Source organism: Chelatococcus sp. HY11, assembly GCF_018398335.1.
Classification (GTDB): Bacteria; Pseudomonadota; Alphaproteobacteria; order Rhizobiales; family Beijerinckiaceae; genus Chelatococcus.
In genome coordinates, this window is sequence record NZ_JAHBRX010000001.1 from 453782 (window position 1) to 510119 (window position 56338).

57 protein-coding genes and 1 tRNA gene (2 of these 58 cut by a window edge) are annotated in these 56338 nt (G+C 62.7%); 36 read left to right on the plus strand and 22 right to left on the minus strand.

Annotated features, from left to right (window positions below):
- Positions 1-723, minus strand: the 5' portion of a protein-coding gene (locus KIO74_RS02215) for an ABC transporter permease subunit (protein ID WP_213330117.1). The gene continues 195 nt to the left of window position 1, outside the view; only the first 723 of its 918 coding nucleotides appear in the window; the start codon lies at positions 721-723; its stop codon lies beyond the left edge, outside the window.
- A gap of 1034 nt (positions 724-1757) precedes the next feature.
- Here KIO74_RS02215 and KIO74_RS02220 point away from each other — a divergent pair.
- Both KIO74_RS02220 and KIO74_RS02225 read left to right on the plus strand, forming a co-directional pair.
- A complete protein-coding gene (locus tag KIO74_RS02220) occupies positions 1758-2471 on the plus strand; it encodes a GntR family transcriptional regulator (RefSeq protein ID WP_213330119.1) in 714 nt (237 codons plus the stop codon).
- A 213-nt stretch (positions 2472-2684) separates the two neighbouring features.
- Positions 2685-3155, plus strand: a complete 471-nt coding sequence (locus tag KIO74_RS02225) for an SRPBCC family protein (protein ID WP_213330122.1) — start codon at positions 2685-2687, stop codon at positions 3153-3155.
- A gap of 26 nt (positions 3156-3181) precedes the next feature.
- Here KIO74_RS02225 and KIO74_RS02230 read toward each other — a convergent pair whose 3' ends face one another.
- Positions 3182-4477, minus strand: a complete 1296-nt coding sequence (locus KIO74_RS02230) for an O-antigen ligase family protein (protein WP_213330124.1) — start codon at positions 4475-4477, stop codon at positions 3182-3184.
- A gap of 276 nt (positions 4478-4753) precedes the next feature.
- Between KIO74_RS02230 and KIO74_RS02235 the strand changes: the two genes are divergently transcribed.
- From KIO74_RS02235 to KIO74_RS02325, 19 genes are all read left to right on the plus strand, one after another.
- Entirely contained in the window at positions 4754-5953 is a 1200-nt protein-coding gene (locus KIO74_RS02235; protein ID WP_213330126.1) for a glycosyltransferase family 61 protein, read from the plus strand.
- A 233-nt stretch (positions 5954-6186) separates the two neighbouring features.
- Positions 6187-6684 (plus strand): (2Fe-2S)-binding protein, encoded by a 498-nt coding sequence (locus KIO74_RS02240; protein ID WP_213330128.1) that lies wholly within the window; start codon positions 6187-6189, stop codon positions 6682-6684.
- Between the two features lie 91 nt (positions 6685-6775).
- On the plus strand, positions 6776-9136 hold the full coding sequence (locus KIO74_RS02245; protein ID WP_213330130.1) for a xanthine dehydrogenase family protein molybdopterin-binding subunit: 2361 nt from the start codon (positions 6776-6778) through the stop codon (positions 9134-9136).
- A gap of 63 nt (positions 9137-9199) precedes the next feature.
- Positions 9200-10009 (plus strand): FAD binding domain-containing protein, encoded by an 810-nt coding sequence (locus tag KIO74_RS02250; RefSeq protein WP_213330132.1) that lies wholly within the window; start codon positions 9200-9202, stop codon positions 10007-10009.
- 69 nt (positions 10010-10078) lie between these two features.
- Positions 10079-10990 carry an AAA family ATPase gene (locus KIO74_RS02255; RefSeq protein ID WP_213330134.1) on the plus strand — a complete coding sequence of 304 codons (912 nt, stop codon included), beginning with the start codon at positions 10079-10081 and terminating at the stop codon, positions 10988-10990.
- A 134-nt stretch (positions 10991-11124) separates the two neighbouring features.
- Complete coding sequence (locus KIO74_RS02260; RefSeq protein ID WP_213330136.1) at positions 11125-12393, plus strand: vWA domain-containing protein; 1269 nt, start codon at positions 11125-11127, stop codon at positions 12391-12393.
- A 55-nt stretch (positions 12394-12448) separates the two neighbouring features.
- On the plus strand, positions 12449-12772 hold the full coding sequence (locus KIO74_RS02265; RefSeq protein WP_213330138.1) for an XdhC family protein: 324 nt from the start codon (positions 12449-12451) through the stop codon (positions 12770-12772).
- A 19-nt stretch (positions 12773-12791) separates the two neighbouring features.
- Positions 12792-13490 carry an XdhC family protein gene (locus tag KIO74_RS02270; protein WP_213330140.1) on the plus strand — a complete coding sequence of 233 codons (699 nt, stop codon included), beginning with the start codon at positions 12792-12794 and terminating at the stop codon, positions 13488-13490.
- Entirely contained in the window at positions 13487-14542 is a 1056-nt protein-coding gene (locus tag KIO74_RS02275; RefSeq protein ID WP_213330142.1) for a molybdopterin-binding protein, read from the plus strand. The genes KIO74_RS02270 and KIO74_RS02275 overlap by 4 nt, the downstream gene beginning before the upstream one ends.
- A complete protein-coding gene (locus KIO74_RS02280) occupies positions 14539-15153 on the plus strand; it encodes a nucleotidyltransferase family protein (RefSeq protein ID WP_213330144.1) in 615 nt (204 codons plus the stop codon). The genes KIO74_RS02275 and KIO74_RS02280 overlap by 4 nt, the downstream gene beginning before the upstream one ends.
- 139 nt (positions 15154-15292) lie before the next feature.
- The gene (locus tag KIO74_RS02285; RefSeq protein WP_213330146.1) at positions 15293-16000 is read left to right on the plus strand and encodes an ATP-binding cassette domain-containing protein; all 708 of its coding nucleotides are present in this window, start codon (positions 15293-15295) and stop codon (positions 15998-16000) included.
- Positions 15997-17274 (plus strand): FtsX-like permease family protein, encoded by a 1278-nt coding sequence (locus KIO74_RS32395; protein WP_213330148.1) that lies wholly within the window; start codon positions 15997-15999, stop codon positions 17272-17274. The genes KIO74_RS02285 and KIO74_RS32395 overlap by 4 nt, the downstream gene beginning before the upstream one ends.
- A 200-nt stretch (positions 17275-17474) precedes the next feature.
- Entirely contained in the window at positions 17475-18116 is a 642-nt protein-coding gene (locus KIO74_RS02295; protein ID WP_213330150.1) for a TetR/AcrR family transcriptional regulator, read from the plus strand.
- Entirely contained in the window at positions 18101-19141 is a 1041-nt protein-coding gene (locus KIO74_RS02300) for an HlyD family secretion protein (protein WP_213330152.1), read from the plus strand. The genes KIO74_RS02295 and KIO74_RS02300 overlap by 16 nt, the downstream gene beginning before the upstream one ends.
- Entirely contained in the window at positions 19138-20136 is a 999-nt protein-coding gene (locus KIO74_RS02305; RefSeq protein ID WP_213330154.1) for an ABC transporter ATP-binding protein, read from the plus strand. Before KIO74_RS02300 ends, KIO74_RS02305 begins: the two co-directional genes overlap by 4 nt.
- Complete coding sequence (locus tag KIO74_RS02310; protein WP_213330156.1) at positions 20133-21308, plus strand: ABC transporter permease; 1176 nt, start codon at positions 20133-20135, stop codon at positions 21306-21308. The genes KIO74_RS02305 and KIO74_RS02310 overlap by 4 nt, the downstream gene beginning before the upstream one ends.
- Before the next feature lie 106 nt (positions 21309-21414).
- A complete protein-coding gene (locus KIO74_RS02315; protein WP_213330158.1) occupies positions 21415-23625 on the plus strand; it encodes an esterase-like activity of phytase family protein in 2211 nt (736 codons plus the stop codon).
- A gap of 306 nt (positions 23626-23931) precedes the next feature.
- Positions 23932-24216, plus strand: a complete 285-nt coding sequence (locus KIO74_RS02320; protein WP_249730830.1) for an usg protein — start codon at positions 23932-23934, stop codon at positions 24214-24216.
- Between the two features lie 253 nt (positions 24217-24469).
- Positions 24470-25066, plus strand: coding sequence for an exopolysaccharide biosynthesis protein (locus tag KIO74_RS02325; protein ID WP_213330160.1), 597 nt, complete (start codon positions 24470-24472; stop codon positions 25064-25066).
- On the opposite strand, the gene KIO74_RS02330 is transcribed toward KIO74_RS02325, so the two are convergent.
- The 3 genes from KIO74_RS02330 to map form a co-directional block, all read right to left on the minus strand.
- On the minus strand, positions 25050-27254 hold the full coding sequence (locus KIO74_RS02330; protein WP_213330162.1) for a putative bifunctional diguanylate cyclase/phosphodiesterase: 2205 nt from the start codon (positions 27252-27254) through the stop codon (positions 25050-25052). The genes KIO74_RS02325 and KIO74_RS02330 overlap by 17 nt on opposite strands.
- 162 nt (positions 27255-27416) lie before the next feature.
- The gene (radC, locus tag KIO74_RS02335; protein WP_213330164.1) at positions 27417-28163 is read right to left on the minus strand and encodes a RadC family protein; all 747 of its coding nucleotides are present in this window, start codon (positions 28161-28163) and stop codon (positions 27417-27419) included.
- Between the two features lie 11 nt (positions 28164-28174).
- Positions 28175-29002, minus strand: coding sequence for a type I methionyl aminopeptidase (gene map / locus KIO74_RS02340; RefSeq protein WP_213330166.1), 828 nt, complete (start codon positions 29000-29002; stop codon positions 28175-28177).
- A gap of 254 nt (positions 29003-29256) precedes the next feature.
- On the opposite strand from map, the gene KIO74_RS02345 reads away from it, so the two are divergent.
- A complete protein-coding gene (locus tag KIO74_RS02345) occupies positions 29257-30099 on the plus strand; it encodes an FkbM family methyltransferase (RefSeq protein ID WP_213330168.1) in 843 nt (280 codons plus the stop codon).
- A 78-nt stretch (positions 30100-30177) separates the two neighbouring features.
- Here the strand turns inward: KIO74_RS02345 and KIO74_RS02350 are convergent, their stop codons facing one another.
- Together KIO74_RS02350 and sfsA are read right to left on the minus strand one after the other, a co-directional pair.
- Positions 30178-30510 (minus strand): hypothetical protein, encoded by a 333-nt coding sequence (locus KIO74_RS02350; RefSeq protein WP_213330169.1) that lies wholly within the window; start codon positions 30508-30510, stop codon positions 30178-30180.
- Positions 30511-30655: 145 nt separating this feature from the next.
- Complete coding sequence (gene sfsA / locus KIO74_RS02355) at positions 30656-31366, minus strand: DNA/RNA nuclease SfsA (RefSeq protein WP_213330171.1); 711 nt, start codon at positions 31364-31366, stop codon at positions 30656-30658.
- A 184-nt stretch (positions 31367-31550) separates the two neighbouring features.
- On the opposite strand from sfsA, the gene KIO74_RS02360 reads away from it, so the two are divergent.
- Both KIO74_RS02360 and gpt read left to right on the plus strand, forming a co-directional pair.
- Positions 31551-32309, plus strand: a complete 759-nt coding sequence (locus KIO74_RS02360; RefSeq protein WP_213330173.1) for a competence/damage-inducible protein A — start codon at positions 31551-31553, stop codon at positions 32307-32309.
- Between the two features lie 123 nt (positions 32310-32432).
- Positions 32433-32939 carry a xanthine phosphoribosyltransferase gene (gene gpt / locus KIO74_RS02365; protein WP_213330175.1) on the plus strand — a complete coding sequence of 169 codons (507 nt, stop codon included), beginning with the start codon at positions 32433-32435 and terminating at the stop codon, positions 32937-32939.
- A gap of 6 nt (positions 32940-32945) precedes the next feature.
- Here gpt and cbiB read toward each other — a convergent pair whose 3' ends face one another.
- Positions 32946-33932, minus strand: coding sequence for an adenosylcobinamide-phosphate synthase CbiB (cbiB, locus tag KIO74_RS02370; protein WP_213330177.1), 987 nt, complete (start codon positions 33930-33932; stop codon positions 32946-32948).
- A gap of 19 nt (positions 33933-33951) precedes the next feature.
- Here cbiB and cobD point away from each other — a divergent pair, with 19 nt between their 5' ends.
- Together cobD and KIO74_RS02380 are read left to right on the plus strand one after the other, a co-directional pair.
- A complete protein-coding gene (gene cobD, locus KIO74_RS02375; protein WP_213330179.1) occupies positions 33952-34968 on the plus strand; it encodes a threonine-phosphate decarboxylase CobD in 1017 nt (338 codons plus the stop codon).
- A gap of 75 nt (positions 34969-35043) precedes the next feature.
- Positions 35044-35130, plus strand: a tRNA-Leu gene (locus KIO74_RS02380).
- Between the two features lie 74 nt (positions 35131-35204).
- Here the strand turns inward: KIO74_RS02380 and KIO74_RS02385 are convergent.
- From KIO74_RS02385 to KIO74_RS02395, 3 genes are all read right to left on the minus strand, one after another.
- Positions 35205-36191, minus strand: coding sequence for a hypothetical protein (locus KIO74_RS02385; RefSeq protein WP_213330181.1), 987 nt, complete (start codon positions 36189-36191; stop codon positions 35205-35207).
- A gap of 153 nt (positions 36192-36344) precedes the next feature.
- Positions 36345-37277: a 3-oxoadipate enol-lactonase gene (gene pcaD / locus KIO74_RS02390; RefSeq protein WP_213330182.1), complete on the minus strand. Its 933-nt coding sequence runs from the start codon at positions 37275-37277 to the stop codon at positions 36345-36347.
- Between the two features lie 332 nt (positions 37278-37609).
- Positions 37610-38164: a Ros/MucR family transcriptional regulator gene (locus tag KIO74_RS02395; RefSeq protein ID WP_213330184.1), complete on the minus strand. Its 555-nt coding sequence runs from the start codon at positions 38162-38164 to the stop codon at positions 37610-37612.
- Between the two features lie 1435 nt (positions 38165-39599).
- On the opposite strand from KIO74_RS02395, the gene ypfJ reads away from it, so the two are divergent.
- Positions 39600-40502, plus strand: a complete 903-nt coding sequence (gene ypfJ / locus KIO74_RS02400; RefSeq protein ID WP_213330186.1) for a KPN_02809 family neutral zinc metallopeptidase — start codon at positions 39600-39602, stop codon at positions 40500-40502.
- A 27-nt stretch (positions 40503-40529) separates the two neighbouring features.
- On the opposite strand, the gene KIO74_RS02405 is transcribed toward ypfJ, so the two are convergent.
- Together KIO74_RS02405 and KIO74_RS02410 are read right to left on the minus strand one after the other, a co-directional pair.
- Positions 40530-41720 carry an FAD-dependent monooxygenase gene (locus tag KIO74_RS02405; RefSeq protein ID WP_213330188.1) on the minus strand — a complete coding sequence of 397 codons (1191 nt, stop codon included), beginning with the start codon at positions 41718-41720 and terminating at the stop codon, positions 40530-40532.
- Between the two features lie 15 nt (positions 41721-41735).
- Entirely contained in the window at positions 41736-41996 is a 261-nt protein-coding gene (locus KIO74_RS02410; RefSeq protein ID WP_213333983.1) for a zinc-finger domain-containing protein, read from the minus strand.
- Positions 41997-42259: 263 nt separating this feature from the next.
- On the opposite strand from KIO74_RS02410, the gene KIO74_RS02415 reads away from it, so the two are divergent.
- The 3 genes from KIO74_RS02415 (at position 42260) to KIO74_RS02425 (ending at position 44483) form a co-directional block, all read left to right on the plus strand.
- The gene (locus KIO74_RS02415) at positions 42260-43027 is read left to right on the plus strand and encodes an alpha/beta fold hydrolase (RefSeq protein ID WP_213333985.1); all 768 of its coding nucleotides are present in this window, start codon (positions 42260-42262) and stop codon (positions 43025-43027) included.
- 325 nt (positions 43028-43352) lie between these two features.
- The gene (gene cysE / locus KIO74_RS02420) at positions 43353-44195 is read left to right on the plus strand and encodes a serine O-acetyltransferase (protein WP_213330190.1); all 843 of its coding nucleotides are present in this window, start codon (positions 43353-43355) and stop codon (positions 44193-44195) included.
- A gap of 75 nt (positions 44196-44270) precedes the next feature.
- Positions 44271-44483, plus strand: coding sequence for a DUF3126 family protein (locus tag KIO74_RS02425; protein ID WP_110375552.1), 213 nt, complete (start codon positions 44271-44273; stop codon positions 44481-44483).
- Positions 44484-44529: 46 nt separating this feature from the next.
- Here the strand turns inward: KIO74_RS02425 and KIO74_RS02430 are convergent, their stop codons facing one another.
- On the minus strand, positions 44530-45273 hold the full coding sequence (locus tag KIO74_RS02430; protein WP_213330192.1) for a hypothetical protein: 744 nt from the start codon (positions 45271-45273) through the stop codon (positions 44530-44532).
- Between the two features lie 401 nt (positions 45274-45674).
- Between KIO74_RS02430 and KIO74_RS02435 the strand changes: the two genes are divergently transcribed.
- Positions 45675-46205, plus strand: coding sequence for a gamma carbonic anhydrase family protein (locus KIO74_RS02435; RefSeq protein ID WP_213330194.1), 531 nt, complete (start codon positions 45675-45677; stop codon positions 46203-46205).
- A 24-nt stretch (positions 46206-46229) separates the two neighbouring features.
- On the opposite strand, the gene KIO74_RS02440 is transcribed toward KIO74_RS02435, so the two are convergent.
- The 3 genes from KIO74_RS02440 to KIO74_RS02450 all read right to left on the minus strand — a co-directional run bounded on the left by KIO74_RS02440 (position 46230) and on the right by KIO74_RS02450 (position 48512).
- Positions 46230-46865, minus strand: coding sequence for a transglutaminase-like cysteine peptidase (locus KIO74_RS02440; protein ID WP_213330196.1), 636 nt, complete (start codon positions 46863-46865; stop codon positions 46230-46232).
- A 102-nt stretch (positions 46866-46967) separates the two neighbouring features.
- Complete coding sequence (locus tag KIO74_RS02445; RefSeq protein WP_213330198.1) at positions 46968-47627, minus strand: transglutaminase-like cysteine peptidase; 660 nt, start codon at positions 47625-47627, stop codon at positions 46968-46970.
- A 258-nt stretch (positions 47628-47885) separates the two neighbouring features.
- Complete coding sequence (locus KIO74_RS02450) at positions 47886-48512, minus strand: PilZ domain-containing protein (RefSeq protein WP_213330200.1); 627 nt, start codon at positions 48510-48512, stop codon at positions 47886-47888.
- A gap of 388 nt (positions 48513-48900) precedes the next feature.
- Here KIO74_RS02450 and KIO74_RS02455 point away from each other — a divergent pair, with 388 nt between their 5' ends.
- Together KIO74_RS02455 and KIO74_RS02460 are read left to right on the plus strand one after the other, a co-directional pair.
- Positions 48901-49695, plus strand: coding sequence for a rhomboid family intramembrane serine protease (locus KIO74_RS02455; protein WP_249730831.1), 795 nt, complete (start codon positions 48901-48903; stop codon positions 49693-49695).
- Between the two features lie 180 nt (positions 49696-49875).
- Complete coding sequence (locus KIO74_RS02460; RefSeq protein WP_213330204.1) at positions 49876-50307, plus strand: CBS domain-containing protein; 432 nt, start codon at positions 49876-49878, stop codon at positions 50305-50307.
- A gap of 32 nt (positions 50308-50339) precedes the next feature.
- Here the strand turns inward: KIO74_RS02460 and KIO74_RS02465 are convergent, their stop codons facing one another.
- From KIO74_RS02465 to folE, 3 genes are all read right to left on the minus strand, one after another.
- Positions 50340-51413: a patatin-like phospholipase family protein gene (locus KIO74_RS02465; protein WP_213330206.1), complete on the minus strand. Its 1074-nt coding sequence runs from the start codon at positions 51411-51413 to the stop codon at positions 50340-50342.
- A gap of 97 nt (positions 51414-51510) precedes the next feature.
- Positions 51511-51939, minus strand: a complete 429-nt coding sequence (gene hisI, locus KIO74_RS02470) for a phosphoribosyl-AMP cyclohydrolase (RefSeq protein WP_213330208.1) — start codon at positions 51937-51939, stop codon at positions 51511-51513.
- A 55-nt stretch (positions 51940-51994) separates the two neighbouring features.
- Positions 51995-52636 (minus strand): GTP cyclohydrolase I FolE, encoded by a 642-nt coding sequence (gene folE, locus KIO74_RS02475; protein ID WP_213330210.1) that lies wholly within the window; start codon positions 52634-52636, stop codon positions 51995-51997.
- Positions 52637-52795: 159 nt separating this feature from the next.
- On the opposite strand from folE, the gene KIO74_RS02480 reads away from it, so the two are divergent.
- Positions 52796-53242 carry an iron-sulfur cluster assembly scaffold protein gene (locus tag KIO74_RS02480; protein ID WP_213330212.1) on the plus strand — a complete coding sequence of 149 codons (447 nt, stop codon included), beginning with the start codon at positions 52796-52798 and terminating at the stop codon, positions 53240-53242.
- A 62-nt stretch (positions 53243-53304) separates the two neighbouring features.
- Here KIO74_RS02480 and KIO74_RS02485 read toward each other — a convergent pair whose 3' ends face one another.
- Together KIO74_RS02485 and KIO74_RS02490 are read right to left on the minus strand one after the other, a co-directional pair.
- The gene (locus tag KIO74_RS02485; protein WP_213330214.1) at positions 53305-53994 is read right to left on the minus strand and encodes an acid phosphatase; all 690 of its coding nucleotides are present in this window, start codon (positions 53992-53994) and stop codon (positions 53305-53307) included.
- Between the two features lie 64 nt (positions 53995-54058).
- Entirely contained in the window at positions 54059-54883 is an 825-nt protein-coding gene (locus KIO74_RS02490) for a MipA/OmpV family protein (RefSeq protein ID WP_213330216.1), read from the minus strand.
- A gap of 182 nt (positions 54884-55065) precedes the next feature.
- Here KIO74_RS02490 and yidD point away from each other — a divergent pair, with 182 nt between their 5' ends.
- Together yidD and thrS are read left to right on the plus strand one after the other, a co-directional pair.
- A complete protein-coding gene (gene yidD / locus KIO74_RS02495; protein ID WP_213330219.1) occupies positions 55066-55416 on the plus strand; it encodes a membrane protein insertion efficiency factor YidD in 351 nt (116 codons plus the stop codon).
- Between the two features lie 93 nt (positions 55417-55509).
- Positions 55510-56338: the beginning of a threonine--tRNA ligase gene (gene thrS / locus KIO74_RS02500; RefSeq protein WP_213330221.1), read on the plus strand. Its footprint extends 1151 nt past the window's final position; the window shows 829 of its 1980 coding nt (coding positions 1-829); its start codon is at positions 55510-55512; its stop codon lies off the right edge, out of view.

Consider the following 56338-nt stretch of genomic DNA (forward strand, 5'->3'; position numbering starts at 1 on the left):
CGTGAACGCCTTGACGCCGGGGACGAAGCCATCCGAGAAGCTCACCACACCATAGTAGAGAAGATACATCGTTCCGGCGACGGCCGCGAGCGCCGCGCCCATCACGAAGGTGAGGGAAATCGTCCGGTCGACATTGATGCCGAGCAATGCCGCCATCTTGCGGTCCTGCTCGCAGGCGCGCTGCGCGCGGCCAAGGGGTGTCTTCTGCACGACATACCAGAATATCGTCAGCAGAACCGCCGTCGCCACCATGATGATGATCTGCTTGTACGCGAGGGTGACGGCATAGCCGTTGTCCTCGAACAAGGTGATGCCGCCATTGACCATGGGCGGGATCGACTTGTTGCGCGCGCCCTGCACGACCTGCACGAAGTTCGAGAGAAATATGGAGACACCGATCGCCGAAATCAGCGGCGCAAGCCGGAACGAGCCGCGCAAAGGACGATAGGCTATGCGCTCGACCGCCCATCCCCACAGCGAAGTCAGTATCATCGCCAGAACCAGCACGATCAGCAGTGCCAGCGCGATTGAGCCGATGCCGAGCCAGCTGGTCAGCAGGATGAAGAAGATCAACGCAATGAAAGCTGAAAGCATAAAGACATCGCCATGAGCAAAGTTGACCATGCCGATGATGCCGAAAACCATCGTGTAGCCGATGGCGATGAGCCCATAAATCGAGCCAAGCGTCAGCCCGTTGATGAGCTGCTGCACAAATACTTCCATATCGCGCCTTTGCCCCCCGTGGCGTCGGGATGCCTATGTCTGTCAGACGGCAATCATGCCGAAACGTATCTCAATACTTACATGACACCGGGCGAAAGACGGTTCCCATCACGCTGAAATGTTCGCATTTTGTATCCTCTGGTATCAATGACAATCGCTTACGTTGATCGTCTTGTCAAAACTATGCCGCGAAACGGCCGGCGCGGAAACTTCGACGTTGGTTGAACGCCAGAGATGCGGGAGGGGGCGCGTATGCCGCTCGGCTCGCTTCCGCCTGGCGAGATCGCCGTCTCCGAAGGATCTCATAGATGTTGCAGACGGCCCTTACGTCGGCGTCCGACGCATTTCGTGATGCAGGCGATGCCCCCGGTAGTCCACCGGAAATACACAGCTTCACCGCACGCTGATAGATCGCTGATGAATGATGGCTACGCCGGAGGAAGGTTCGATTACGGGCTCGATCCGGGGGTGTGGTGTGATTGGCCCGTCTCGGCAAGAATTTGAGATATCAGAGGAAATGGTAGCTCCGTGACACGTTGTCCTGTGCCGTAATTGCTATGAACAAAGTGGTAGCCGCCATTTCGGTCAGGAGCGCTGTCATGATATCCACAGCGGAACTGATCGATGGGCGATGTGCTCATCACCGGTGATCTGTTGAGGCGCGACAGCGGTAAGGACCGCTTTGGCGCGGGCGCGTGTCGCTGTCCGGCCTTCAGCATTTCGCGGCCCATGGTTTCGGCCCTGCATCGGTCATGACGCTTGTCCTGGAATGTGGCCCAGGAGCCTAGCCCGGAGGCCATCGACAGGAGATCTCGATGGGATAAGGCGAAAATTGAAGCGGCCCATGTCGCGCTTGGCTCAACCCCGATCCACGAGATGAGCTTGCGATATCGCATAACGGTCGTCGCTCTGCCTCCCGCGGCGGGCGCGATGCCGTTAGTTATTGATTTTATTTATGTATTTCGAGCGTCGGCCCCGGTTCTTCCTTGAGTGTCCGTTTGGCCGGCTGCCTTTGCAAACGCAGGTCGATTGTTATGTCAATAGTTCCTATGAATCCCGGCCAGGATGATAGATCCAACACCACGGCTGCGGAAGCAGGCACGTCCGCGCCAGACGAGACCCTGGCTGAACGCGCCTATCGCCTCATTGAAGATCAGATCATCAGTCTGGCGCTTCCTCCGGGCATGCGTCTGACCGAGCAGGAACTCGCATCGCGCCTTGAGATTGGCCGTACCCCTGTTCGCGAGGCGTTGCAGCGCCTTGTCAACGACGGTCTCGTCGTCGTTTTTCCGCGCAAGGGCATCGCGGTGTCCGTCGTCAATCCGCTCGATGTCCTGATGGCTCTGGAGGTCCGGACGGTGCTCGAGCGTCTTTTGGCGGGCGGAGCCGCCCGGCGCGTCGGCCCGCAGGCGCGGTCTGAGCTCGCCGCGCTCGCGGAGCAGTTGGCCGCTGCCGCGGAGGCGGGTGATCACGACAGGTTCGTCGAGCTCGATCGGTTCGTTTTCCGCCGCCTGGGCGAAATCGCCTCGAATCCCTTCCTCGTCAGGGCGCTCGCGCCGCTGGAAGCCATGGCGCGGCGCGCGCGTTATTACTTTCTGCGGAATGATGACCTGGCGGAGCCCGCGCGTCTCCATCGTGCCATGATCGAGCACGTGGTGGCCGGCGACAGCGCGGCAGCCGAGGGGGCGTCTGAGGCCCTGATGGATTATCTGCGTGGCGGCATCAAACGGACAGTCGTCGGCATGTAGGCGTCAGAAGGGACCCCTGATGGCCGGTCTCCCGTAGCGATCACCAGCCTTGGAGACGATCGCCGAATGGCGGTTTTCTCTCCCCCATCACCTGCTCTAGGATAGACGCGCTTTTCGCTGTGTTTCTTCACGAGGAACTTTCATAAAGAAATTTGGCGAAGCGTCGCGTTGGGATAGTGTCCGGTTCAAGTGAGTGATGGAGGAGACTGCGCCGTGGCAATGACGATGACGGGCGAGTTTATTCTCGCGGCTGAACCGCAGGCCGTATGGGAAAAACTCAACGATCCCGAAGTGCTGAAGTCCTGCATCGCCGGCTGCGAGGAGCTGGAGCGGACCGATGAAGGAGGCTTTCGCGCCGTCGTGAAGGTCAAGCTCGGCCCAGTCAAGGCCACGTTCAAGGGCAAGGTCACGCTGACCGATCTCGACCCACCTCACGGCTATACGATTGTCGGTGAGGGTGAGGGCGGCGTGGCCGGTTTCGCCAAGGGAAACGCCAAGGTCGGGCTGGCGCCCGTGCCGGAAGGCACCAAGCTCTCCTACGATGTCGAGGCGACCGTCGGTGGCAAGATCGCCCAGCTCGGCGGACGGCTCGTCAATGGTGTCGCCAAGAAATATGCCGATGATTTCTTTACCAGTTTCGCGGCGATCGTCTCGCCCGAGCAGGCTGAGAGCGTGACCGGCTAAAGTAAGCCCGTTTCTACGGGCCGGTTCTAGCGTGTTTCAGCCGCTAGGCCCTCACCGGTGCCCCGAAGGGTCGGCGAGAGCGTGAGGAAGGCCGGCAACCAAAAGAACAGGAAATGCGCGTTCACGAAGGTGAACGCGTCCGACAGGTCGGTGACCATATAGACCAGTGAGAAGACGAGCAGGAAAAGGCTGAGGCGTGCAAGGCGTCCGGCCGGTGACGATGCTTGGCCATTGCCGCGGGTCGCTCCGATGTCCGTCAGGGTTGCGGCCAGTGAATTGATGATCATGGCGAAGAACGCGAGCGCCGCCGGAATGCCGAAATAGAAGGCCGGCCCGAGATAGCCGTTGTGGGGATGTCGGCCGAAGGGGTTCTCGATCTCGGCAGTCGGCCCCGCGCCGAGCCACGGATGCTCCGCGATCGATTGGGCCGCGAGGCTCCAGATATCCATGCGGTAGGATTTCCGGCAGATGTCACCCCCCTGGCCGCAGGCGATATCTTGCAGCGCCGCCTCGTTGAGGACGAGGAGGGCTGGTGCCGCGACCGCCGCGAAGATGGCGAGCGCCGCCACGATTCGGCCCTTGCGGCCCGCTGGCAGGCGCACGGCGATGGCGAGGACGGCGGCCGCCAGAAACGCGGCGACGATGGGGCCACGGCTGAAGGTAAGGACAAAGCCGACCGCGCTGATGGCCGCCGCCGCGAACAGGGCGAGGCGCAGTCGTCCCCGCTCGGCGAGCGCCGCGGTGAGGGCCGTCGCGACGCCGAAGATGAGGGCGCCGGCGCTGAAGATGGCGCCATTCGCGCGGCCATAAAGATGCAGACGCACGAACGTCGGCCATTCGATCACCACCTGCCCGATGATGGCGAGGACGGTGGCTCCCGCCAGCACGAAGGCGGCGACGAGGAGCAGGCGCCTGGGAAAGTCCGGGTCACGGCGCAGGGCGGTCAGCACCACCACACCGAAGGTGAGAATGGCGAGCGCGTTGCCGGCCGCCTGCCAGGCTTTGCTGGACGACCCCGTGCCGCGAAACAGCACGCCCACCACCTCCCATGCAACGATGCCAAGAATCAGCAGCGCCGCGAGCCTTGGCCGCGGATCCCCCAGAAACATCCGCCGCATGGCGCTGTCCGTGGCGAGGATCACGATGCCGGCCGCGATCAGTCCGACGAAGACCGCGAGCCAGAAGATGTGAAGCGGCACGAGCGTGATGGCGACGATGGTCGCATAGACAAGGGTGGAGGCGAAGCGATCGCGACTGAGGGCATCGCTCCGGGTGAGCCACTGGGCCTTGGTGAGCCATTCGGCGGCCGATGGTGCGGACATGGATTCCTCGGGTTCGTCACAAAGCGACGGGACAACGGTCAACCCATCGTTCAACCGCAGGCAGCTATGGCAATGCCGAGGGCCGCGGTCAACGTGGCATCGAGCGCTGGCTGAGCCGCGCGCTCGCCATGCCTTGCCGCTCGCCATGTCCTGCCGCTCGCCATGTCCTGCCGCTCGCCACGCCTTGCTGGTTGCCGCGCGCTTTCCTATAAGGACGCCCGCGCGCGTCCGCAGCCGGCGATGTCGCATTGAGAATAACGACCAGGAGCCTGCTCGATGGGGCGTCGCCGTTCCCGCCTCGCCCTTGCGATGGATCTGAAGCCCAAGGCCTTCGCGCTGTTCGAGCGGCTGTCGCGGATCAATCGCCGCTCGCCGCTGCATCTCGGCTTCTTCCCGGATATCCGGCCCTATCCCGACCGCTTCGTCCAGGTGTTCCAGAATGACCGCTACCGGATGCGGCTGGCGTCCGCGCCCTACGTGGATGTCCTGCCTGAGCTGGCTATCGACAACTGGGACGTGAAACTCCCGAGCTTCTCGGAGGCCGATGAGACGATCATCCGTCGCTTCGTCGGTATCCTGCGGGATGCGATCGTGCCCGGCCACACCTTGACCCCGGTGGATGCCGAAAGCCTCGCGCAGCTCGCGCTGGACGAGAGCCGGCTCGCCAACTGGAATTTCGCCTATCCGGCGCCCATCCTGCTCAAACGCCGTGTTGTCGAGGGGCTGGGGATCGTGTTGCCGCCTTATCCGCACTACGGCCATCTGCTGCTCGACGTGCTGATGCCGATCGCTCACGCCCTGCGGCTCGGGGCGGGCGAGGGGCGAAAACTCACCATCATCACCAAAGTCCATCGCATTCCGCTCATCAATGCTTTCGTAAGCGGTCTCAGGAAGCTCGGCCATACCGTCGAGGTCATGGAACTGACAGCTTTCGAGCATGCGGTGGTTCCCGAGCTCCTGCTCACCCGTTCGTTATGTCGCAATGTCGAGCGCGCCTACGGGCTGCACGAATCGCTGCCTTATCTGCGTTCCATATTCGAGGCGGCGTACGGCCCAGTCTCGGTGCCGGCATCGCCTCTCGTCTATTTTTCGCGCGGTCAATCGCGATTACGACGCCTCATCAATGAAGACGAGCTTCGCCATGGGCTTGTCGCACGGGGCTTCTCGGTCTTCGAGGCGGGGTGGGGCAACCATCCCCAGCAGATAGCCACGTTCTCGCAGGCATCTGTGCTGGTCGGCGTGCATGGGGCGGGTCTGGCCAATGTGGCGTGGATGCAGCCGGGCGCGCATCTCGTCGAGATCTTCCCATCGACCTTCCGCAAGACGACCGGCCTGCATTGGGCGGCCGAGCACGATCTGGGCTACGATTTCTTCCTCGCCTCCGCCGAAGGCGCGATGCAGAGCTTCAGTATCGATTGCGCGGCCTTCTTCGCGAAACTCGACGCCATTGTGACGCGATCGCATCTACGACCTTAGTCGTAGCAATACCCGCAGCCGCGAAAAATCGCTCAAAACGGCGCTTTTTCGGGCTCGATGATGTGATCGCCGCGCCGAGAAGCGGCCTTGACCTACATTTTTATGATTCTAGACTGCATGAGGTCCTTTCGGGCCAACTGCGGAGGCACTGCACGGTCAGGCTGCGGCACCTCCGCCAACAGCTCACGAAGGGCCCAGGCAAGTGCCCCGGCCAGCCAGCGAGGGAGCCCACCATGACCACCGTGTCCATGACGGTGAACGGCAAGTCCGTATCCGCCGACGTCGAGCCTCGTACCCTTCTCGTTCAGTTTCTCCGCGAGCATCTGCGGCTCACGGGTACGCATGTCGGCTGCGATACCAGCCAATGCGGGGCTTGTGTCGTGCATCTCGACGGACAGGCTGTCAAAAGCTGCACCACGCTGGCGTTGTCCTGTGACGGCGCCTCCGTGCTCACCATCGAGGGGCTTGCCGCTGACGGAGCGCTGCATCCCATGCAGGAGGCTTTCCGCGAGCACCATGGCCTGCAGTGCGGGTTCTGCACGCCCGGCATGATCATGTCGGCGGTCGATATCGTCGCCCGCTGCGGCCATCACCTGGATGAGCAGACCATCCGCGAGGAGCTCGAAGGCAATATCTGCCGCTGTACGGGCTACCACAACATCGTCAAGGCGATCGCCGCCGGTGCCGAAGCCATGGAAAGTTCCGCGCCGATGAAGCACGCCGCCGAATAGCGCCTTCGCTGCAAAAGGCCGGCGGACGGCGGAAGACCAGAATCGGCAGGGGATATCAGGGAGAAGGCGCCGGTAGGCGCGGGAGGCTGAGATGAACGCCACAGGTATCGGCGCCGCGGTACGCCGCAAGGAAGACCAGCGTTTCATCACCGGGAAGGGGCAGTATACAGACGATATCAATCGCGCCGGGCAGGCTTATGCCGTCTTTGTGCGTTCGCCGCATGCCCATGCCGAGATCCGTGGCATCGACACGTCGGCTGCCATGGCGATGCCGGGCGTGGTTGCCGTGCTGACGGGCGCAGACCTCGAAGCTGACAAGATCGGCGGGCTGATCTGCGGCTGGATGATTCACTCCAAGGACGGCAGCCCGATGAAGGCGGGCGCCCACCCGGCCCTGGCACAGGGCAAGGTGCGTTACGTCGGAGACCATGTCGCCGTGGTCATCGCCGAGACCGCCCTTCAGGCCCGCGACGCCGCCGAAGCGGTGAGTGTGGACTACCAGGAATTGCCGGCCGTCGTCGATCCCGCCAAGGCCAATGGCGCGGCGGCCCTCCACGATGTCGCGCCCGACAATACGGTGTTCTCCTGGCCGCTTGGCGACAAGGCGGCGACCGAAGCCGCCTTCGCGAAGGCGGCCCATGTCACGCGGCTCGATTTTACCAACAACCGCCTCGTGCCCAATGCCATCGAGCCCCGCGCGGCCGTCGGCGACTATGATGCCGGCACGGGCACCTTCACGCTCTATACCACGAGCCAGAATCCGCATGTCGCCCGGCTCGTGCTGTCGGCTTTCATCGGCATCGCGCCGGAGAACAAGCTCAGGGTCATCGCGCCCGATGTCGGCGGCGGATTTGGCTCGAAGATCTTCATCTATGCGGAGGAAACAGTCTGTGTCTGGGCTGCCAAGCGTGTTGGCAGGCCGGTGAAATGGACGGCGGACCGCACCGAGGCGTTCCTCGCGGATGCCCATGGGCGCGACCATGTCACCCGCGCCGAACTCGCCCTCGATGCCAAGGGCAAGATCCTCGGCCTGCGCGTCCACACGACGGCCAATCTTGGTGCCTATCTCTCGACCTTCTCGTCGTCGGTGCCGACTTATCTCTACGCGCCGCTGCTCTCGGGACAGTATGATATTCCGGCGATCTACGCCGAGGTGGACGGGGTTTACACCAATACGGCGCCTGTCGATGCCTATCGCGGCGCCGGGCGGCCCGAGGCGACCTTCGTCGTCGAGCGGTTGGTCGAGGTCGCGGCGCGCGAGATCGGGTCGGACCCGGTGTCCTTCCGCAGAAAGAACTTCGTCGCCAACTTCCCGCACCAGACACCGGTCATCATGAACTATGACGTCGGCGACTATCCGGCGGCGATGGACAAGGCGCTGGAGCTCGCCGACTACAAGGGCTTCGGCCGCCGCAAGCGGGAGAGCGCGAAGGCCGGCAAGCTGCGTGGGCTTGGGTTCTCGGCCTATATCGAGGCCTGCGGGATCGCTCCCTCCCAGGCGGTCGGCTCGCTGGGGGCCGGCGTCGGCCTGTGGGAATCGGCGGAAGTGCGAGTCAATCCAACGGGATCCGTCGAAGTCCTCACCGGATCTCACAGCCACGGGCAGGGGCATGAGACAACTTTCGCCCAGTTGGTCTCGGACCGGCTCGGCATCGGCATCGAGCAGGTGAGCGTCGTCCACGGCGACACCGACAAGGTGCAGTTCGGAATGGGCACCTACGGTTCGCGCTCCGGCGCGGTCGGCATGTCGGCCATCGTCAAGGCGCTTGACAAGGTCATTGCCAAGGGCCGCAAGGTGGCGGCCTATGTGCTCGAGGCTTCCGAGAGCGACATCGAATTCAAGGACGGCCGCTTCACCGTGGCAGGCACGGATAAGGGGCTGGCTTTCGGCGAGGTGGCCTTGCAGGCCTATATCGCACACAAATTCTCGGGGCAGGAGCTGGAGCCGGGCCTCAAGGAAGGCGCTTTCTACGACCCGACCAACTTCACCTTCCCGGCGGGCGTCCATATCTGCGAGCTGGAGATCGATCCTGATACCGGCGTCACGAGGATCGACCGCTGGACGGCGGTGGACGACTTCGGGACCGTCATCAACCCGATGATCGTCGAAGGGCAGGTGCATGGTGGCATTGCCCAGGGGGTCGGCCAGGCGCTGTTCGAAGGCGCGCATTATGATGATCAAGGTCAGCTCGTTACCGCGAGCTTCATGGACTACACGATGCCCCGCGCCGATGATCTGCCGTCCTATACGGTGGGCATGACGGTAACGCCCTGTCCCTCGAACCCCCTCGGTATCAAGGGCTGCGGCGAGGCCGGCGCCATCGCCGCGCCGCCGGCCGTCATCAATGCCATCACGGACGCGCTCGGCCACGAGCATGTCGCCATGCCGGCGACCCCACAGGAGATCTGGCGGGCGTTGCAGCGCACGCCGACGCGCATCGCGGCGGAATAGCCTTCATTCGGGAGGCCGGACGCTCATGCGGGCCTCACCCGTTTCCCGGTGGGAGAGACAGACATGTACGCTTTTGACTATCATCGCCCCGACAGCCTGCGCAAAGCCGTCAATCTCGCCACCAAGGTCGAGGACGCCAAGTTCCTCGCCGGCGGGCATACGTTGCTGCCGACGATGAAGCAGCGGCTGGCCTCGCCGTCGGCGCTCATCGATCTCAACATGGTCACGGAGCTCGCGGGGATCGAACTGCGCGGACGAACGGTCGTGATCGGCGCGATGACGCGCCATGCGTCCGTCGAGCAGTCACCGGAGCTTCAGCAGGCACTGCCGGCGCTGGCCGAACTCGCCCATGTGATCGGTGATCCGCAAGTGCGTCATCGCGGCACCATTGGTGGTTCCATCGCCAATAACGATCCAGCGGCCGATTACCCGGCGGCCTGCCTCGCGCTCGGCGCGACCATCGTGACGACGAAGCGCAAACTGACGGCCGATGAGTTCTTCACCGGCCTGTTCGAGACGGCTCTGGAGGACGGCGAGATCATCACCAAGGTGATCTTTCCGGTCGTCAACCGCGCGGCCTATGAGAAGTTCCGCAACCCGGCCTCCCGCTATGCGCTCGCCGGCGTTTTCGTCGCCAAGCGCGGGAGTGATATTCGCGTTGCGGTCACGGGGGCGGGTGAGAACGGCGTCTTCAGGCTTCCGGAATTCGAGGCCGCCTTGAAGGCGCGTTTCTCGCCGAAGTCCATCGAGGGCCTGAAGGTCTCGCCCGATGGCCTGATTGGCGATATCCATGCGGATCCGGCCTATCGTGCTCAGCTGGTGGCGGTGATGGCGCGTCGCGCGGTGGCCAAGGCGGCGGCGCGCGCGTCTTGACGGCGCCGCGTTGACCTGAGACGGCTAGACAGCCGGACCCGGTTCCAGGGCCGCGGCTGGAGTGACCGCATGACATCCTTGCCGCCTTCCATCGATGAAACGCTCGCGCTTCTTGGCAGCGCGGGCTATGTCGCCGATAGACCGCTCGCGACGGTGCTGTTCCTCGCCTTGCGCATGGGCCGGCCGCTGTTTCTCGAAGGCGAGGCCGGCGTTGGCAAGACCGAGATTGCCAAGGTGCTGGCGGGCGCGCTTGGCCGGCGCCTTATCCGGCTGCAATGCTACGAGGGCCTCGATATCGCCTCGGCCGTCTACGAGTGGAACTATGCCGCGCAAATGATGGCGATCCGCCTCGGCGAGGCGGCGGGTGAAACGGATCGGGAGCGGCTTGAGGCGGACGTGTTTTCCGAGCGCTATCTGCTAAAGCGGCCGCTTCTGCAGGCGCTGGAACCCGATACTGCCGGGCCGCCCGTGCTGCTGATCGACGAGCTGGACCGCACCGACGAGGCGTTCGAAGCCTTTCTTCTGGAGGTACTTTCGGATTTCCAGGTGACCGTGCCGGAATTCGGCACGATCCGAGCCGATAATCCGCCTGTCGTCCTGATCACCTCCAATCGCACACGCGAGGTGCATGACGCCCTCAAGCGCCGCTGCCTCTATCATTGGGTCGATTATCCCGACGCCGAGCGCGAGCTTGCCATCGTCAAGGCGCGCCTCCCGAATGCTCCGGCCGAGCTGACGCGCGAGATCGTCGCCTTCGTCCAGGCCATTCGCAAGGAGGAGCTGTTCAAGGTGCCGGGTGTCGCGGAGACGCTCGACTGGGCGTCGGCCCTGGTCGAGCTCGACGCTGTCGCGCTCGACCCGGCCGTCGTGTCGGATACCCTCGGCGTTCTCCTGAAATACCAGGATGATATCCAGAAGATGCAAGGCTCGGCCGTGAAGGCGATGCTCGACGCTGTGCAGGCTGAGCTGAAGGCCGCGTGAGCGAGATTTATTTCCTGTCATGGCCGGGCTTGTCCCGGCCATCACGATCGGAAAGACGCATCGATGGCAGTCTTCTCCGTCTGTTGACCAGGATGCGGCGGTGTCTCGATGCGGATTTGAACACGTGATGAAATATGGCGCGAGTTGATGATCGGGATGGTCGGGACAAGCCCGGCCATGACGAAGAGAGGGGTGCTGAGCACTCCGCCCATGGCGGCCATCTCGCTGACAACATCACCTATTTCGCGCGGGCGTTGCGCACGGCGGGCCTGCCCGTCGGTCCGGGGGCCGTGATCGACGCGATCGGCGCCGTGGAGGCGGCCCATGTCGGCACGCGCGAGGACTTCTACTGGACGCTCCACGCCATCTTCGTGAAGAAGCACGAGCAGACGGTGATTTTCGACCAGGCGTTCCGCTTGTTCTGGCGCCGTCGCGCGCTTGTCGAAAAATTGATCGCCGCGCTATCGCCGATTGCGCCGGGCGATGAGAAGTCTGAGGACAAGCCGAAGCCCGGCGCGGAGCGGGTGGCGAGCGCCTTTCCCACCGGCACACGCGAGCCTCCGCGGCCGAAGCGTGAGCTCGAATTGTCGGCCCAGTTCACGATGTCGGATCGCGAGCGGCTTGCGAGCCGTGATTTCGCGCAGATGTCGGCGGCGGAGATCGCCGAGACCAAGCAGCTTATCGCGCGGCTCGTGCTTCCGCAGGACAAGGTGGCGACGCGCCGCTGGCGCGCTGATCATCGCGGCCGGCGTATCGATGCCCGTGCGAGCTTCCGACGCGCGCTGGCCACCGGCGGGCATTTCGTCGATCTCGCATGGCGGCAGCGTGACGAACGTCATCCCCCGATCGTCGCGCTGGTCGATATATCGGGCTCGATGACCGACTACAGCCGCCTTTTCCTGCAGTTTCTGCACGCGCTTGGCGAGCGGCGGCCCGTGTCGAGCTTCGTTTTCGGCACGCGTCTCACCAATATCACCCGGGCGCTGGCGCGGCGCGATCCTGACGAGGCGCTCGCCAGTGCCTCCCTTCTGGTGAAGGATTGGGAGGGTGGTACGCGTGTTGCCGCTTCGCTTGCCCAGTTCAATCGCCAGTGGTCACGGCGGGTGCTGGCGCAAGGCGCGATTGTGCTGATGTTCACCGATGGCTTGGAGCGGGAGGTGACGCCGGAGCTCGGCGCGGCGATGGACCGTCTTCATCGTTCCTGCCGACGGCTCATCTGGCTCAACCCGCTTCTGCGCTATGACGGCTTTCAGGCCAAGGCGGGGGGCATCCGCGCCATGCTGCCGCATGTCGACGAATTCAGGACCATGCATAACCTCAATGCCATGACGGCGCTGGTCCAGGCGTTGTCGGCCCGAGGGGGCGCGGCCGACCCGCGCCGGTGGTTGCTGCCGGCCGCGTGAGCTACGATATATCCGAGCAAGCATTTGTCTTGCTGACAACAACGGGGGTACCACGATGCTCGCGACCGACAATCAGATCCTGAACGAGGCCGAGGCCTGGAAGCGTGCCGGTCGCGAGGTCGCCGTCGCCACCGTCGTCGAAACCTGGGGATCGGCGCCCCGGCCGGTTGGCAGCCATCTCGTCATCGATGGCGAGGGCAATTTTCTTGGCTCGGTATCCGGCGGCTGCGTGGAGGGCGAAGTCATCACGCAGGCGCTCGATGTCATCGCCGAGGCCACTCCCCGCATGCTTGAATTCGGTGTCGCCGATGAGACGGCATGGCGCGCGGGGCTTTCCTGCGGCGGCCGCATCCGCGTTTTCGTCGAGCCTTTGATCTGACTAACCGAGAGGCGACCCGATGAAGCTCGAACATCTCGCTGCGCTCAATGCCGAGCGAGCGGCCCGTAGGGCTGCCGTCCTGGTGACGCCCCTGGAATCCGGCGAACAGCGCTTGGTGAAGGCGGCGGAGGTGGCGAGCGACCCTCTTGCGGAGGCGATTGTCGAGCGGCTGCGGCTCGGCAAGAGCGGCGTGGTCGAGACGGACAGCGGCGGCTATTTCCTCACGGTGCAGGTTCCCCCGGTCAGGCTCGTCGTGACGGGGGCCGTGCATATCAGCCAGGCACTGGCGCCCATGGCGCGGCTCCTCGATCTCGATATCACGGTCATCGACCCGCGCACGGCTTTCGCATCGCCGGAGCGTTTCCCCGACGTGCGGCTTCTGGCCCAGTGGCCTGAGGAGGTGCTCAAGGAGACGCCGTTCGATCGCTACACAGCCTTCGCCGCGCTGACCCATGACCCCAAGATCGATGATCCCGCGCTTGTCGCGGCGCTGAGGAGCGATGCCTTCTACGTGGGCGCTCTCGGCTCGCGCAAGACCCACGCCAAGCGGCTTGAGCGCCTGAGAGCGCTAGGCTTTTCCGATGCGGATGTCGCGCGCATCAAGGCGCCGATAGGTTTACCGATCGGCGCGGTCAGTCCGGCCGAGATCGCGCTCGCCGTTCTGGGTGAGGTCGTGGCTGCGCTGCGGCTTGACGCCTCACGGGGGCACGCGTCGTGAAATTTGGCCCGGTGAGCCTTCAGGAAGCGGAAGGCGCCATCGTCGCGCATTCCCTGCGCCTACCCGAGCGGGTCATCAAGAAGGGCCATCGTCTCGTTGCGACGGATATTGCCGATTTACGGGCCGCGGGCATTGCCTCGCTCACCGTAGCCCGCCTGGAGCGGGACGACGTACCGGAGGACGAGGCCGCGGCCACCCTCGCTGAAGCAGTAGCGGGACCGGGCGTCAGGGTCGAGGCGCCGTTCACAGGGCGCTCGAATCTTTATGCGACGGCCCCCGGCGTGCTTGTCGTCGATGGCCCGGCGATCGACGCCGTCAACGCCGTCGATGAGACCGTGACCATGGCGACGCTCCCAGCCTACAGGCCCGTCGCCGCAGGCGATATGGTCGGCACGGTCAAGATCATTCCCTATGCGGTCGCCGGCGCGGTCCTCGCGCAAACGCTGGAACTGGCCGCGCAGGGATCGGCGCTCTTGCAGGTCACGCCTTACCGGCTGCGGCGTGTGGCGGTTATCTCGACGCGCCTTCCATCCATCAAGGAAAGTACGATCGACAAGACCCTGAAGGTCTTGCGCCAGCGCCTCGCGCCGACGGGCGCGACCGTGATCGCGGATATGCGGGTGGACCACACAGCTGACGCCCTGGCGGCGGCCATCGCTTCTGTGGACAGCGCGGAAGCCGATCTTCTCGTCATCTTCGGCGCCTCGGCGGTGGCTGACCGGCGGGATGTGGTGCCGGCGGCGCTCGAGGCGGTTGGCGGCGAAATCCTGCACCTCGGCATGCCGGTTGATCCCGGCAATCTGCTGCTTCTGGGCGAACGGGCGGGCCGGCCTGTCATCGGCGCGCCCGGTTGCGCGCGTTCGCCTCGGGAAAACGGCTTCGACTGGATTCTGCATCGGCTGCTCGCCGGCCTTGCCGTGACCCGCGCCGACATCACCCGGCTCGGTGTCGGCGGGCTTCTCATGGAGATCCGCTCGCGTCCGCAACCCCGCGAGGGTGGCGAACCGGAGCTGGATGCCAACGGCCATGACGGCCAGGGAGAGGAGCCGTGAGCCGGGTTGCCGCGATCGTTTTGGCGGCGGGCCGCTCGACGCGGATGGGGGCTGTCAACAAGCTCACCACCGCTCTTGGCGGCAGGCCGCTGGTCGCCCATGCGGTGCGGGCGGCTCTCGGCTCCAAGGCGCGTCCCGTCGTCGTCGTGACGGGGCACGAGGCTCAAGCCGTGAAGGAGGCCCTGACCGGCCTGCCGATCACATCGGTCCATAATGCTGCCTATGCGACGGGGCTAGCCTCGTCGCTGCAAACCGGTATCGCGGCGCTTCCCGCCGACGTGGACGGCGCGCTTATCCTCCTTGGCGACATGCCGGCTGTGTCCGCATCGCTGCTCGATCGTCTGATCGATGCCTTCGCTCATTTCTCTGACCCTGCGCATCCCTATGCGGCTGTGGTGCCGACCCTTGAGGGACAATGGGGCAACCCGGTGCTGCTGGCGCGCCGGCTGTTTTCGCCGGTCATGCAACTCGCGGGTGATGAGGGTGCGCGCCGGCTCCTTGCCCGGGAACGGGTGCTCGAAATCGCCGTGGATGATCCTTCCATCGTCGCGGACGTCGATACGCCGGATGCGCTCGCCGACATCGCCCGCAATTTTCCGCCGGCTCTTTAAGAAAAAAGCGCGTCTACCTCCGAAAATGGCACATGACGCGATTGTGATCCATCTCGACGAAAGGTGGCCATTCATGCCATAGAAATAGGCATGCAGGGCGAGCTCGTTCGCCCGTCGCCGCTCACTGAAGTATCTGGCCATGCTGGCATTAGACCTCGCCGACGTTACGGTCTCCTATCGCGATCGTGGGAACCCTGAACTCTCCGTCGCCCGCCTGCAGCTCGCGCGCGGAGAAACGATGGCCGTGACGGGGCGGGCCGATATCGGCAAGCGCGCATTGCACAATGTGATCGCGGGATTGGAGAGGCCGACGACAGGCCGGGTGCTTTGGGGCGAGGTCGATATCGCGGCGCTCGCCACGCCCAAGCGCGATCTCTGGCGCGCGCGCCATATGGGGCTCATGTCCCGCGAAACCAATCTCTTTCCCGGGCTCAGCATCATGGACAATGTGTTGCTGCCGACAGTGCTCGGCCGCAACACGGGCTTCGGATTTTGGCGTGGCCCGGCGGTCCTGCGCGAGCGGGCCACCATGTTGATCGAGCGGGCTGGCCTGACAGAGCCTGGCAGGCTGGTCGATGATCTCGACCGGAACGAGAGGCGGGGGGTGGCGCTCGCGCGTATGCTGCTCAAACGCCCGGACATTCTTCTCGTGGACGATCCGACCGGTGACCTCGCGCCGCGGGCGGCTGAGGCTATCGGCGACAGTCTTCTGGCGCTTGCCCGCGAGGAGCGCGTCACGCTCGTCGCCTTTACCGATGACGAGCGGCTGATCGGCTGTATGGATCATGTCGTCCCGCTCCGCGCGGGACGCATTCTCTCCGAGGGCTGCGTGGAGATGGCATCGTGATAGCCCTCAAGCTGATCGCGGCCGATCTTCGCCGCATGTGGCTTGCCACAATCATTCTGGTGCTGCTGATCGCCGTAGCGACAGCGCTGGTGCTGGCGCTGCGCATCGGCGAGCGCGCCCTCGTGCAGGCGACCGGCCGGGCGGCGGAGCGGTTCGATATCATCGTCGGGGCGCCGGGAAGTGAGGTCGATCTGACCCTGTCGAGCCTCTTGTTGCGCCGCGAGCCGCTTGCGGGTCTGCATCCGCAAATCGTCGAGCAACTCCTTGCCGACAAGCGTGCGACATCCGTCGCGCCGCTCATTTTCGGCGAGCGCTTCCGTGGCATGCCGATCATCGGAACGACGGCGGCCTTCGCGACGGATGGCGGCCGGATCAAGCTGGCGGCCGGCCGGATTTTCATGGCGCCGGGCGAGGCGGTCGTCGGGGCGCGGTCTCCTGTGGGACCGAATGAGCTCGTGACATTGTCACCGGATGACCGGCGGCGCGGGCCGGGCGTCAAGGGCCTGAACAGCTATACCATCGTCGGGCGGCTGAATTGGACGGGTACGCCCTGGGATCGCGCCGTGCTGGTGCCGTTGGAGAGCTTTTGGCAGAAGCGCGACGTCGGCCCGTGGTCACCCGACGAGGATGTCATCGGCGAGGCTCCGCCCAGGCTGGTGATGACGACCGCAGGTGAGGGGAGCGCGCGGGTCGGTGCGCTGGCGCCTCCACCTTCCCTGCAACCGTGGACCCGGCCTCTCCGCAATGTGGGGGCGGTTGCCCTGCGCGCCAGGTCACCCGCCGACGCGCAAAGCCTCAAGGAGAGCTACAACAGTGATGTGGCGATGGCTATTCTCCCGAAAGAGGAGATCGAGGCGCTGCGCGGTACATTCGCCAATCTGCAGGCGGCGTTGAATATCATCGCGCTCGGTGGCCTTGGAAGCGTCGCGGTCGCTATCGTGCTGGTGGCGATCAGCCATCTCGACCATCGCCGCGGACAGATCTCGGCTTATCGCACACTCGGGGTCTCAAGCGCTTCGATCTTTCGGCTGGTTTGGGCGCAGCTCGTCACGATCGTGGCGTTCGGACTTTGCCTTGGCGTGGTGCTCGGCTATGTCGCCGCTTTGCTCCTGGGTGATTTCTTCACGCTTTCTACCGCGCTCGTGCTGCCCGTCAGCTTGCAGATGGCCGATGCGCCGCTTCTGACCACGCTGGCGCTTGGCGGCGCCGTGCTTGCGGCTATTCCCGCATTGATCGCGGCCCGCCGACCAATCATCGCCGCGCCGCGACTTTAATCGACGCAAACCGACGCACCGCTCACACTATGGCGGACGCTCTGTATCCCGCAGGGCGGTTCCGCATGACCGTGTAAGCGTCATCTCGTCAGATCCCGGCTCAACGCTTCCGCGCAAAAATCTTCTTATCCGAAACTCTGGCAATCAGGATGGCTTGATTCTATAATGACTGACTAGTCAGTCATTGAAGAGCGCGTGCGATGGCGGAGCAGGGCGACGGCAAAGAGGGCGGGCGGCGGCGCGCCAGCGCCGATGCGCGACGCAAGAAAATTCTCGAAGCGGCGCTGAGCGTGTTCCTTGCCGAGGGTTATGTGGCCACCCGGATGGACCATGTGGCGGCGCGCGCGGGCGTCGCTAAAGGCACCATCTATGTCCATTTCGCTGACAAGGAAGCGCTGTTCCGCAGCTTGATCCACGAAGAAATCGGCCCGGTCATCGCCAGTGGCGCGACACTGGCTGCTTCCTTCGAGGGCAGCACGCGCGACCTGCTCGGGGCCTTGGCCAGCGTCCTGCAACGTGAACTCCTCGGCACCCAGCGCGCGGATATCCTGCGCCTTGTCATCAGCGAGGCGCCCCGCTTTCCATGGCTCGCCAAGTTTTACTGGCATGAGGTGGTCGAGCGCGGCATGGCGCTGATACGCGCGGTGGCCGCGCGGGGGGTGGCGCGGGGCGAACTGGCTTCGGACACGTTGCAGCGCTTCCCGCAGATTGTCGCGGCGCCGCTTCTTGTGTCGGTGATATGGCAGTCACTGTTCGAGCCCTTCGAGCCACTCGATACGGAGGCCTTCCTCAACAGTTACATCGACATGCTGATGCGGGGGCTCGCATGCGAGACAGCCTGACCGCCCTTCTTTCCGCCGCGCGCAAGAGACTTGCCGTTTGTGGCATGGCACCTCGCCTTGGCGTTTTCCTTGGCCTTGGCGTTTCCCTTGGCGTTGCCTTCAGCCTCGCAGGCTGCCAGCAGGGCGGCCCGCCGAGCTTCCAGGGCTATATGGAGGCGGATCTTCTCTTTATCGGGCCGGATGAGGCCGGGCGGCTCGTCACGCTCTCCGTGGACGAAGGGGTGAGCGTTGCCAAGGATGCGCCGCTCTTCGCGGTCGATGATCCGCTGCAGGTCGCCGCGCGCGATCAGGCCAAGGCATCGCTCCTTGAAGCGCGGGCGAGGTTGGCGCGTCTGATCGAGGCGCAGCAGAGGCCTGAGGAGATCGCCATCCTGAATGCCGCCGAGGCGCGCGTGCGCGCGGCGCTGCAACTCGCGCAGTCGGATCTCGATCGCCAACAGAAGCTCTTTGCCTCCGGCAACGCGAGCCGCGCCGCACTCGACAACGCCACGGCGCTGCGTGATCAGAATGCGGCGCAGCTTCTCGAGACCCAGCGCCAGATTAATGTGGCCGAGCTCGGCGCACGCGACGAGGACATCGAGGCCGCGCGCCACGCGGTCAGCGCGGCGGAGGCGACCTTGGCCGGCGCTGAGGAACGCCTGACGCGGCGTCAGGTCAAGGCGCCGGCAGCGGGCAGCATCCAGCAGGTCTATTACCGCGCGGGCGAGATGGTGCCGGCCGGCCGGCCGGTGGTTGCGCTGCTGCCGCCCACTAATCTGAAGATCCGCTTCTTCGTGCCCCAGGCGATGCTCCCGCGCCTCGATGTCGGCCAGACCATTTCCGTGAGCTGCGATGGCTGCGCGGACAATCTCGGCGCGCAGATTTCCTTCCTGTCGCGGCAGGCCGAATACACCCCGCCGGTGATCTATTCGCAGGAGGAGCGCATGAAACTCGTATTCATGGTGGAGGCGAAGCCCTCCGATCCGACGAAGTTCCGCGTTGGCCAGCCCGTCACGGTGACGCTGCGCGAAGGGGCGAGGCCATGAGCACAGCCGAGAGCTCCGGCACGAGCGGAGATATCGGCTCCGTCCAAGGCGCTGGCGAGGACCACGGCAACGGGCGCGCCGTCGCCATCGACGTGCAGGGCCTCACAAAGAAATTCGGCGAGCGGGTGGTGGTCCGGGATCTCTCCATGCGCGTTTATCGCGGGCAGATCTACGGCTTTCTCGGGCCGAACGGCTCCGGCAAGACGACGACGATCCGCATGCTCTGCGGGCTTCTGACGCCGGACGCCGGCTCCGGCACCTGTCTCGGCTACGACATTCTGACGGAAGCGGCCGAGATCAAGCGGCATGTGGGTTACATGACCCAGCGCTTCAGCCTCTATGAGGATCTGTCCGTCCGGGAAAACCTCGAATTCGTCGGTCGGCTCTACGGGCTCGCCAATCCGCGCGAGGCGGCCCAGGCGGCACTCGTGAGGCTCGGGCTCGAGGGACGCGGCCATCAGTTGGCCGGAACGCTGTCCGGCGGCTGGAAGCAACGGCTCGCACTCGGCGCCTGCATTCTGCCGGAACCTCAGCTCCTGCTTCTCGACGAACCGACAGCCGGTGTCGATCCCAAGGCGCGGCGTGATTTCTGGAGCCAGATCCACCAGCTGGCGAGCGATGGACTGACGGTACTCGTCTCGACCCATTACATGGACGAAGCCGAGCGCTGCCACGAGATCGCCTATATCGCCTACGGTGAACTGCTGACGCGCGGCCCGGTGGAGGACGTTATCCGCCATTCGGGCCTCGCCACATGGACAGTAACGGGCGGCGACACCTGGCGGCTTGCGGAGGAGCTCAACAGCCGCGAAGGCGTCGACATGGTCGCGCCCTTTGGCGCCAGTCTGCATGTCGCGGGGCGTGACAAGGCGAGGCTCGACGCCGCGATCGCGCCCTATCGCGACGATCCGGCGCTCAGCTGGCATGAGGATGAGCCGACCCTCGAGGATGTCTTTATCGACCTCATGAACAGGTCGAAGGACAATTTCCGATGACCGAACAGCGGGGCCTATCGGACAATGGCAAGCGCTCCCGGCGAGGCGGCTTCTTTCGGCGCGTCTGGGCGATGCTGATCAAGGAAGGGCTGCAGCTCTCGCGGGATCGCATCACCTTCGCGACGATGATCTTCATACCGCTCGTCCAGCTCGTGCTGTTCGGCTATGCGATCAACACGACGCCGCGTCATCTTCCGACGGCCGTCCTGATCCAGGACGACAGCGATGCGACCCGCGCTATCCTCGCCGCCTTCAGCAACACGGCCTATTTCAAGATCATCCGGCAAGTCCGCAGCGAGAAGGACTTCGATTTCGCGATTGCGTCCGGCGAGGTGCAGTTCGGCATCGAATTTCCAGCCGATTTCGAGCGCGCGCTACGCCGTGGCGACAAGCCGGCGCTTCTCGTCGCCGCCGATGCGACCGACCCTGTCGCGACGGGCAGCGCCATCGCCGCGCTGAACGGGATCGTCGCAAGCGCGCTGACACGTGAGCGGGGGCTGCCGCCGCGTGACGAGGCGGAGAGCGGCCCCCTGTTCGAGATCCGCGCCCATGCCCGCTATAATCCGGCGGCGGTGTCGCAGCTCAATATCGTGCCGGGCCTGCTCGGCATCATCCTCACGATGACCATGCTGATCTTCACGGCCTTGTCAGTGACACGCGAGCGGGAGCGAGGCACGATGGAATCGCTCCTCGCCATGCCGATCCGCCCGGTCGAGATCATGCTGGGCAAGATCCTGCCCTATGTGCTGATCGGCTTCGTCCAGGGCGCGATCATCATCGGCGCTGGCGCGCTGTTGTTCGGCGTGCCTATCCTTGGCAGCCTGACATTGCTGGCCGCCCTGACGACGCTGTTCATCGCGACCAACCTCGCTATCGGCTACACCTTCTCCACAGTGGCGCAGAACCAGCTCCAGGCTATCCAGATGGCCTTCATGTTCTTCCTGCCCAACATTCTCCTGTCGGGTTTCGCCTTTCCCTTCGCCGGTATGCCACGCTGGGCGCAATGGATCGGCGAGGCGCTGCCGCTGACCCATTTCCTCAGGATCACGCGCGGTATCATGCTGAAGGGCAGCGATCTCGCCACCTTGCAAGGGGATGCGCTGGCCCTCGCCCTCGCCATGGTCATCGCGATGGGCATCGCAGTCGCGCGGTTCCGACAAACACTGGATTGATCCGTCCAGAGCGCCGCGTTGTCATCCAGCCGTCACGGAACTCCAGTCGATTGCGCCTGTCCAATCGCGGCGGCACGCCGCTCTCACAATCGCCTTGGGGGACGCCATGCGTCGCATCACATCCACATACGCTCTCGCGGCGGTGCTACTCGCAAGCACATGCCTTGCCGCGGCCGCCGATCCCGTCTTCAACAGGATCGCCACATTCCCGGTCGTCGCCAATCTGCCGGCCGATCGCGACACCACCAAGCAAACGGTGGCCGAGATCGTAACGGTGTCCGAGGACGGCAACCTTCTCGTCTATACGGACTCGCCCCAGGAGGGCATCGGCTTCATCGACATCACGAACGCCTCGGCGCCGAAGCCGGCTGGTTTCGTGCCGCTCAAGGGCGAGCCGACGTCCGTCACGATCGTCGGCGGCAAGGCGCTCGTTGCCGTCGTCACCTCCACCGACAAGACCAAGCCGGCGGGCATGCTCGCCGTGGTCGACCTCGCCACGAAGGCGGTCATTGCCTCCTGCGACCTTGGTGGCCAGCCGGACTCGGTGGCAGCCAGCAAGGACAAGACGTTTCTCGCCGTCATTATCGAGAACGAGCGTGACGAGGACAAGGACAAGGGCAAGCTCCCGCAGCTCCCGGGCGGCAATCTCACCGTGTTTCCGCTCGCCGCCAATGGCGTTGATTGCGCGGGCAAGAAGGTGGTCGACCTGACAGGGCTCAGCGCGATCGCGCCGGAAGATCCCGAGCCGGAATTCGTGGACATCAACAGCCGCAACGAGGCGGTCGTCTCGCTGCAGGAAAACAACCATCTCGCGATCGTCGATCTCGCCTCGGGCAAGGTCGTGAAGCACTTTCCGGCGGGCGCCGTGACGCTCGACAAGGTCGATGCCAAGCGCGACGGTGTGATTGCCCTCAACGGACGTATCGAAAACGTCAATCGCGAGCCCGATACGGTCCACTGGATCGATGACGAGCGTTTCGTCACCTCCAATGAGGGGGACTATCAGGGCGGCTCGCGCGGCTTCACGATCTTCAATCGGGATGGCCGTGTCGAATACGACAGCGGCAATCTCCTGGAGCACCTCGCGGTGCGCCTTGGCCATTTCCCGGAGAAGCGCGCCAGCGCGAAGGGCGTGGAGCCGGAAGGCGGCGAGGTCGCGACCTTCGGTGACGACAAGCTGATCTTCATTGCCTCCGAGCGCGGTTCGGTTGTCTTCGTGTTCCGTGACAAGGGACCCGGGCAGGCGCCGGAGTATCTCCAGACCCTGCCATCGGGCGTCGGCCCCGAGGGGCTGCTCGCGATCCCCGGCCGCAACCTCTTCGTCACGGCGAATGAGGCCGACAACGTGAAGGATGGCGGGCCACGCAGCTATGTCGTGCTCTATGAGCGCGCCGACGGCACGCCGAACTATCCCACGATCGTCTCCGTGGACGACGCCAGCGGCCTGCCGTTGCCGTGGGGGGCTCTCTCTGGGCTGACGACGGACGGTGTCACGCCGGGTCGGCTTTTCTCCGTGACCGACAGCTTCTACGGCAACACGCGCATTCTCGAGATCGACGCGACCGCCAAGCCGGCGCGGATCATCAAGGCGACGCCTGTCACCCGCGACGGCAAGGCGGCGAGCTACGACGGGGAAGGCATCGCCTTCCGCCGCAACGGCGGCTTCTGGCTGGTCTCCGAGGGCAATCCCGAGAAGAAGGACAGTCCGACCGCCAACCAGCTCGTGCGTATCGCGCCGAATGGTTCGGTCGAGGAAGAGATCGCATTGCCGGAAGAGCTCGCCAAGCATGCGACCCGCTACGGCTTCGAGGGTGTCACGGTGACCGGCGAGGGCGCCGATGAGACGGTATGGATCGCCGTTCAGCGCGAATGGAAGGACGATCCGCAGGGAAAGGCGAAGATCCTCTCCTACAAGCCCGCGACGAAGACCTGGGGCGTTTTGCACTACCCCCTCCAGAGCGTTGCCAACGGTTGGGTGGGGCTGTCCGAGATCACGGCGGTCGGCGACGACACCTTCGTGGTCGTGGAGCGCGACAACCAGCTTGGCGACAAGGCCCTGAAGACGCTGCAATCCTTCTCGGTGAAGGGCCTCACCGCGGCGCCCCCGGGCGCTGGCAGCATTCCTACGGTCACCAAGAAGCAGGTGCGTGATCTGGTGCCCGATCTGGCGGCGCCGAAAGGTTATGTGCTCGACAAGGTCGAGAGCTTCGCCATCGACGCCGACGGCAACGCCTTCATCGTCACCGACAACGACGGCGTAGACGGCTCCTCGGGCGAGACCCAGTTCATCAATCTCGCACGCATCCAGATTCGCTGAGACCTGCCGCTCGATCCGTTCGGCGGATAAAGTCCAGAACGTCTTTACGAGCGCGGCCTTGGCCGCGCTCTTTCTTTTCAGCCGTTGGACAAGCTTCAGGCCAAAAAGCGGGGAACTTGTTAGCAGTGTTGCAAGTCTGCTGCTAAGGCATTGATTTAAAATAAAAACTTGATCTGCGGCACGCTGTGTGCCCATACTATAGGCGCTGGGGCGGTCTGCCTGAAACAGCGGCAGCCCTGTCCTGGCGGCAGTTCGATGCCGGGCGGCTTGCCCAGCCGGCTTCGTGTCAGGAGTGGATTGACGCGCATGTCTGCACGACCTTTCTCCATGAGGGATTTTGAGCTTCAGTTGGCCGGATATGGCCTGACGACGGCGACCATCCTTTACCGCATGCCGGATCATCAGCACCTGCTGCAGACCTTCATCTGGCAGCGCTATGATCTCGCTCCCCATTTCCCCGAGCTCCGACATTTTCTCGATTTCTGGCGCAGCAAGCTCGACGGGCCGCTGCATTCCGTCACAGTGGCGCATGCGCGGCTCTTGAAACCGGCGGAGATCCGCACGGTGGACGGCGAGTTCACGTTTCACTGAACGCGGACGCTAAGACGGGAACGGTTCCGGAAGGCTGCGCGACGGCGTGCCTTCTGGAAACGTGTGAGATCAATGATAGGGGGCGTTTCCGCGATCGTTGAGGGGCGGCAGGGGTTACATCCGGCGGGACCGTGAACTGCCCTGCGGCCAGATGCACAGGGTGGGGGAGCCCGTTCGATGGCAGATGCGACTTGGCCAAACGCTCCGCGTAGGCTAGGAAGTCTCGCGCGTTCGCATCGGTGGCCCCTTCTCAGTGTCTTCATCGACCAGCACATCTGCCATATTGCTCGAACTGGCGGCACGCCCCCACGAACGCCTCACCATAGGCGAGTTGCTGGATGCCTTGCGCCAGCAGGCCTTCGCCGCGCTGATCCTCGTGCTCGGTCTGCCCAACTGCCTGCCGATGCCCCCGCCGATCCCGCTTCTCTTCGGTTTCCTCCTGTTGTTCGTGGCGATCCAGATGGTGGTCGGCCGCAGCAAGCCCTGGCTGCCCAAGGGGGTGCTCAGCCGATCCATGGCGCGAGCGGATTTCGCGCGCGCCGTCGGCCGCGCCCTGCCGACGATGCGCAAGCTGGAGCATTGGTCACGGCCGAGGCTCACGTTCTTCGGCACATCCCTCGGCATTCGCCTTGTCGGCGCGGTCGTGCTCGTCATCTCGCTGGCGCTGCTCGTCGCCGCGCCCATCATCGGCCAGATCCCGCTCGGACTGGCGGCTTGCCTGGTCGGCCTCGGCCTCGTGGAGCGCGACGGTCTTCTGGTGATAGGCGGTACCGCTGTGGGCGCCATCGGCCTCAGCCTCAGCCTCGGCTTCGTCGTCGCCATCATCAGCGGCGTTACGGCGCTGATTTAGAGACCTGTGCGACTTTCTTGATCGAGCTCTGCTGCTCCTGCAGCACACCTGGTTGGGCGAGGAGTTCGTCGATCTTCTCGGCGGTCACCGGTTTGGAAAAGAGGTAGCCTTGCAGCTCATGACAGCCCAGCGCGCGGAGAAATTCGAGCTGTTCCTGAGTTTCAACGCCTTCCGCGGTCACCGTCAGGCCGAGCGCGCGGCCGAGATGCACGATCGAATGGATCAGGATCGCTGATTCCCCGGTTGTTTCGGCCGCTTCGAGGAAGGAGCGGTCGATCTTGATCTTGTCGAAGGCGAAGCGCCGGAGATAGATCAAGCTCGAATAGCCGGTTCCGAAATCGTCGAGCGCCAGGCGCACGCCGTGGGCACGCAGCTCGATCATTGCTTCTTCGGCGGCGTCCGCGTCCTCGACCACAACGCCTTCCGTCAGCTCAAGCTCTATGCGCGTCGGATCGATGCCGCTTTCCGTGATGATGCGCATGACATCCGAGACAAAGTCACGGTGGCGGAACTGTATCGCCGACACGTTGATCGCTATGCGGACACCCGGCCAGCGCTTGGCGTCCGCGCAGGCACGCCGAAGAACCCACTCACCAAGAGCGATGATGAGGCCCCGCTCTTCCGCGATGGCGATGAATTTCTCCGGCGTGATCAGCCCGTGCTCGCGATGCGGCCAGCGAACGAGGGCCTCCACGGCGACGACGACGTAATTGTCGATTTCAACCTGGGGCTGGTAGTGCAGAACGAGCTCGTCGTTCTCGATCGCCTTGCGCAGGTCATCCTCGACGACCTTGCGAAGGCGCAGGGCTTCATCCATCTCGCGCTCGACGAAGCTGAAACGGTTACGACCGCTGTTCTTGGCCTGATAGAGCGCTGTGCCGGCCAGCCTCAGCAGGGTCTCACGATCGGAGCCGTTCTGCGGACTGAGCACGATACCGATCGACATGCCGACTGAAACGGTGGTGTCGCCCAACTCGATCGGCTTCTTGACAGCCTCAAGGATGCGGCGGCAGAGCGCCTCCGCGTCATGGTGCGCGCTAACACCGGTCTGGATGATGGCGAATTCATCACCGCCGAGCCTGGCTAGCGTGTCAGCGCCGCGCAGGAGGTTCTGGAGCCGCTGCGCGACGACACGAATGACGTTGTCACCGACCATATGACCATAGATGTCGTTGACATCCTTGAAGCGGTCGACGTCGAGGAAGAGAACGGCGAGGCCCTCCTCGGAGCGCTGGCCGCGCGCCAGCTCCTGTTCGAGCCGCATGCTGAAGGACAGACGATTGGGCAAGCCCGACAACGTGTCCTGGCCAGCGAGGCGTCGTGACTGATCCTGCATCCGGATCTCGTTATAGGCGATGCGCCGGGCAACGAGCCAGACAACGGCGAGCGCGAGGAGCGCGATGACGCTGGCCAGCGCCATGATGACCGCGAGCCTTGGCCAGACGGCCTCGCTTGGTAAGGATGGTTTCCAGGCGAGCGACATGGAGCCGCCCAGCGACGCTTTGATCGGCAGCACCTCATGCCCCGGCGCGGGCTCACGAACCAGCGTGACCGGTGCGGTGCCCGCCGCTCGTCCGATCGCCTCTATATCTCCGATCGTGTAGCGATAGATAATGATGACCGTTTGGCCGGCCCTTTCGGCCATGGCGAAGGCCGGGCCGCGCGCGTCCTTGGCGACGAGGAGATAGACCGCGCCGTCGTGATAGACGAAGTGCTCGACTGCCTGTCCGGGGCTCGGAGGATTGGCGAAAAAGAACTGGACCAGCGCCTCGAGGCTTTCACGTCCGCCAGGGCGTTCAGAGGGCGGTGCCGAGCTAGCCGCGGCAACAGGACGAATTGAACGCGAGCCGTCCGCAATAACCAGCGCCTCGAATACACCGGATTGTCCCGTTATATCGTCCTGTTGAACGGAAGGCACGGACGCAGCGCGCGACAGGTCGGCTGAATTGAGATCGGTGGTAGCCAGTATCGTATCGAGCCGCTGCTCAACTTTTTTCTTATGGGCCGACAAGACCTCAGCGAGCCGGTGGCGATGTTCGGCGACCGACCATTCATCGATACTGTCGCTCATATAGACGAGCGCAAGCAGCATCCCCGCTATAACCGCAACGACGATCAGCGCGATTGGCCCCAAAAGACGACCGATCAAGGCCGCAGGCCGGGCGATGCGGAAGCCGGAGAACAACAAAGCGGCGATGGTCCTCGCAATCGAAATGACAGGCTAGCCCGCGACTAACAAAGCACAATGCATATTTCACAGATTGGATTGACGAGTCGTTGCTTCCGCGAACCGATTGCGAATTCTTATCAACGAAAGAGCGCGGTCAATCCATTTTCATGGTTAACGGCCTCATATTAGAGCCATTCCCCGCAGGCTGGCGTGGCCGTTTCGGCCAACAATGATGTGATCGTGCACCTCGATGCCCAAAGATTTGGCAATCGTAATGATATCCTGGGTCATCCGGATATCTGCCGTCGACGGCGTGGGGTCTCCCGAGGGATGGTTATGGACCAGAATGACGGCGCTCGCTGCGAGTTCGATGGCGCGTTTCACGACCTCGCGCGGGTAAACGGGTGTGTGATCGACCGTCCCCGATTGCTGTAACTCGTCAGCGATCAGGGAATTGCGTTTGTCGAGGAACAGGATGCGAAAATGCTCCTTATCGGCGAAGGCCATTGCTGTGCGGCAGTAGTCGAGCACCGCGCTCCACGACGCTAGGACCGGACGCTGGGCGATCTGGCCTTTGGTGAGCCGGCGTGCGGCGGCCTCGATGATCTTGAGATCAGTCACGACGCTATCGCCCACGCCGCTCACCTCGACCAGCCTTGGGGGAGGGGCGGCGAGGACCTCCGCGAAGCTGCCGAACCGCCTGAGCAGCTGCTTGGCTATTGGCTTGACGTCCCGGCGCGGGATCGAGCGGAACAGCACGAGTTCCAGCAGTTCATAGTCCGCCAGCCCCATATCCCCGGCTTCACGAAAGCGCTTCCTCAACCGCTCTCGATGATTGGCGTAGTGCGGCGCGGTATCCTCCGTGGATTTCAGCACGGATGCCTTTTCGGCTTGACCGGGGCTTTCATCCAAGTCGGACCGATCCATCGCTTTCGGCCTCACGCGGCATCAGCATAGGGAGGACAATGCAGGCCGGCCGGCGAAAGCGTGAAAATCTCGACCCCCGTCTCGGTGACGCCGACGGTATGCTCGAATTGTGCGGACAAGGAGCGGTCGCGGGTAACGGCCGTCCAGCCGTCCGACAGCACCTTCACCTGTGGGCGGCCGAGATTGATCATCGGCTCGATGGTGAAGATCATGCCAGGCTCGAGGGGCACACCCTCACCGGGGCGGCCGAAATGCAGGATGCTTGGCTGCTCATGAAATTCGAGGCCGACGCCGTGGCCGCAGAAGTCGCGCACGACAGAACAGTGCTCCGCTTCGGCGAATTCCTGGATGGCCGCGCCGATATCGCCCGTGGTCGCCCCGGGACGGACCACGCCGATGCCGCGCATCAAGGATTCATAGGTGATTTCGATGAGCCGCAGTGCGCGGCGCGGCACCTCGCCGACGGTGTACATGCGGCTGGAGTCGCCGTGCCAGCCGTCCTTGATGAAGGTGACATCGATGTTGATGATGTCACCTTCGCGTAAAGGCTTATCGTTCGGCTGCCCGTGACAGACCACATGGTTCAGCGAGGTACAGCAGGAATGTCGATAACCGCGATACATGAGCTGGGCGGGCAGGGCATCATGCGCCATGCCGAAATCGAAGACCAGCTTGTCGATCGCGTCGGTCGTGGTCCCGGGATAGACGTGCGCCGCAAGGCCATCGAGGCATTCGGCGGCGATGCGGCCGACCCGATGCATGCCTTCGAAAGCCTCGCGACCGTAGATCTTGATACCATTGCCGCGGCGCCGCACAAGCGCATCGCTGAACTCGATCATCACGCTTGCCTCAAGAAATCCAAATCAAGAAATCCAAATCAAGGAAGACCAGTTCCGAGAAGGCCAGTTCAACGAGAGCCGTTTCCAGCACGAAATACCCATTGCCGCGAGGGTGATGGCCTGCTGCCCGGCAGCCGGTGGCGTATCCTATGATCCCCCGGCTCCAACTCTAGCCCATGCCGAGATCACCGCAAGGGGCGGACGGTACATACGCCCGCTGGCGTATCGATCGCGGCCGGTGTAAGTATCCCGCCATGACGCTCGTGAACTCCGGCTCCTATGATAGCGAGCCTTTTGGAACCTTCGCACCAACCAATCCGTTGCGGTCCATCATCGCGATGACGCGCGCGATGCCTGACGTCTGGCTGCCGAAGCGCACCGCCCTCGCGCTGCGCAATATCGCGCTGCGCAGCATGGATGGACGGCCGGTGGACGTCGAGACGCTCGGCGTGCGCATGCGTCTGTTCCCGTACAACAATATTTGCGAAAAGCGCATCCTCTTCACGCCGCAGTACTTTGACGTGAAGGAGCGCGAAATCCTCGCGAGCCGCCTCAAGGGCGATTGCACCTTTATCGATATCGGCGCGAATGTCGGCGCCTACAGCCTTTTCGCCGCGGCCCAGGCCGGCCCGCGTGCCCGCATCCTCGCTATCGAGCCGCAGCCCGACATCTTTGAACGGCTTGTGGCGAACATCCGCTTCAATCCCTTCGGCACCATCAAGGCGATTGCCTGCGCGCTGGCGGACAAGTCCGGCGAGTTGACCCTGTTTCTCGACTACGAGAACCGGGGTGAATCGAGCGTCAAGATCGTCGGTTCGGAAAACACCACCGCCATTCGCGTCCCGGCGAAAACCCTGCTCGAACTCCTGCGCGAGGAGGGCTTCGAGCATCTGGACGCGGCGAAGCTCGACGTGGAGGGCGCCGAGGATCTGATCATGGAGCCATTTCTCGATCAGGCGCCGCCTTCGCTGTTCCCCAAGCTTCTGATCATCGAGGACGGGGAGGGGCGCTGGCAGACGGATTTGCCGAAGCGCCTGACTTCAAAAGGCTATCGCTTCGTGATGCGCACGCGCCTCAATCTGATTTTTGAACGATAGATGCTGTGAGTGGGGCGGCTTCCCTCAAGGCGCCGCTCCTCAGTCATCGTGCGCAAGCCAAGGCGTCAGATCCTCGCGTCAGATCTTCGGCTGGGGCTGGTTCTGGTATTTCTTGGAATCACGCGCGAGTTCCAGGCATTCCTGCAGCTCGACATAGCTCGGAGTGCCGTCGGAGCGTGTTTCCGAGAGGCAGCTGTCAACACTTCCGGTTGAGAAAGTCTTCCATTCTTTTTCGATCGCCGCGAGAGCGCTTTTTTCATCATTCATGCATTGATCGAAGGTCGTCTTGGACTGAGCGCCGAATTCCGCGGCTGCACGGCAGCTGGGCGCGGTATCGAGCGTTGGCACGGGACCTTCGGCGACCAGAAGGAGGTGCGCGCCGATGGCCAGGGCAGTCAATGGGAAAGGCATATCAACCCTCAGAAATTCGTGGTGAGGCCTGGGACTGGCGCCAGGCGCCGCATAAACTTGGCGCAAGGTGCCTGATGCCTGTGTCAATAACAACAAAGATTATGATTTTAGGTAACCGCCGCTTGTGAGGCTTATAAGGAGCGCGTCAACCGACGATCGGGACAAGTTGATCCGCCACGATCATCTCCGTGCTCAACTGGCAGGTGACGGCGTAGGCCTCGACACCACGCGCTCTGGCGCGATCAAACGCCGCCGCGTAGGTCGGGTCGATATCACTGGCGAGGGCGAAGCGGTCGGCCTGCATCTGGATGACGAACAGCATGACGGCGCGGTATCCGTCCTCCGCCATGTCGCCGAGTTCGTGCAGATGCTTCGTCCCGCGCGCGGTGACACAATCCGGGAATTCGGCGAAGCCGGACTGGCGCATCATATGGACGTTCTTGACCTCCACGTAGCAGGCTGGTCGGTCGTCATCTTCCAGAAGGATATCAATGCGGCTCGCACGGCCGTATTTCACCTCGCGGCGCAGACGCGCATAGCCTGCGAGCGGTGGAATGACGCCAGCGGTGATGGCCTCGGTGGCGAGGCTGTTCGGCAACGACGTGTTGATGCCGACGAGTTGCCCACCGGCACCGAAATCGGCCTCCACCATCTCCCAGGAATAGGCAAGCTTGCGGGCGGGATTGGAGGAAAGCGACAGCCAGACCCGGTTGCCTGGCGTTACGAGGCCGAGCATCGCTCCCGGATTGGCGCAATGGGCCGTGACGGTGCTGCCATCAGTCAATTGGATGTCGGACAGGAAGCGCTTGTACCGCGTGATCAGACGGCCTTCGACCAAGGGTGATGGAAATCGCATCAAGGCCTCGCGGGACAACCAAGGACAGGTGGGTTATCAGCGTCCGTTCCCGTTCTCAAGGCCGCTCAGTTGCCCATTCGCTGCCACGCTAAAGGTTGCGCTCTTGAGAGAGGCGGATCCAGAGAGTAGATCAACGCAACAGCGGGGTCATCGGGATGCCCTCGGTGCGCCAAGGAGAGTGAGAATGAGCGAGGCGACTGCGGTTGAGACGAGCGTGGTGACGGCGGCTCTTCTCGTCATCGGTGACGAGATTCTCTCGGGCCGCACGAAGGATAAGAATATCGGCTATATCGCCGAGTACCTCACGGCTATCGGAATCGATCTCACCGAGGTTCGTGTCGTTGCCGACAACGAAGCGTCGATCATCGAGGCGCTCAATGCGCTGCGGGGCCGCTACACTTATGTGTTCACCACCGGCGGCATCGGTCCGACGCATGACGATATCACCGCTGACAGCGTCGCCAAGGCTTTCGGCGTAGCGATCCATGAAGATCCGCGCGCGATCGCCTGTCTGCTGGAGCGCATGAAACCTGAGGACCTCAACGAGGCGCGCCGCCGCATGGCGCGGATTCCCGACGGCGCCGAGCTTGTCGCAAACCCTGTGTCCAAGGCCCCGGGATTCTGGATCGGCAATGTCATCGTGATGGCCGGCGTGCCCGCCATCATGCAGGCCATGCTCGACGAGGTGGCTCCGAAACTCGCCACCGGCCGCGTGATGCTGTCCGAGACCATCCGCGCTGAGTGCAAGGAGGGTGATGTCGCCGGGCCCCTGCGCGCGATCGCGGAACGCTATCCCGATGTGATCATCGGCAGCTATCCCTTCAACGACGAAGCGGGCTTCAAGACCAATCTCGTTGTGCGCTCGCGCGACGCAGCGCGGCTTGCCGTTGCCGCGGAGGCTGTGCGCGATATGCTGGCGACTCTTGATGTCGCGCGCCCCTGATGCGTCGTGGTCCCATGATGCGCTACGGGTTCATGGAATGGGGCGGAATACCTTCGGTCTTCGCGGAGCCGCCTAGCCAAGGCCGTTTCGTCAAAAACGGGCAGTGAACTGAAAGATAGTGTAATGGCAGGATATCCAGAAAAAGCCTTCCCCGTGTCATGGGACCAGTTCCACAGGGACGCGCGCGCTCTGGCGTGGCGCCTCCACGCGTTCGGGCCTTTCGAGGCCATGGTCTGCATCACAAGGGGGGGCCTTGTTCCCGCAGCCGTTGTGGCGCGCGAGCTGGAGATCCGCCTGATCGAGACGATCTGCGCGGCGAGCTACCACGACTACAAGAACCAGGGCGAGTTGAGGATCCTCAAGGACGTCGCGCCCGCCATCAAGGCGCTCGGCGGCGGCTCCGGCAAAGGTGTCCTCGTCATCGACGACCTGGTGGACACCGGCAAGACCGCGCGCATGGTCCGGGAGATCCTGCCGCAGGCGCATTTCGCGGCGGTTTATGCCAAACCGCAGGGTCGCCCGGCTGTCGACACCTTCATCACCGAGGTCTCGCAGGACACCTGGATTTATCTGCCGTGGGACATGGGGCTCACCTTCCAGCCGCCGATCCGCGGCGGTGCTGCGGGCTGAGCCCTCTCAGAAGAAGAGGACGAACAGCGCGACGATCAAGAGCCATTGCAGGACGCAGGCGTTGCGATAGAGCGTCAGCGCGCGCCGGATGTCCGTTGGCCCGGCCTCCGCGCGGCCGTCGCCCATCCAGTGATCCTGGACCACGTGGCCATGGTAGCTGCGCGGGCCCGCGAGCCTGAGGCCGAGCGCGGCCGCCATCGCGGCCTCCGGCCAGCCGGCATTCGGCGAACGGTGGCGGGGTGCATCGCGTTTCATCGCCTGGAAGATGCCCTGGCGCGCGACATGGGGCGTTATCCAGGTCGCGCCAATCAGCAGACAGCCGGCGAGCCGCGATGCCGGCAGGTTGACGAGGTCATCGAGACGCGCCGATGCCCAGCCGAAGGCATCGTGACGGGGCGTGCGATGACCGATCATGCTGTCCGCCGTATTGATCGCCTTGTAGAGGGCCATGCCCGGCAGGCCGGCGATGACAAGCCACATGCCAGGCGCCACGACGCCATCCGCGTAGTTTTCGGCGAGGCTTTCGATCGCGGCGCGCGCGACGCCCTGTTCATCGAGGCTCTCGGGATCGCGCCCGACGATTTTCGACACAGCCTCCCGGCCGGCCTGCAGCCCGCCCTTGTCAAGGCCATCGGCGACCGCGCGGACATGGGTGTAAAGACTGTGCTGGGCGAGCCCGGTCGAGGCGATGATCGCGAGGACGATGAGACCCGGCAGAACCAGGACCATCGGCAGGTGGTAGACAATGGCCTCAATGAACCAGGCTATCCCGCCAACAACCAGAAGCAGCACGACGAGGGCGACGATGCCCCAGCGCCGCCGCGTTGCGGGCGCGTGTTTTTCCCTGTTGAGGTGCCTGTCGAGCCATGCGATCAGCCTTCCCATCCATGTCACGGGGTGGCCGATGGCATGGTAGAGGCGCTGCGGATAGCCGATGAACGCCTCCAGGGCGAGTGCGACGGCGGCGATGATAAGGGTCGTTTGAAGGTCCATGGTGGAATAAGGCGATAACATGACTGGATACGCAGGAATATCGCCCGTGTTCCACGGCGGCGATCTCGGCCTCGCAAGCCGGACTTTTCCCCAGGCCTGTCTGCCCTGGGTCGATCTTTCGACGGGCATCAATCCCGTATCCTATCCCATCCCGAGGCTTGCCCCCGCCGTCTGGGCCCGGCTGCCGGACGCCGACGCGCTCGATGCGCTGGAGAAGACAGCGGCCTCAGCCTATCGGGCGGCTGCCGGCACGCAGGTGGTCACGGGTCCGGGAAGCCAGGCGCTGATCCAGCGCATTCCGTGGCTCCTGCCGCCGGGGCGTGTGGCTGTGGTGGGGCCGACCTATGGCGGACATGCGCCGGCCTGGACCGCGGCCGGCCACAGCGTCACGGTGGTCTCGTCACTCGCGCAATGTCGCGACGCCGCGGTGGTCGTCGTGACCAACCCGAACAATCCCGACGGGCGCAGCCTGTCGGCCGCGACGCTTGCCGAGGCGGAAGCGCGGCTCGGCCCGCAGGGGCTGCTCGTTATCGACGAAGCCTTCGCCGATGTGATGCCGGATATCAGCTTCGCCGACCGGCTGGCTGAACATCCGCGTGCATTGATCCTGCGGTCCTTCGGCAAGTTCTTCGGGCTCGCCGGCGTGCGGCTTGGCTTCGCGCTGACGGCTGACGCGGCACTCGCGGCGCGGCTGCGCGATCAGCTTGGCGCGTGGCCCGTTTCCGGCGCCGCCATCGCGATTGGGCAGGCCGCGCTTGCCGACGCGGACTGGCAAGCAGCCATGAGGCTGGAACTCGCGGCCGCCTGTGGGCGCCTTGACGATTGGCTCGCGAGGGCAGGGCTCGCAGTGATTGGTGGCACACCGCTGTTCCGCTTCGTGGCGGATGATGCGGCCGAGCGGTGGTATCGGAGGCTCGGGGAACGCGGCATCATCGTGCGGTGTTTTCCTGAAGAGCCACGACATCTCCGCTTCGGCCTTCCAGGACCGGAGCCCGAATGGGAACGCCTTGCGGCGGCACTGGATAGTTGTGCGTGAGGCTTGTCAGGATCAGTCACGCCCTTGCTCTATGGACCTGCGCCGGATAACCCTTCGTAGGTGAGCAACAGCTCGGCGGACGTGGCGAAATCGGTAGACGCAGCAGACTTAAAATCTGCCTCCTGTATAGGAGTACGGGTTCGAGTCCCGTCGTCCGCACCATTATGGATTGAAAAGTACCTCCGTTGAATGGTTGTGGAGTTATCTAACTCTGGCCTTTTGCCAGCCCGAGGTGTTCAGGCCGGCGTTTCAGCGCGTTTGCGTATGCCACGGTGGATCGCGAGATAGTCTCCGAGAGTGCCTGTATACTCATGATGGCCCATATGGGAGACTTTCGCGGTAAGGTCGCACCAGATCTCTCCGCCGCATTCGTTGATCCAGCGATCACAGAAGGCGAAATCTTCACCAATGAATAATCCCGTCTCGTCGATCCGCGTGGAGAACAGATCGTAAAACCGGTTCACGGCGTAGGGGAATTCATCGCTGTCGCCTGCGTGGTATTCGGTGTGTTGATACTTGCGGACCATCGTTTCGAGCACATCGCGCCGCAAGAGCATCAGCCCGGTGCCGATGCGTTTGACGCGCGCGAAGTTGTTGCGCACATCTTTTGGCGGTATCGCGCCGGTCATCACACCCGCGTCCTCGAACACCACGTTCCAGTTCACCGCGGCTTCGTGAAAGGCATTGAGATCGCGTGGCTGCACGGTACGTGTAGGCAGGTTACGATAGCTCTTCGCGACATAGGGCGCTGCAACGAAAGGAACCTCGCAGCGCAGCATGTTCAGGATAGTCCTCGCCTCGAACTTCATGTCCGAATCGACGAAAAGAAGGTGTGTCGCGTCCTTATTCGCCAGGAATTCGCTGACGATCATGTTGCGCGCATGATGGACGATAGCGCATCCACGCATGAAAAAGACACTTGCGGCCGCCTTTCGGTCCCGCAACTGCATGACCGTGTCCATGATGGCTACCGATGTATCGGTGTAGATACGACGATCGTACGCTGGTACGGCAATAAAGAGGCTTGTTCGCTTCATGGAGACCCGGTGAGGTTGACCGACGTCGCAGCCCGCGAATTCTGCGGTTTGTCGGTCATCTAACATTTGTTCCGCTGGATACTCAAATATTTCCCAGCATATGGCCGGCGATGTTCTGGACGGATAATTCGGATACCACGTTGCGGAATTTTGTTTTTCCGGCACGGATCGTTGCGCTGGATGCATGCGTGAACAGGAGCCGTATGCGCCAGCGGCACATATGCTGGCACAATTGGCGCTCTGATCCAGAGCCAGGATTCACTCCTGGCCTGCAATTCTCGGACACGTGCGCATCCACCGCGCGCTAAGCCGGCTGCTTCGGCAAGAAGAGATTGGCGATCACTTGTTGTCGCGTCTGATGCGGTCCAGCAGGAAATCGAGAAGATGGTGCGTAAACACCTCGGGTTGTTCGACATTGGCGATATGGGCGGCGTTCTCGATAATCGCCAGACGCGCATCCGGTATCGCTTTCGCGATGACTTCCGCGCCGGCCACCGGTGTTGTGGGATCCTGGCGGCCGACCAGAACAAGTGTGGGAGCTGTGATCAAGGGAAGGTGATCCGTCAGATCGAGCGCCATCAACGCGTGGCAGCAGCCTATGAAACCTTGCGGTTGCGTGGCGCGAATCATGCCGCGCACCCAATCCATCACCACAGGATTGGCGCGCCTAAAAGGCTCCGTGAACCATCGCCGTATGGTGGGTTCGACAAGGGGCTCCAGGCCATCCACACCGCTCGCAGCATCGATACGGCCCTGCCACATTGGGCGGTGTTCATCACCATAGGAGCTGAGCGTATCGGCCAGCACGAGGCTTTCGATATATTCGGGATAGGCAATGGCTAGTTGCTGACCGATCATGCCGCCCATCGACAGGCCGACGAAATGGGTATGTGTGATGCCGAGGGTGTCCAACAGGTTGCGTATGTCCTCAGCGAGTGTGGCGATATCAGGTATCTGGGACGGCATGGATGATCCACCATGCCCACGTACGTCATAGCGTAGTACGCGGAAATGCTCGCTGAGCGCAGCCATTTGTGGCCGCCACATGTCAAGATGAGCGGCAAGGGAGTGACTGAGCGTAACAACTGGCGCTGCTTCCGGTCCTTCGAGATGGGCGTTGATACGAAGGTCCTCAACTTGAATATGCATGACGAATGGTCCGTCTTCTCCATCTTCCGAGCCCGGAAGAAATGTACGGTGAATAACGCATCTTCGAAAGGGAGGTCCGACGGTCGTGGATCGATCTTGGACGGACAACCGCGCTATCGCCATCGGCGCTGGTGCTGGAAAGCTGAATAATCATACGATCCCAACGTAGAGAGGTGCGGATCGATTGTAGCGTTGCCAGTAATCAGGAGATCAATGCGTGTTGACGAAATCACAGTGTTGAGCTGCGGTGCGCCCGCAGATCCTTCCTTCTTATGAGGAACAGTGGGTGACAGTTGCCGGTCAGCCTGTGCTGGTCTCCGTAGCAACAAAAAAGCCTGTCCCGGATCACCGGGACAGGCTTTTGAAGGGAACCAGTCCACCACTTCTTGATCCGGACGCTATAATTATGCTGCCGGACCTCATGAATTCCGATAGGCGGAATGAATACCGTGGTGTTACGCCTTAGCGGCGGCCTTCTTACGCGGAGCAGCCTTGCGCTTTGCCGGGGCGGCTGCCTTGACTTCCGCGGCGGGCTCGGCCGCCGCAGCTTTGGCTTTGCGCCCTGATGACTTGGCCGCCGGAGCGGGTTCCGGGGACTTGCGGCGCTGCTGGCCGAGACCCATGGTCTTTGCGAGCTCCGAACGTGCCGCGGCATAGTTGGGAGCAACCATCGGATAGTCAGCGGGCAGGCCCCACTTCTGGCGATACTCCTCAGGCGTCATGTCATAACGCGTACGCAGGTGGCGCTTGAGGGATTTAAACTTCTTGCCGTCCTCAAGGCAGACAATGAAATCTGCTGTAACGGACTTCTTGATGGGAACAGCTGGCTGCGGCTTGGAAGCGGGCTCTTCCGTCGGTGCGCCGAGGCGCTGCAGTGCGGTATGGATATTGGCGATAAGGCCAGGAAGTTCGCCAACAGCTACACTATTGTTGGCGACATAGGCCGCGACGATTTCTGCGGCGAGTTCGACAGATGCGACACGATCCGCAGTTTCAGAAGATGTTGTCATGGGAACCTCTCGCGTACGAGTAATCACTTTCAATTTTGATCGCTTATTCGATTATTTCAAACTAATCAACTATGGATGTGGCGAAAAGTGGTCGAAGGCATGATAAAAATATGCGATGCACTGAACTGTAAGTGCTCATCATGGGCCATCTTCCCCTTTTTCTTGGCATTCATGCTGTTTTCGAAGGTTGCGCTTATGGCTCCGCCTGCAACTGCTTTTTGGGGTGCCTGTTTCAGAAATTGCATCGCGAAAAAGGCAATCCACTCACGTGACCAGTTCTGGTGATTTATATATTCGATCAATGTGATCTTGTATACTCTTGACGTATATGTATAGAGCGATTTTGTCGCGATTGGTGAATTTTTGTTGGCCTTTTTGCTCTGCTTCGCGTTTGTTTTGGTGAAAGATCGTCAGGGTATCGGGACGCCTGCCTTTATGCTACGCGCTCTCACGGGCTGCATGGAGCCGTGCCCTCTCTCTCGCGCATTGCTATGATTATTCTTTATCCCATTGTTTCATAAGGGAATTCTTGAGGCTTCGGCGATCTCTGGGCTTTCGATGTTTGCCGTCTCGACATTCGGATGCGTGGCCGTGAAAAGCGCCTGTCTCGGAAGTCGGTAATGCAACACTGCTGTCGGTTCGTTGTGTTGTCCGGGTGGAATGGCATGCTGAATGCGGGTGGGCTGCACGCGTTTCATTGCCGGATATTGGGAGTTGGCTGGATTGCGGAGAAAAGCGCCATTCGAGCTGTCGATGTCATGGCGATCTGTATGGCCGTCTGCTTTGCCCGCATGTTGTGTGGACGAAGGAAGGTCTGATGTTCGTCACAGGTTTGGGTACCGGGTTGTGTTTGCGATATTCCAATAAATATTACTTATTATCGTTGGCTTTCATGGGCCCCGGACGGTTGCATGCTTGTCCACAATTTCGGTGGATATTCGTCCCGCATTCATGGTCTCACCCGCGTCGCCGCGCCCGGGAGGAATTTAGCCAATAGGCATCTCGCGAATCAGTAAGCCATCTTCGCGAAGAACATGCGTTTAGACGTCTGAGCTGGATTAGTACTCAAGGGATCGCGGCTCTTGATACCGGAGGATGAACCCTTCCTGTTACCACATCTCCGACGTTGCTTCTGACGCAGGGCTCGGGAAGCGGAACAGTGACGCATGCGGTGGTTCGCGCCTTTCCGCATCTGTATTTGACCAGTGATGCTCCTCTCATTTTCCCGACGCTCGTTCCTTTCGCTGGATGTCCTGGCGAGCCGCTTCATCGCGGTCTGCTTCAGTGGCCTCCATATTTATCGGTGGCGTGAGGGTGTTTTCCGGGAACTTTTCCCTTATGCGATCGTCTTGACCGTGCGATGGCGAGGGGCGGTCTTCGTGCCGACCTATGCTAAGATCGGCTACTTCGTGCTGGCCTTGGAAGGGCAAGAGCAATGCGTTGGGATGATTTTCGGCGGTCCGACAATGTGGAGGATCGTCGTGGTGGGGGTGGTGGTGGATTTCGGATCCCGACGGGGGGGCGTGGCGGCCGGTTGGGCATCGGAACCATCGTCGTGCTCGGTCTGCTCGGCTGGGCCTTGGGTATCGATCCGCGCCTTCTGATCACCGGGGCGGAGATGCTGTCAGGTGGTGGGGGCGGGTATTCGGAACCCGCGCCGCAACAGACGGGTCGTTCTGGCCAGCCGCAGGACAGGGAGGGGCAATTTGCCTCGGCCATTCTGGGCAATACCGAAGATGTCTGGAAGGTTGTCCTGCCGCAGCAGGTTGGCGTCAATTATCAGGCGCCGCGCATGGTGCTGTTTTCCGGGATCACGCGGTCCGGTTGCGGCACGGCGCAATCGGCGACGGGGCCGTTCTACTGCCCGCTTGACCGCTCGGTTTATATCGATCTCGATTTCTTCCGCGAGATGCGGGCACGCTTCAATGTGAGCGGCGACTTCGCCTATGCCTATGTGCTTGCCCATGAAGTGGGCCATCATGTCGAGAATTTGCTGGGTATCTTACCCAAGGTGCAGGAAGCACAGCGTCAGTCTTCCCCCGCGCAGGCCAATCAATTGTCGGTGCGCGTCGAGCTCATGGCCGATTGCCTGGCCGGCGTTTGGGCAAGTCATAGTGATGCGAAATACCGCTCCCTCGAGCCGGGCGATGTGGAAGCGGCCATGAATGCCGCGAGCGCCATCGGCGATGATCGCCTCCAGAAGTCCTCGCAGGGCTATGTCGTCCCTGAGAGCTTTACCCATGGGTCATCGGAACAGCGGGTGCGCTGGTTCACCACCGGCTTGAAGTCAGGCAAGGTGGAAGCGTGCAATACGATGAGCAGCGGTACGCGGCTGTAAATCGAACGGGCTCGGCGGCCACCCGGTCTACTGAGGCGTCCAGCCGTAGAGCCAGTCGTAGCGGGCCAGGAACCCCTCCGCGCCGAGGCGCTTCATCGCCACGTTGCGTGCCAGGGCGAGCGGCCAGCGCATGTGATAGATGGATCCGTTGCGGCGCGCCTCGTTCTGGACGCGTGCCGCCCGCGCCTTACGGATGTCCTCGAAGGTGGCAAGGGTGCTGGACGTGACAGCCATCTCGCCAGGCTCGGGCACGACGAGTTGCGCGAGAATGGCGGCATCCTCTATGGCGAGCGCGCCGCCCTGCGCGAGGAATGGCAGGACGGGATGGGCGGCGTCGCCTATGAGGACCGCGTTGCCATGGCTCCAGCGCGGTAGGGGCGGTAGATCATGCAGCGGCCACAGTAACCATCGCGGCACCGCCTCGATGAGCTTGCGCAGATTGCTGTCGCAACCGCGCATCCGTCGTTTGAGTTCAGCGGGATCGCCCGGCTTGGCGTTGCCGTCGATGGTCGTCTTGCTGGCGATGATCGCCACAACGTTCAGTTCGCGGCCGCCCGCCACGGGATAATGGACGACATGAGCGTCGCGACCGAGCCACAGGCGGGATTGCTTGCCTCTGAGTTCAGTGGGGACGTCAGTGATCGGCAGGGTCGCGCGCCACGCTATATAGCCTCGGAATTCGGGTATCGCCGGCGCTATCGTCTCGCGCACCCTCGACCAAAGGCCATCAGCGCCTATCACGAGGGGCGTGTCGAGCGTTTCCTGGCCGCGATCGCCAGTCACGCTGACGGCCGCCCCCAGCGGGCCTTCATGAATATCGACAGCCTTCCGGCCGATACGCAGGCGAATATGGGGCGTGGAGCGCGCGGCATCGAGCAGCACCGTGTGCAGATCGCTGCGCAGGACGACCCAATAAGGCGCCCCATGGCGATTGCGCATGGCGCGCCCGAGAGGCATCGCGGCCAGTTGCCGGCCGCTGCCCATGGCGTGGACGGTGAGCTGTTCGGGCTCGACGGCGCGCCGGCCGACGGCCGAGCCGAGCCCGAGGTCCATGAGCACGCGGCTGGCGTTGGGGGACAGCTGGATGCCGGCCCCGGGCTCCGTGAGGACCGTGCGCTGTTCCACAACGGTGACACCAACGCCGCGGCGCGCAAGGGCCAGGGCGACGGTGAGACCGCCGATGCCGCCACCGACGACGATGGGATCGGCGTTCATCATTGATCGATGCGATTCCTAACCGGCGGCTGCGACGGTCGCGCGATCGTTCCAGAGACTGTCTTCAGGAACGCAGGCTGTCCCGGCCAGATCGCCGCGGTAGCGATAGAGCGTCGAGCAGTAGCCGCAGACAGCTTCCTTGTCGTCCCCCATATCGATGAAGATATGGGGGTGGTCGAAGGGGGGCAGCGCGCCAATGCACATGAACTCCTTGGCGCCGACTTCAATCACACGGACGCCGCGCGTATTGTGGAAATGAGGGATGCTCTTGTCAGCCATCGTCGCTATCCAAACTGCGGCGGCGGTCGTCGCCTTACTGAATCGGCCGGCACCATAGTCGCTATCGCGGGTGCCGCCAACCGTCTCCTTGGTTTCATTGTCGCGTCGGATCGTCTCGGTCCGGTCGTGGCTGTCGAGATCGGGTGAATGGGCCAAGACTTCGTGCGCAGACCGTGCCCTGCCGGGAATTAAGGCTTGGAGGCCGCCGGTGAATGGGCAATTGTGCGGGCCTGTCAGCCTCCATCACGCATATGGTCGTTTCCATGCAGAGCTTTTCGTCCGCAGGCGTTCGCATCGCCTTTGTTGACCTGCCGCCCGCCGAAGGGCGGGGCGATCCCGTCATTCTCGTTCACGGCTTTGCCTCGAACCACGCGGTGAACTGGTTAAACACGTCCTGGGCGAATACGTTGGGACGCGCCGGCTACCGTGTCATCGCGCTCGACAACCGCGGCCACGGGGCAAGCGAGAAGCTCTATGATCCAGCCGCTTATGGTTCGCACATCATGGCCGACGACGTGCGCCGCCTCATGGACCATCTCGCGATCGAGCGCGCCGACGTCCTTGGTTACTCCATGGGCGCCCGCATCACGGCTCATCTCGCTCTTGCCAATCCCGAGCGGGTGCGATCGGCGGTTTTCGGCGGGCTAGGCATTCACCTCATCGAGGGGGTGGGGCTGCCGATCGGTATCGCTGATGCCATGGAGGTGCCCTCGCTCGATGACCTCACGGATCCCATGCAGCGCATGTTCCGGGCCTTCGCGGAGCAGACGAAAAGCGATCTGAGGGCGCTGGCCGCTTGTATCCGCGGCTCCCGCCAGACCTTGAGCCGCGACGATGTGGCGCGCATAGCCGTTCCGACACTTGTCGCGGTCGGCACCAAGGACGATGTCGCGGGCTCCGGGCCGGCCTTAGCCGCGCTGTTGCCGCAAGGCCGCGCGCTCGACATTCCTGGGCGTGACCACAATCTTGCCGTTGGCGACAAGGTTCACAAGGCAGGCGTGATAGCCTTTCTCGCGGAAGGCCGAGACTGATGAAATTCCAGTAATTCATCGATATTTCAGGGCTTTGCACTCAGGATCTGACAAAATGATTCTGGCCAGGGTGCGCTGTCCCACACGGCCCTGGCTAATGCCATCTCTGCTTCTGATTCATCAGAAGCCGTCAAGCATCTGCCAGGATAGGGCTTTCTAGGAGTGGCGCGGCTGTTGTATGTGACTCGCCGCGCTTGCTATTGTTAATCCCGTCGGGAATGCGCATCTGCGATGTAGGTGTTAGGGCGGGTCGGTTGCCATGGCTTCCAGCGGAAGATACGCGATCGTTACCCGGGCTCGCCAGTCCGGCTCACGGAGAGACTTGATGTCGTATCGCAGCCAGATCAGAGCTGACAGTGCCCAGCGCCGGGGAGTCGAACTGCTCGATCCATTGTGGTCGCAAATTCGACGTGAAGCCGAAGGCATCATCGCGCGTGAGAGCGAGATGGCGAGCCTGATCGTCAGTGTGATCCTGAATCATGAGACGCTCGAATCCGCGATCTCTCATCGCATCGCCGGGCGTCTGGCACATCCGGCGCTTCCCGCCGACCTCATCAGCCAGGCGTTCCGCGAAGCCATCAGCCACGATCCGACGATCGCTGAGGCGATGCGCGCGGACATTCTCGCCGTGGCGGACCGCGATCCAGCCTGCACCCGCATGATCGAGCCCGTTCTTTATTTCAAGGGCTTCCACGCGATCGAGACCCATCGCCTGGCCCATTGGCTCTGGCATGAGGAACGGCGGGATTTCGCCCTTTATCTGCAGAGCCGGTCGTCCGAGGTGTTCCAGACGGACATCAATCCGGCTGCGCGCATCGGCAAGGGGATCTTTCTCGACCACGCAACAGGCCTTGTGATTGGCGCTACCGCCGTCGTGGAAGATAATGTGTCGATGTTGCAGGACGTCACCCTGGGCGGTACGGGCAAGGAGCAGGGCGATCGCCATCCCAAGATCAGGCATGGGGTGCTTATCGGTGCTGGCGCCAAGATCCTCGGCAATATCGAGGTCGGGCATTGCGCCCGTGTCGCGGCCGGGTCTGTGGTACTTCAGCCCGTCCCGCCCAACACCACGGTCGCAGGCGTGCCGGCCCGGGTTGTCGGAACGGCGGGCTGTGCGGAGCCGGCGCGGCGTATGGACCAGATTTTAGCGGACAAAGGCACCGATTGAGTCAGTCCTTCTTGCTCTCCGGGTTCATGCGTGGCAAGGCGGTGACCTGGATCGTCGAGCTTTAGAGGCCATAGGATGGACAAGACCGAACTCGCGAAGATCGAGCGTTTTCTGCGCCGCACTTTCGCCAATCAATCCATCAGGGTCGTTGCACGCCCTCGCAAGACGGATTCCGCCGAGGTCTATGTGGGTGAGGAGTTCCTAGGCGTGCTGTTCCTCGACGATGAGGATGGCGACAAGTCCTACAGCTTCCAGATGGCGATCCTGGACGCCGATCTGGAGGACTGAAGGCGGGAAGCTTCTCTCAGGGGTTGCATACCTGCCGGCCGCTCTTTCACTGGGGAAGGCGGGTTTGTCCGTGGATCAGGGTTGATACGATCCGCGTGACTCCGTCGGCGAGATGCGGCCATTCGCTCAGTCTGCTTGGACTGAAGCGGACCACGGCATCCAACATGCCGATATGCAGGGTCGTCGTGCACAGGTCCGTTGGCGAGTTCTTCTGTGTGCCGGCCTTCTGGGGGCACCGCGCGAAGAAGGCTTCGCCATTCGTCGTGGTGAAGCCTTCCGAGGTCACGAGCAGGCGTTCGTTGTCGTAACGCGAGCCGGCCTTGAAGCTGTAGGCGATCAGCCCCGCGGGGCCGGGCTCCGCTTTCGCGTCAATGAAACGGCTGTACACTCTGTTCAGGCGTTCGATGGGCGCCGAGAGGGGATCGGCGGCTCCTACCGAAATCAGTACAGAACGATCGAGCAAGCGGCTGTTCGCGGCATTGTCTTCCTGCGGGACAGCCAGATTGCGTGGCCAGTCGATGATGAGTTCGAGCCGCTCTATCCGCCCCGCATGGGCGATCGGCGCGCGCAGCCACTCGCGGGGGGCGGTCAGCGCCGTATTCCCTATTTGGTAGTGGAGTACATTCGGCGGGGGCTTTGGCTTGGCGGCGGCGAGCGCGAGGGCAATGCCGGTGGCTGCCGCCAATCCCGCTATGGTTACGGCCATGAAGGCGAGCACGGTGCGGTCGGCGGAGCGTCGCCTTTGCGTTGGAGCATGCAGAAGCGCCGCGAAAATGGCCGCCTTCGCCATGGTGACATCTCCGCCTGTGGCGCGAGCCCACAGATCGCGGAACTCATGATTAGCCATCATTTGCTCTGATGCTTAATGTTTCCTTGATAGGGAATGTTCTCGCTTCTCCTGCCGGAGAATGCCGGCGTGCGCGATCCCACCACTCCGGGTCCGGCAACGCGCGACGCAATCATGCTGGTTCGCGCTTGCGGAATTATTAAGCAGATCTTTGCAAATCTCCGATTGTAAGAGCAGGCACCAGCCGTGTTTCAGAGGCGGCCCTCGGAAGATCACCGGACTGCACAACGTATTGGGCCGGCTCTGATTTCCCTGAAGCCGCTTCACACGGCTAGTTCCAATGCTCTAAGTTTCAGTGATCGTCCCATCCCGGCTAGCGGGCGGGCACAAGCGGGAGGGCAGAGATGCCGCTTTATCAACTAGGACAAAAAGAGCCGCAGCTGCCGCCCCCCGACCGCTTCTGGGTGGCGCCCGACGCACAGGTTATTGGCGATGTCGTCTTGGGACGCGATGTCGGCATATGGTTCGGCGCGGTGCTGCGCGGCGACAATGAGGCGATCACCATTGGCGCGGGCAGCAATATCCAGGAATTGTCCGTGCTTCACACCGATATCGGCTTCCCTCTCGAGATCGGGGAGGGGTGCACGATCGGGCATCGTGCGATCCTGCATGGCTGCCGGATCGGGCCGAACAGCCTGATTGGCATGGGAGCGATCGTCCTGAATGGCGCAAGGATCGGCGCGAACTGCCTTGTCGGTGCCGGCGCACTCGTCACGGAAGGTAAGGAATTCCCGGACGGCAGTCTCATCGTCGGCTCGCCGGCCCGTGTTGTGCGGGCGCTCGATGAAGCCGCGATCGAGCGGCTGCGCCTATCGGCGGTCGGCTATCAGCGCAACTGGAAACGCTTTGCGACGGACCTCAATCCGATCGATTAACGATCTCAGCACGCGGCTCGCCTCTTAGCGAGCCGCAGTTGCTGTCGTGCTGTCCGGCGCGCCGAGGGCGACCCACAGGTTGGGATTGGTGGCGGACTGGCGCTTGAGATACTTGTAGCCAGTGGCGGTCCAGGGAAGGATCTGCTGGCGCTTATTGTCGAGAACGAGATCGCCGATATCGGTGCGGACCGTCAGCACCGCATGGCCCTCGTCTTCCATGTCGCGAACGACGGTAACGAGCAGGGCTTCGCGCGGCAGACCGGCCTTGATCAGGCGGCGGCGCTTCTCCAGGACATAGTCCTCGCAGTCGCCCTTGCCATCCGTGGGGTAGTCCCAGGACTCCACGACACCCCAGTGATCCATGTCGCTGACAGGCTCGATCTCCTTGTTGACCTTGGCATTGATGCCAAGCATGAGGTTCCAGCTGCGCGGGGTGATCATCACTTCCTTCGCCTGGCCGTCAGCCACGTCACAGTCCGCGCTGTTCTTGCGGCAGAAGTCGGCCCAGCCGAGCGGGGCACGGGCGTTGCCCATCTCGAGGGCGATGGGGGTGATGGGAAAGTTGGGCAGTGCGGCTTGACGGCTCTGTGCCATGGCTTGCGACGTCGCAGCGGCGCAAAGGGACGCGAAGAACGCCACGACGCGAAGAGAGAACGCCATACTACAGTTTCCCAACTCGATAACGCTTCATTTACTCTTTCACGGCCGTGGCGTTGGAACAAGATGTGTTAACGCGCGTTAACCCTCTTTGTAATTATTTTGTTAATTTGAGGGCGGAAGCGTGGCCGTTGCCGCATTCCCCTCTTGCGCGCCAAAGGCCACCCAGCCTGTTTCTCCCTGGCTTTCACGCTTGATGAACCGGTAGCCGGTCGCGCTCCAGGGGAGGATGGCGTCGCGCTTGTTGTCGAGGACGAAATCCCCGCGATCGGTGCGCACCATCAGCACGGCGTGGCCGGCATTGGCTTCATCCAGCACAACGGTGATGAGAAGCGCGCGACGCGGCAGGCCTGCCGCGACAAGCTGCTTGCGCTTTTCGAGGACGTAATCCTCGCAATCACCGACGCCGTCGTCCGGAAAATCCCAGGACTCGACCAAACCCCAGTGCTGGATGTCGGGCATGGGACGGATCGCGGCGTTAATGCGCCGATTAATGGCGGCTATTTCGCTCCAACGTGCCTGTGACAGCATGATCTTCGCTGGCTCGGCGCGGTCGGTCGTACACTCGGACGGGTGGCGTTTGCAGAAGTCTATCCAGCCGACAGGCGCGCGCGTTTCGTCTGTGGTCGGTGCGGGATTGCTCGCGGAGGGAAGCGACGCGTGCCGTTCGATTGGAAGCGCGGGCTGAGAGATCAAGCTCGCCAGCATGGCGGCAACGGGGAGCTGCAGGGAACGAGATTTGGCTCGGTCCAGTATCCGGATCATGGCTCGTCCTCCACATTAGTGAACGACAAGTATTTTCCGCAATTTATTGCACTCAATGAAAAATGATAGCGCGGTTTTTATAGTATCTATATCCGTTATTGCGTGGTTTATTTTTGTTCATTGAACAAGTATTTTTCCACATAAGCCAGTATATATCCAGTTAAGAAATTTCCTGGCGAGCGCTATGAAAAACAGGCGCGCGCATGCGCTTTGCGTCGATCCGGGCAATAGGCGCCGGGCGGTCTTGCCGCCAGCTGGTCAAGTGCCGGGTCCTATGATCCGCGCGAAGTCCTGTTTGCCCAGGATCTCGCCGAATTCAACGGCGAAGCCGCCGTTGAAATGTCTGATGACCTTCGCACTTGTGCGGCCAACGATAACAGGCGAGCCGACTTCCGGCGCCACGCTGGCGAGCAGCGCGGCCCCTGAGTGAGAAATATCCATAATGTGGACGTGATGGCGCGACCCGTCCGGCAACGTCAGACCGATGCCGGTGATGGTGGGAAGCACACGTTCATGGCGGCGGACCTCGGGAGCCTTGAGCGGCTCTCGATTGGCCAGGGATGTCATCTGCGCGGCAATTTTCTCGCGCTTGCGTGGGGTTGCCGTGATCGTGAGGACAAAGCCCTGTTGTGAATGGCGGACGATATGTCCTTCAACGCGACCGAGGTGATCGAGATAAAGCACGGCATGTTCGCCGATCTCTCCACGGTCCGATGCGACGACATGTATATCTGCGGGTGACATGTCGATGGTCTGGCATGGAAACTCATGCCGTCCCTCGATCATGTACCGTCCGAGTAGCGTGATTTTGAGGCGCTCGAAGCGTCGGCGCTCAGCATTTTCGGCCGGTGCGGGTGGAGAGACTTCGGTTGCTGCTTGCGCCATCTGAGGGTCCGTCATTATCAGCGAGATGATGAATGTGAACAAAAGCGCGCAGGAAGCGCCACACGAGTATTCTCCTATCCTATTTCTATTAATGATTGATTCTTCATAAGAATATAATTGGATATAGAGATGTATAATTATTTTTAATGCATGATTAGGGTCCGCAATATGGTGTAAATATTATCGATGACGGATCCCGGCCATCTTTCCTTTCGTGAGGGGCCTTAGATGACGGTTTCCGAGTGGCGCGGAGGGCGCGCCGCGGACGCTGTGCGGGCGAAGGTGTTTCTCTTGGAAAAATGTGCCAGAAGTCTTCACCACAGGGCTTCGGCCCGCCGTGGCCGCGACGACCCGCGTGAACTGTCGTAGACGAAGGAACCGGATGCCCTTGAACGCTTTCACACCGCATCGCCCCGCGCGCGAGCCGATGGTCAATGCGCCGCTGGCGGTCGTTCTTCTCATCGGCCTGCTCGTTGTCATTCATATCGCTCGGCTGGCGATCAGCGAGGAGGCGGATTTTCGGGTCCTCGTCGATTTCGCCTTCGTTCCGGCCCGGCTGACGGTGGCGGTCCTGCCATCCGCGCTCGACACCATTCTCGCGGCGGCGGCCGCGCGGGGGAGCCAGCATGTCCTGCTTGCCCAGCTCTTGCTGCAAGAGGGCGCGAAGCCGTGGACGCTCATCACACACGCCTTTCTGCACGGTTCCTGGACCCACTTGATTTTCAATGCTTTGTGGCTGCTTGCCTTCGGCAGCCCGGTGGCGCGCCGCTTCGGCACTGTTCGCTTTTTTGTGCTGCTCGCAATCTGCGCCGTCGTCGGAGCGGTGTTCTACACTCTCTTCAATCCCTATGGCACGATCCCGATGATTGGTGCTTCCGGCGCCATTTCCGGAGTCATGGCGGCGGCCTGCCGTTTCGTCTTCCAGCCGGGAATGCCATGGCTCGCCCATCAGCCAGGGATGGCGGAATACGCCCAGGCGCAGAGCTGGCGGGAAATCATGAAAGATCGTCGCGCCATGAGCTTCATAGCGGTCTGGTTCGGCGTGAATATCGTGTTCGGATTGGCGGCAAGCCCGCTTGGCCTCGCCGATGGCGGTATCGCTTGGGAAGCCCATATCGGCGGCTTTGTCGCGGGGTTCCTGCTCTTCCCGCTATTGGATCCGGCGTCGCGCAGGCGACGCTGAATGAGGCCGGTTTCGCCGGCATGGCGTGAGCGCGCGGCGATGTCCAGCGCGTCGCGCACCACTTCACGCACACATCACCGATAGCTTGGAGCTTGCGATCTCCATAAGCTTTCCCCACAATCTAAGACAATTGGTCGCAGGTTGTTCGCAGCCTGTGTCCCTGGAGGAAGGAGGAAGGCTATGTCCGTCGATCGTATTCTCGCCTTGAAGGGTGGAGATGTCGTCACCATTCCGCCCCACCGCACGCTCGATGAAGCCGTCAAGCTCTTGGCTGAAAAGCATATCGGCGCCTTGGTCGTCGCCGGTGCGGATCGCAAGGTTCTCGGCATCATCACCGAACGCGATATTGTGCGGGTGCTGGCCAAGGAAGGGGCCGTCGCCTTCAGCGAAGCCGTTTCGGCGCATATGACATCGAATGTCCGCACCTGCACCGGAAGTTTCCTCGTCAACGACGTCATGGAAATCATGACGCTCGGCAAGTTCCGGCACGTTCCGGTCGTGGAGAACGGAGTGCTGGTGGGCATCATCTCGATCGGTGACGTCGTCAAGCACCGGCTCGCGGAAGTCGAGCATGAGCATCAGATCCTCCGCGAGTATATCGCGACTGCCTGACGCGCCGTACCAGCTCAGACCCGGCGGGGCTGCTATTCGATGGCCTGCCGGGCTGCGGATTCCTGGACGAGATACTCGCGGATCTCGTCCATCATGCGCTCGGCGGCCTCTGCGCCCAGCGCGATCGACTCGTCCGCCTTGTGGAAGTCGAACAGGCCGATGCGATTGAGCTTCGGCGAGATCATGAGGTCGGGAGGATCGCCGGCGAGGCGCGAGCGGGCGATCCGGTCCTGCGTGATGTTGAAGGCATCGACCATGACCGTGCCGATGCCGGGAACTCCGTCAGAGCGCGTCGCGAACTGACGCATGCGTTCCGCGACACCCCAGACCGGGCCGAGCAGGCTGCGCCGCTTCGCGGCGGCGTCGGCTATGATGGATTGCGTGCTCTGGGTGATGTCGGGATCAACGACCGGGATGACCGCCCCGCGACTGCGCGCGTCACCATTCAGATTGACGCAGACGACCACGTCGGCGCCGAGCGCGCGCGCCACCGTGACCGGGATGGGGTTGACGAGCGCCCCGTCCATCAGCCAGCGCCCGCCGAATTTGACCGCGTCGAGAACGCCGGGGAGGGCGTAGGAGGCGCGCATGATGTCCGTCAGCAGCCCTTTGGTCAGCCAGACCTCATGGCCGCTGCCAAGCTCGGTGGCGACGGCGGCGAAACGATGGGGCAGGGTCTCGGCGCGGATGCCGACGAGGTTCTCGTCGAGCAGGCGCTTCAGCCGATCGCCGGCAATGAGGCCGGATCCATTGAGATGGAAATCAAGAAGGCCGATGACGCGCCGACGCGTGAGCGAGCGTGCGAACTCCTCCAGCACAGCGAGCTTGCCAGCCGAAAAGCAGCCGCCGACCACGGCGCCGATCGAGGTGCCGACGATCACGTCGGGAATAAGTCCCGCGCGCTCGAAGGCTCTCATCACGCCGATATGGGACCAGCCACGCGCCGCGCCGCCACCCAGGGCAAGCCCAAGCTTCACCCGCGCGGGCGCACCATAGGGGAGGGATGCTTGATCCGCGGACGAGGTGTCGGATCCGGGCGCGGCGCTGCCGGTGGAGGAGCCTGCTGCTTCAGAACGCTTCGGTTCGGAGGCGCTTCTTTCCCACATCGCTGATGTCCCGGATTTGTTTGTTGCGAGCGTGGCAGTTTGTCAGCAATTCGTTCACAAGCGCTTCAAGACAATCCGCCAGGCCGGGGTGTGCTGGTCAGGTCCTGGTAGGGACTAGCTGTCGTGAGACCCCGCCGAGCGGGACGCTACGATAGAAGCAGCTCTCCCGACCGGTGTGGCAACAGCCCCCGTCTCCGCCGACCCGAACCTTGATCCAGATGGCGTCCTGGTCGCAATCAACCCTCATGTCGACGATGGTCTGCAACTGGCCGGACGTGTCCCCCTTATGCCAGAGCGCCTGGCGCGAGCGCGACCAGTACCAGGCCTCCCCGGTCGCGATGCTGCGCGCCAGTGCTTCGGCGTTCATATGGGCGACCATCAGAACCTCGCCGGTGTCGGCGTGGGTCGTGACGCAGGTGACGAGGCCGTTCGCGTCGAAGGCAGGCATCAGGATCTGGCCTTCCTCGACCTCGGCCTTGGAACCTCGCTCCGCGAAAGATGTCTCAGTTCCGGAAGTTTCGCTCACGGCGCATGATCCAGTTAGGAGAATGATCGCGGCGGCGCGCCGCCGCGCCACGCGATCAGGACGCCTTCGAGCGCACCATGCTCATGAACCGCGCCTGTTCGGCGGGATCGTCCTTGAAGATGCCGGTGAAGCGGGTCGTCAGGGTGGAGACGCCCTGCTTCTGAATGCCGCGCATGGACATGCACATATGCTCGGCCTCGATCATCACCGCGACGCCCCGGGGCTTCAGGGTTTCATCGAGCGCCTCGCCGATCTGCGCGGTCAGCCGCTCCTGCGTCTGCAGGCGGCGGGCATAGACCTCGACGACGCGTGCCAGCTTCGACAGGCCGACGACACCCTGCGTCGGATAATAGGCGATATGCGCGGTGCCGATGATCGGCACCATGTGATGCTCGCAATGGGAATAGAAGGGAATGTCGCGGAGGAGCACCAGGCCGTCATAGCCGGCGACTTCCTCGAACACCCTGTCGAGCACGAGGGACGGATCATCGTTATACCCGCGGAAAAGCTCCTCGTAGGTGCGCACGACCCGCCTTGGCGTCTCGGCCAGACCTTCGCGGTCCGGGTCCTCGCCAGCCCATTGCAAAAGGACACGAACCGCTGCTTCCGCTTCTTCACGGGTCGGTCGCTTGAAACTGGGCTTGTCGGCGGTGGCGTCTGCCATGCGCGCGGACAAGGACTTAACCACGGCGTCCATGTGGTGCCTCCCGCTTGATCCTCAAAAGCCCGAAACTGGGCGAAAAATGCGATAAGTCGATCGTTGCCCCGCAGATCTTCCTGCACTGCAATCCTTTGCCTATATATACCGGGATGGGTCGGTCGCAATGCGCAATGATCCGGCTTTGGGCGAAAAGTCATGCTGAACGATATCTATAATAGGCGAATTCTCGAGCTGGCGGCTGACATTCCCCGGCTTGGACGACTGGCGAAGCCACAGGCTTCCGCGACCGCGCATTCGAAGCTGTGTGGCTCGACGGTCACGGTCGATGTCGTCATGGATCACGACACCATTACGGACTTTGCCCATGATGTGAAAGCCTGCGCGCTTGGCCAGGCCTCGTCATCGATCATGGCACGCCATGTGATCGGCGCAACGGCGGAGGAGCTGCGGCAGGTGCGCGAGGATATGCGCCGCATGCTCAAGGACAATGGTTCCCCGCCCAGGGGACGCTGGTCGGACCTCGAGGTACTGGAGCCTGTGCGCGACTACAAGGCGCGCCATGCCTCGACGCTTTTGACCTTCGACGCGGTCGTGGATGCGATCGGCAAGATCGAGGCCGAAAGGCTGGCTGAGGCGAGCTGAGACGCGGGCGGTGCCTCTGACGATCGGCTTCCAATCTGTCCGATCTGAGGCTATCGCGCGGCTTACTGTCTCAAGGCGCCCTGGATCTCGTCGCGGACCTTCGCAAAGGCTGCCTGATAGCGGGGAGAAGTTTTCAGCGCGGCAAAGATGGCCTCGGCGGCGCGCTTGCCCGCGGCCAGGTCAGTCGGAAAATGGACCCCGCATAGTGCTCGGCTTTCGGCATAGGCTTCCGCTCTTGCCATCAGCGCTTCGCGATCATCTGGAACGAGATCCGCGAGAATGAGGCCGTAGAGATAACCCAGGGCCGCGTGACTCGAGGGATAGGACCCCGTCGTCGGCCGCTTGACGCAGGTTGTCACAGCGGGATTCGCGGCGAAGGGTCTGGCGCGCTGCCAGCGATCCTTCACCGTCGCGAGGATCGCTTCTTCATCGTGGGTGATCTGTTTGAAGAACGCTGCCGTATGAGGCAATCGCCGCTTGCGAAACTCCGGACCGAGAACGTCAGAGAAGCGGAAAACCGATTGCTTCCTGTCCAAGCGCGCCTGCGCGATGGATTCACGCGTACGGCTGGCCTGCAGCGCGAGAACGGCTTCCATGTCCGCCTTCGCCGCCGGCGATCCGGGGAGCGGCGGTCCGGATAATATGGCGGAAAGATCGATCGTCTCGGGAGTGATATAGGGTGCGCCGGCAGGCGAGCCGGCGTCCCTTGCCATGAGCGGGGACGCGCCGGCAAAGAAGCTGACGAATCCCACGATCAAGCATCTCTGAAAGAGCCGCCCTGCTTCGCTGCGAAGGCGGAAGCCGTCCATGGATGCCTTAGCGGACGTAGAAGGAATAAGCGGCGCTCAGGCCGACCACGAACTGATCCTTCGAGCCGATGTTGCGCACGATCGGGCTCTTGCTCGCGTCCTGGACCAGTCGCGTCCAGCTGCCCTGCAGGGTGGCCGACCAGTTGTCGTTGAATTTATAGGTGCCGGCCGCCGCCACACCCGCGCCGAACATGCCGCCGGAGGGCTTATAAGGCGTCACGCGCCAGTTGTAATAAGCCTCGTCGGCCGTGACCCCGAAATTGGTGCGCATGAACTTGCCGTTGCCGAACATCATGCGCGGGCCGGCCGACAGAGTGAGATTGCCAACGGGCATCACGAAATCGGCGGCCAGGTCGCCGACCCAGCCGTCGGCGTCACGGAAGCCGTGACGGACCTCGACGCGTCCGCGCAGGTTCTGCGTCGGCCAGACTTCGGCATAGGCGCCGCCCTCGATGGTCCACTTCACCTTGTCGAGGCCGTAGAGCTCGCGGTTGCCGTCCAGATAGCGGCCGGGACGGTAGCGGGCGACCGGACCGGCATTGAACCACTCGTTTTGGAACAGGGCGATGCCGATGCCATCATCGGGCGCGCTGAACTGGTAGGGGGTGGTCGCCTTGCGGACGCCGATGGAAGGAAAAGGCGTAAACGTGTAGTCCTTCGCGCCGAGATAGTCCGGGCTGATGATGCCGTTGCCCTTGAGGGTCACGATCCATTGGCTGTCTGGTTGACGGGTCGTGGTCGCTTCCGTCGGGAAGCTCCAGTCGGCCGCGAAGGCTGCCCCGCCCGTCATGAGCAAGCCGAGACCAAAAGCGGGCAAAGCATACCGAGCCATATAAACACTCCTTACTAACTGCCGCTTTTATGGTGCAAAAAGCTTGACTATTTGCTTACCGCACCGCCGACCCTGATTCGGATCCGCCAACGCCAGCCTGTCCAACCCGTCACGAGTCAGCATCCAGTTGGCCACCATAGTACCTCCGATGTTAGAGATGCCATGAAAAGGCAAGTGCCCTCATGAGAAAACACCCGGGTGTTGTCATTGCGCATCTCCTGATCCGCACCTACCAGCTCACGCTCTCAAGCCTGATCGGACGCACCTGCCGTCATCTGCCGACATGCTCTTCGTATATGGACGAGGCCATCGACCGCCACGGATTCTGGGCGGGCGGCTGGATGGGAACCGCGCGGCTGTGCCGCTGCAATCCCTGGGGCACTTCGGGGCTTGATCTCGTGCCGGAGCGATTGCCCTCCGGCAGCGCCTGGTATAAGCCGTGGCGCTACGGTCGCTGGCGCGGCGTGAATGCGCCGCCATTGTGCTGCGAAGCTGTCCCTTCGGACGATTGCGGCGCCGGGACCGCTCCATGAGCCGTGCGCCGTCGATCCGATGGCGTGGCTCTGAACACCGCAACGCTAAACGCTTACCTGCGCCGTATGCAGGAGTGAGCAGGAGCCTTCCTGATGATCAATCTGACATTTCCCGATGGTGCACAACGGTCCTTCGCAGAAGGAACGACCGGCCTCGATATCGCCAAGGGCATTTCCCCGTCTCTCGCCAAGCGCACCGTCGCCATGGCGCTGGACGGCGTGGTCACCGATCTCGCCGATCCGATCGAGCGGGATGCACGCATCGAATTCGTCAATCGCGACGACCCGCGCGCGCTTGAGCTCATCCGTCACGATTGCGCCCATGTGCTGGCCGAGGCCGTGCAGGAGCTTTTTCCCGGCACCCAGGTGACCATCGGACCCGTCATCGAGAACGGCTTCTACTACGACTTCGCGCGCAACGAGCCCTTCACGCTGGAGGATCTGCCGAAGATCGAGGCGAAGATGCGCGAGATTATCGCGCGCGATAAGCCCTTCACCAAGGACGTCTGGAGCCGGGACAAGGCCAAGGATGTGTTCCGGGAGAAGGGGGAGGCCTACAAGGTCGAGCTCGTCGACGCGATTCCCGAAGGGCAGAGCCTGAAGATCTACCATCAGGGTGACTGGTTTGACCTGTGCCGCGGGCCGCATATGACCTCGACCGGCAAGATCGGCAATGCCTTCAAGCTGATGAAGGTGGCGGGCGCCTACTGGCGCGGCGACAGCAACAACCCGATGCTGACGCGCATCTATGGTACCGCCTGGAAGAACCAGGAGGATCTCGACCTCTACCTGCATCAGCTCGAGGAAGCGGAGAAGCGGGATCATCGCCGGCTCGGCCGCGAGATGGATCTCTTCCACTTTCAGGAGGAGGGGCCCGGCGTCGTCTTCTGGCACCCTAAGGGGTGGAGCCTGTTCCAGAGCC

Coding starts and splice junctions, on each gene's coding strand:
- KIO74_RS02220 (WP_213330119.1), top strand. CDS start 1,758: ATGTCAATAGTTCCTATGAATCCCGGCCAGGATGATAGATCCAACACC.
- KIO74_RS02230 (WP_213330124.1), bottom strand. CDS start 4,477: ATGTCCGCACCATCGGCCGCCGAATGGCTCACCAAGGCCCAGTGGCTC.
- KIO74_RS02235 (WP_213330126.1), top strand. CDS start 4,754: ATGGGGCGTCGCCGTTCCCGCCTCGCCCTTGCGATGGATCTGAAGCCC.
- KIO74_RS02240 (WP_213330128.1), top strand. CDS start 6,187: ATGACCACCGTGTCCATGACGGTGAACGGCAAGTCCGTATCCGCCGAC.
- KIO74_RS02245 (WP_213330130.1), top strand. CDS start 6,776: ATGAACGCCACAGGTATCGGCGCCGCGGTACGCCGCAAGGAAGACCAG.
- KIO74_RS02250 (WP_213330132.1), top strand. CDS start 9,200: ATGTACGCTTTTGACTATCATCGCCCCGACAGCCTGCGCAAAGCCGTC.
- KIO74_RS02255 (WP_213330134.1), top strand. CDS start 10,079: ATGACATCCTTGCCGCCTTCCATCGATGAAACGCTCGCGCTTCTTGGC.
- KIO74_RS02260 (WP_213330136.1), top strand. CDS start 11,125: ATGGCGCGAGTTGATGATCGGGATGGTCGGGACAAGCCCGGCCATGAC.
- KIO74_RS02265 (WP_213330138.1), top strand. CDS start 12,449: ATGCTCGCGACCGACAATCAGATCCTGAACGAGGCCGAGGCCTGGAAG.
- KIO74_RS02270 (WP_213330140.1), top strand. CDS start 12,792: ATGAAGCTCGAACATCTCGCTGCGCTCAATGCCGAGCGAGCGGCCCGT.
- KIO74_RS02285 (WP_213330146.1), top strand. CDS start 15,293: ATGCTGGCATTAGACCTCGCCGACGTTACGGTCTCCTATCGCGATCGT.
- KIO74_RS02295 (WP_213330150.1), top strand. CDS start 17,475: ATGGCGGAGCAGGGCGACGGCAAAGAGGGCGGGCGGCGGCGCGCCAGC.
- KIO74_RS02300 (WP_213330152.1), top strand. CDS start 18,101: ATGCGAGACAGCCTGACCGCCCTTCTTTCCGCCGCGCGCAAGAGACTT.
- KIO74_RS02305 (WP_213330154.1), top strand. CDS start 19,138: ATGAGCACAGCCGAGAGCTCCGGCACGAGCGGAGATATCGGCTCCGTC.
- KIO74_RS02310 (WP_213330156.1), top strand. CDS start 20,133: ATGACCGAACAGCGGGGCCTATCGGACAATGGCAAGCGCTCCCGGCGA.
- KIO74_RS02315 (WP_213330158.1), top strand. CDS start 21,415: ATGCGTCGCATCACATCCACATACGCTCTCGCGGCGGTGCTACTCGCA.
- KIO74_RS02320 (WP_249730830.1), top strand. CDS start 23,932: ATGTCTGCACGACCTTTCTCCATGAGGGATTTTGAGCTTCAGTTGGCC.
- radC (WP_213330164.1), bottom strand. CDS start 28,163: ATGGATCGGTCCGACTTGGATGAAAGCCCCGGTCAAGCCGAAAAGGCA.
- map (WP_213330166.1), bottom strand. CDS start 29,002: ATGATCGAGTTCAGCGATGCGCTTGTGCGGCGCCGCGGCAATGGTATC.
- KIO74_RS02345 (WP_213330168.1), top strand. CDS start 29,257: ATGACGCTCGTGAACTCCGGCTCCTATGATAGCGAGCCTTTTGGAACC.
- KIO74_RS02350 (WP_213330169.1), bottom strand. CDS start 30,510: ATGCCTTTCCCATTGACTGCCCTGGCCATCGGCGCGCACCTCCTTCTG.
- sfsA (WP_213330171.1), bottom strand. CDS start 31,366: ATGCGATTTCCATCACCCTTGGTCGAAGGCCGTCTGATCACGCGGTAC.
- KIO74_RS02360 (WP_213330173.1), top strand. CDS start 31,551: ATGAGCGAGGCGACTGCGGTTGAGACGAGCGTGGTGACGGCGGCTCTT.
- gpt (WP_213330175.1), top strand. CDS start 32,433: ATGGCAGGATATCCAGAAAAAGCCTTCCCCGTGTCATGGGACCAGTTC.
- cbiB (WP_213330177.1), bottom strand. CDS start 33,932: ATGGACCTTCAAACGACCCTTATCATCGCCGCCGTCGCACTCGCCCTG.
- cobD (WP_213330179.1), top strand. CDS start 33,952: ATGACTGGATACGCAGGAATATCGCCCGTGTTCCACGGCGGCGATCTC.
- KIO74_RS02385 (WP_213330181.1), bottom strand. CDS start 36,191: ATGCATCCAGCGCAACGATCCGTGCCGGAAAAACAAAATTCCGCAACG.
- pcaD (WP_213330182.1), bottom strand. CDS start 37,277: ATGGCGATAGCGCGGTTGTCCGTCCAAGATCGATCCACGACCGTCGGA.
- KIO74_RS02395 (WP_213330184.1), bottom strand. CDS start 38,164: ATGACAACATCTTCTGAAACTGCGGATCGTGTCGCATCTGTCGAACTC.
- ypfJ (WP_213330186.1), top strand. CDS start 39,600: ATGCGTTGGGATGATTTTCGGCGGTCCGACAATGTGGAGGATCGTCGT.
- KIO74_RS02405 (WP_213330188.1), bottom strand. CDS start 41,720: ATGATGAACGCCGATCCCATCGTCGTCGGTGGCGGCATCGGCGGTCTC.
- KIO74_RS02410 (WP_213333983.1), bottom strand. CDS start 41,996: ATGGCTGACAAGAGCATCCCTCATTTCCACAATACGCGCGGCGTCCGT.
- KIO74_RS02415 (WP_213333985.1), top strand. CDS start 42,260: ATGCAGAGCTTTTCGTCCGCAGGCGTTCGCATCGCCTTTGTTGACCTG.
- cysE (WP_213330190.1), top strand. CDS start 43,353: ATGTCGTATCGCAGCCAGATCAGAGCTGACAGTGCCCAGCGCCGGGGA.
- KIO74_RS02425 (WP_110375552.1), top strand. CDS start 44,271: ATGGACAAGACCGAACTCGCGAAGATCGAGCGTTTTCTGCGCCGCACT.
- KIO74_RS02430 (WP_213330192.1), bottom strand. CDS start 45,273: ATGGCGAAGGCGGCCATTTTCGCGGCGCTTCTGCATGCTCCAACGCAA.
- KIO74_RS02435 (WP_213330194.1), top strand. CDS start 45,675: ATGCCGCTTTATCAACTAGGACAAAAAGAGCCGCAGCTGCCGCCCCCC.
- KIO74_RS02440 (WP_213330196.1), bottom strand. CDS start 46,865: ATGGCGTTCTCTCTTCGCGTCGTGGCGTTCTTCGCGTCCCTTTGCGCC.
- KIO74_RS02445 (WP_213330198.1), bottom strand. CDS start 47,627: ATGATCCGGATACTGGACCGAGCCAAATCTCGTTCCCTGCAGCTCCCC.
- KIO74_RS02450 (WP_213330200.1), bottom strand. CDS start 48,512: ATGGCGCAAGCAGCAACCGAAGTCTCTCCACCCGCACCGGCCGAAAAT.
- KIO74_RS02460 (WP_213330204.1), top strand. CDS start 49,876: ATGTCCGTCGATCGTATTCTCGCCTTGAAGGGTGGAGATGTCGTCACC.
- KIO74_RS02465 (WP_213330206.1), bottom strand. CDS start 51,413: ATGTGGGAAAGAAGCGCCTCCGAACCGAAGCGTTCTGAAGCAGCAGGC.
- folE (WP_213330210.1), bottom strand. CDS start 52,636: ATGGACGCCGTGGTTAAGTCCTTGTCCGCGCGCATGGCAGACGCCACC.
- KIO74_RS02480 (WP_213330212.1), top strand. CDS start 52,796: ATGCTGAACGATATCTATAATAGGCGAATTCTCGAGCTGGCGGCTGAC.
- KIO74_RS02490 (WP_213330216.1), bottom strand. CDS start 54,883: ATGGCTCGGTATGCTTTGCCCGCTTTTGGTCTCGGCTTGCTCATGACG.
- yidD (WP_213330219.1), top strand. CDS start 55,066: ATGAGAAAACACCCGGGTGTTGTCATTGCGCATCTCCTGATCCGCACC.